Origin of the sequence: Limosilactobacillus gorillae, assembly GCF_001293735.1 — a bacterium.
Taxonomy (GTDB): domain Bacteria; phylum Bacillota; class Bacilli; order Lactobacillales; family Lactobacillaceae; genus Limosilactobacillus; species Limosilactobacillus gorillae.
On sequence record NZ_BCAH01000010.1, the window covers coordinates 1 to 57,671 of the forward strand.

57 protein-coding genes and 2 pseudogenes (1 of these 59 running past the window's edge) are annotated in these 57,671 nt (G+C 46.3%); 39 read left to right on the forward strand and 20 right to left on the reverse strand.

From position 1 onward, the window contains the following. The 8 genes and pseudogenes from AOQ57_RS01610 to AOQ57_RS01640 all read left to right on the forward strand — a co-directional run. A pseudogene (locus AOQ57_RS01610) lies at positions 1-209 on the forward strand (C69 family dipeptidase); the annotation flags it as partial. A 78-nt stretch (positions 210-287) separates the two neighbouring features. After that, entirely contained in the window at positions 288-1,151 is an 864-nt protein-coding gene (locus AOQ57_RS01615; RefSeq protein WP_093624559.1) for a DNA/RNA non-specific endonuclease, read from the forward strand. 303 nt (positions 1,152-1,454) lie between these two features. Beyond that, a complete protein-coding gene (locus AOQ57_RS01620) occupies positions 1,455-3,803 on the forward strand; it encodes an Aq_aa27 family P-loop NTPase (protein WP_093624561.1) in 2,349 nt (782 codons plus the stop codon). Between the two features lie 162 nt (positions 3,804-3,965). Beyond that, positions 3,966-4,823 carry an alpha/beta hydrolase gene (locus AOQ57_RS01625; protein WP_093624564.1) on the forward strand — a complete coding sequence of 286 codons (858 nt, stop codon included), beginning with the start codon at positions 3,966-3,968 and terminating at the stop codon, positions 4,821-4,823. A 6-nt stretch (positions 4,824-4,829) separates the two neighbouring features. Beyond that, positions 4,830-5,006 carry a hypothetical protein gene (locus AOQ57_RS08235; protein ID WP_167336622.1) on the forward strand — a complete coding sequence of 59 codons (177 nt, stop codon included), beginning with the start codon at positions 4,830-4,832 and terminating at the stop codon, positions 5,004-5,006. 19 nt (positions 5,007-5,025) lie between these two features. Further along, positions 5,026-6,231: a hypothetical protein gene (locus tag AOQ57_RS01630; RefSeq protein ID WP_093624566.1), complete on the forward strand. Its 1,206-nt coding sequence runs from the start codon at positions 5,026-5,028 to the stop codon at positions 6,229-6,231. Continuing rightward, entirely contained in the window at positions 6,228-7,280 is a 1,053-nt protein-coding gene (locus tag AOQ57_RS01635) for a serine hydrolase domain-containing protein (RefSeq protein ID WP_093624569.1), read from the forward strand. Before AOQ57_RS01630 ends, AOQ57_RS01635 begins: the two co-directional genes overlap by 4 nt. Positions 7,281-7,292: 12 nt before the next feature. Next, positions 7,293-7,790, forward strand: a complete 498-nt coding sequence (locus tag AOQ57_RS01640) for a phosphatidylglycerophosphatase A family protein (RefSeq protein WP_093624571.1) — start codon at positions 7,293-7,295, stop codon at positions 7,788-7,790. An 87-nt stretch (positions 7,791-7,877) separates the two neighbouring features. Here AOQ57_RS01640 and AOQ57_RS01645 read toward each other — a convergent pair whose 3' ends face one another. From AOQ57_RS01645 to AOQ57_RS01655, 3 genes are all read right to left on the reverse strand, one after another. Then, positions 7,878-8,981: an AI-2E family transporter gene (locus AOQ57_RS01645; protein ID WP_093624573.1), complete on the reverse strand. Its 1,104-nt coding sequence runs from the start codon at positions 8,979-8,981 to the stop codon at positions 7,878-7,880. Positions 8,982-8,992: 11 nt separating this feature from the next. After that, positions 8,993-10,165 (reverse strand): acetyl-CoA C-acetyltransferase, encoded by a 1,173-nt coding sequence (locus AOQ57_RS01650; protein ID WP_093624574.1) that lies wholly within the window; start codon positions 10,163-10,165, stop codon positions 8,993-8,995. Positions 10,166-10,259: 94 nt separating this feature from the next. Continuing rightward, positions 10,260-11,117, reverse strand: a complete 858-nt coding sequence (locus AOQ57_RS01655; protein WP_093624576.1) for a patatin-like phospholipase family protein — start codon at positions 11,115-11,117, stop codon at positions 10,260-10,262. Positions 11,118-11,332: 215 nt separating this feature from the next. On the opposite strand from AOQ57_RS01655, the gene AOQ57_RS01660 reads away from it, so the two are divergent. Continuing rightward, positions 11,333-13,201: a flavocytochrome c gene (locus AOQ57_RS01660; RefSeq protein WP_093624578.1), complete on the forward strand. Its 1,869-nt coding sequence runs from the start codon at positions 11,333-11,335 to the stop codon at positions 13,199-13,201. 151 nt (positions 13,202-13,352) lie between these two features. Here the strand turns inward: AOQ57_RS01660 and AOQ57_RS01665 are convergent, their stop codons facing one another. After that, on the reverse strand, positions 13,353-14,141 hold the full coding sequence (locus AOQ57_RS01665; protein WP_093624580.1) for a glucose-1-dehydrogenase: 789 nt from the start codon (positions 14,139-14,141) through the stop codon (positions 13,353-13,355). 424 nt (positions 14,142-14,565) lie between these two features. Here AOQ57_RS01665 and AOQ57_RS01670 point away from each other — a divergent pair, with 424 nt between their 5' ends. Continuing rightward, a complete protein-coding gene (locus AOQ57_RS01670) occupies positions 14,566-15,483 on the forward strand; it encodes an EamA family transporter (RefSeq protein ID WP_093624582.1) in 918 nt (305 codons plus the stop codon). A gap of 45 nt (positions 15,484-15,528) precedes the next feature. Further along, the gene (locus AOQ57_RS01675; protein WP_093624584.1) at positions 15,529-15,891 is read left to right on the forward strand and encodes a PH domain-containing protein; all 363 of its coding nucleotides are present in this window, start codon (positions 15,529-15,531) and stop codon (positions 15,889-15,891) included. A gap of 17 nt (positions 15,892-15,908) precedes the next feature. On the opposite strand, the gene AOQ57_RS08380 is transcribed toward AOQ57_RS01675, so the two are convergent. Beyond that, complete coding sequence (locus AOQ57_RS08380) at positions 15,909-16,232, reverse strand: ACT domain-containing protein (protein WP_093624586.1); 324 nt, start codon at positions 16,230-16,232, stop codon at positions 15,909-15,911. Between the two features lie 336 nt (positions 16,233-16,568). On the opposite strand from AOQ57_RS08380, the gene AOQ57_RS01685 reads away from it, so the two are divergent. Together AOQ57_RS01685 and AOQ57_RS01690 are read left to right on the forward strand one after the other, a co-directional pair. Then, the gene (locus AOQ57_RS01685; RefSeq protein ID WP_093624588.1) at positions 16,569-17,480 is read left to right on the forward strand and encodes a PLP-dependent cysteine synthase family protein; all 912 of its coding nucleotides are present in this window, start codon (positions 16,569-16,571) and stop codon (positions 17,478-17,480) included. Between the two features lie 18 nt (positions 17,481-17,498). Further along, positions 17,499-18,662: a trans-sulfuration enzyme family protein gene (locus AOQ57_RS01690; RefSeq protein ID WP_093624590.1), complete on the forward strand. Its 1,164-nt coding sequence runs from the start codon at positions 17,499-17,501 to the stop codon at positions 18,660-18,662. A gap of 118 nt (positions 18,663-18,780) precedes the next feature. Here AOQ57_RS01690 and AOQ57_RS01695 read toward each other — a convergent pair whose 3' ends face one another. The 4 genes from AOQ57_RS01695 to menB all read right to left on the reverse strand — a co-directional run bounded on the left by AOQ57_RS01695 (position 18,781) and on the right by menB (position 23,492). Continuing rightward, on the reverse strand, positions 18,781-19,851 hold the full coding sequence (locus AOQ57_RS01695; RefSeq protein ID WP_093624592.1) for an NAD(P)-dependent alcohol dehydrogenase: 1,071 nt from the start codon (positions 19,849-19,851) through the stop codon (positions 18,781-18,783). A gap of 164 nt (positions 19,852-20,015) precedes the next feature. Further along, positions 20,016-21,200, reverse strand: coding sequence for an MFS transporter (locus AOQ57_RS01700; RefSeq protein ID WP_093624594.1), 1,185 nt, complete (start codon positions 21,198-21,200; stop codon positions 20,016-20,018). Positions 21,201-21,233: 33 nt separating this feature from the next. Further along, positions 21,234-22,661: an o-succinylbenzoate--CoA ligase gene (locus tag AOQ57_RS01705; RefSeq protein WP_093624596.1), complete on the reverse strand. Its 1,428-nt coding sequence runs from the start codon at positions 22,659-22,661 to the stop codon at positions 21,234-21,236. A gap of 9 nt (positions 22,662-22,670) precedes the next feature. Further along, positions 22,671-23,492, reverse strand: a complete 822-nt coding sequence (menB, locus tag AOQ57_RS01710) for a 1,4-dihydroxy-2-naphthoyl-CoA synthase (RefSeq protein ID WP_093624599.1) — start codon at positions 23,490-23,492, stop codon at positions 22,671-22,673. Positions 23,493-23,535: 43 nt separating this feature from the next. Between menB and AOQ57_RS01715 the strand changes: the two genes are divergently transcribed. Further along, positions 23,536-23,916 (forward strand): PaaI family thioesterase, encoded by a 381-nt coding sequence (locus AOQ57_RS01715; RefSeq protein ID WP_093624601.1) that lies wholly within the window; start codon positions 23,536-23,538, stop codon positions 23,914-23,916. A gap of 169 nt (positions 23,917-24,085) precedes the next feature. Here AOQ57_RS01715 and AOQ57_RS01720 read toward each other — a convergent pair whose 3' ends face one another. Continuing rightward, positions 24,086-25,030, reverse strand: a complete 945-nt coding sequence (locus AOQ57_RS01720; RefSeq protein WP_093624603.1) for a sugar-binding transcriptional regulator — start codon at positions 25,028-25,030, stop codon at positions 24,086-24,088. 150 nt (positions 25,031-25,180) lie between these two features. On the opposite strand from AOQ57_RS01720, the gene AOQ57_RS01725 reads away from it, so the two are divergent. The 16 genes and pseudogenes from AOQ57_RS01725 (at position 25,181) to AOQ57_RS01800 (ending at position 39,182) form a co-directional block, all read left to right on the forward strand. Continuing rightward, a complete protein-coding gene (locus AOQ57_RS01725; RefSeq protein WP_093624605.1) occupies positions 25,181-26,353 on the forward strand; it encodes an NAD(P)-dependent malic enzyme in 1,173 nt (390 codons plus the stop codon). Between the two features lie 17 nt (positions 26,354-26,370). Next, positions 26,371-27,339, forward strand: a complete 969-nt coding sequence (locus AOQ57_RS01730) for an AEC family transporter (protein ID WP_093624607.1) — start codon at positions 26,371-26,373, stop codon at positions 27,337-27,339. A 55-nt stretch (positions 27,340-27,394) separates the two neighbouring features. Further along, on the forward strand, positions 27,395-28,444 hold the full coding sequence (citC, locus tag AOQ57_RS01735; protein WP_093624609.1) for a [citrate (pro-3S)-lyase] ligase: 1,050 nt from the start codon (positions 27,395-27,397) through the stop codon (positions 28,442-28,444). A gap of 1 nt (position 28,445) precedes the next feature. After that, complete coding sequence (gene citD, locus AOQ57_RS01740) at positions 28,446-28,739, forward strand: citrate lyase acyl carrier protein (RefSeq protein ID WP_093624611.1); 294 nt, start codon at positions 28,446-28,448, stop codon at positions 28,737-28,739. Between the two features lie 2 nt (positions 28,740-28,741). Beyond that, positions 28,742-29,641, forward strand: coding sequence for a citrate (pro-3S)-lyase subunit beta (citE, locus tag AOQ57_RS01745; protein ID WP_093624613.1), 900 nt, complete (start codon positions 28,742-28,744; stop codon positions 29,639-29,641). Next, positions 29,631-31,169, forward strand: a complete 1,539-nt coding sequence (gene citF / locus AOQ57_RS01750) for a citrate lyase subunit alpha (RefSeq protein WP_093624615.1) — start codon at positions 29,631-29,633, stop codon at positions 31,167-31,169. Before citE ends, citF begins: the two co-directional genes overlap by 11 nt. A 73-nt stretch (positions 31,170-31,242) precedes the next feature. Further along, entirely contained in the window at positions 31,243-32,676 is a 1,434-nt protein-coding gene (gene citG, locus AOQ57_RS01755; RefSeq protein ID WP_093624617.1) for a triphosphoribosyl-dephospho-CoA synthase CitG, read from the forward strand. Beyond that, the gene (locus AOQ57_RS01760) at positions 32,660-33,442 is read left to right on the forward strand and encodes an alpha/beta fold hydrolase (RefSeq protein WP_093624619.1); all 783 of its coding nucleotides are present in this window, start codon (positions 32,660-32,662) and stop codon (positions 33,440-33,442) included. Before citG ends, AOQ57_RS01760 begins: the two co-directional genes overlap by 17 nt. A 348-nt stretch (positions 33,443-33,790) precedes the next feature. After that, positions 33,791-34,411 (forward strand): tyrosine-type recombinase/integrase, encoded by a 621-nt coding sequence (locus AOQ57_RS01765; RefSeq protein ID WP_093624621.1) that lies wholly within the window; start codon positions 33,791-33,793, stop codon positions 34,409-34,411. 309 nt (positions 34,412-34,720) lie between these two features. Beyond that, positions 34,721-35,380, forward strand: coding sequence for an NAD(P)H-binding protein (locus tag AOQ57_RS01770; protein ID WP_093624623.1), 660 nt, complete (start codon positions 34,721-34,723; stop codon positions 35,378-35,380). A 63-nt stretch (positions 35,381-35,443) separates the two neighbouring features. After that, entirely contained in the window at positions 35,444-35,905 is a 462-nt protein-coding gene (locus tag AOQ57_RS01775) for a flavodoxin (RefSeq protein ID WP_167336623.1), read from the forward strand. Between the two features lie 22 nt (positions 35,906-35,927). Next, positions 35,928-36,110 (forward strand): annotated as a pseudogene (locus AOQ57_RS01780) (Zn-dependent alcohol dehydrogenase); the annotation flags it as partial. Positions 36,111-36,308: 198 nt separating this feature from the next. Further along, positions 36,309-36,842 (forward strand): GNAT family N-acetyltransferase, encoded by a 534-nt coding sequence (locus tag AOQ57_RS01785; protein ID WP_093624627.1) that lies wholly within the window; start codon positions 36,309-36,311, stop codon positions 36,840-36,842. Continuing rightward, complete coding sequence (locus AOQ57_RS01790; protein WP_093624630.1) at positions 36,843-37,271, forward strand: OsmC family protein; 429 nt, start codon at positions 36,843-36,845, stop codon at positions 37,269-37,271. 323 nt (positions 37,272-37,594) lie between these two features. Continuing rightward, positions 37,595-38,491: a glycine betaine ABC transporter substrate-binding protein gene (locus tag AOQ57_RS01795; protein WP_093624632.1), complete on the forward strand. Its 897-nt coding sequence runs from the start codon at positions 37,595-37,597 to the stop codon at positions 38,489-38,491. A gap of 46 nt (positions 38,492-38,537) precedes the next feature. Then, on the forward strand, positions 38,538-39,182 hold the full coding sequence (locus AOQ57_RS01800) for an ABC transporter permease (RefSeq protein ID WP_093624634.1): 645 nt from the start codon (positions 38,538-38,540) through the stop codon (positions 39,180-39,182). Positions 39,183-39,198: 16 nt separating this feature from the next. On the opposite strand, the gene AOQ57_RS01805 is transcribed toward AOQ57_RS01800, so the two are convergent. Then, on the reverse strand, positions 39,199-40,941 hold the full coding sequence (locus AOQ57_RS01805) for a glycerophosphoryl diester phosphodiesterase membrane domain-containing protein (RefSeq protein ID WP_093624636.1): 1,743 nt from the start codon (positions 40,939-40,941) through the stop codon (positions 39,199-39,201). A 122-nt stretch (positions 40,942-41,063) separates the two neighbouring features. Here AOQ57_RS01805 and AOQ57_RS01810 point away from each other — a divergent pair, with 122 nt between their 5' ends. From AOQ57_RS01810 to AOQ57_RS01820, 3 genes are read left to right on the forward strand one after another with little or no spacing between them, the layout of a single operon-like run. Further along, entirely contained in the window at positions 41,064-41,837 is a 774-nt protein-coding gene (locus tag AOQ57_RS01810) for an ATP-binding cassette domain-containing protein (RefSeq protein WP_093624638.1), read from the forward strand. Continuing rightward, positions 41,834-42,466, forward strand: coding sequence for an ABC transporter permease (locus AOQ57_RS01815; RefSeq protein WP_093624640.1), 633 nt, complete (start codon positions 41,834-41,836; stop codon positions 42,464-42,466). Before AOQ57_RS01810 ends, AOQ57_RS01815 begins: the two co-directional genes overlap by 4 nt. Next, positions 42,466-43,422, forward strand: coding sequence for a zinc-binding dehydrogenase (locus AOQ57_RS01820; protein ID WP_093624642.1), 957 nt, complete (start codon positions 42,466-42,468; stop codon positions 43,420-43,422). The genes AOQ57_RS01815 and AOQ57_RS01820 overlap by 1 nt, the downstream gene beginning before the upstream one ends. Positions 43,423-43,509: 87 nt before the next feature. On the opposite strand, the gene xerS is transcribed toward AOQ57_RS01820, so the two are convergent. Next, positions 43,510-44,634 (reverse strand): tyrosine recombinase XerS, encoded by a 1,125-nt coding sequence (xerS, locus tag AOQ57_RS01825; protein ID WP_093624644.1) that lies wholly within the window; start codon positions 44,632-44,634, stop codon positions 43,510-43,512. A gap of 201 nt (positions 44,635-44,835) precedes the next feature. Here xerS and AOQ57_RS01830 point away from each other — a divergent pair, with 201 nt between their 5' ends. Further along, positions 44,836-45,663: a PfkB family carbohydrate kinase gene (locus AOQ57_RS01830; protein ID WP_093624646.1), complete on the forward strand. Its 828-nt coding sequence runs from the start codon at positions 44,836-44,838 to the stop codon at positions 45,661-45,663. A gap of 15 nt (positions 45,664-45,678) precedes the next feature. Continuing rightward, entirely contained in the window at positions 45,679-46,164 is a 486-nt protein-coding gene (locus tag AOQ57_RS01835) for an ECF transporter S component (protein ID WP_093624648.1), read from the forward strand. 97 nt (positions 46,165-46,261) lie between these two features. Here AOQ57_RS01835 and AOQ57_RS01840 read toward each other — a convergent pair whose 3' ends face one another. Next, complete coding sequence (locus AOQ57_RS01840) at positions 46,262-46,738, reverse strand: GNAT family N-acetyltransferase (RefSeq protein ID WP_093624650.1); 477 nt, start codon at positions 46,736-46,738, stop codon at positions 46,262-46,264. 282 nt (positions 46,739-47,020) lie between these two features. Between AOQ57_RS01840 and AOQ57_RS01845 the strand changes: the two genes are divergently transcribed. Continuing rightward, entirely contained in the window at positions 47,021-47,893 is an 873-nt protein-coding gene (locus AOQ57_RS01845) for an aldo/keto reductase (RefSeq protein ID WP_093624652.1), read from the forward strand. Between the two features lie 29 nt (positions 47,894-47,922). Here the strand turns inward: AOQ57_RS01845 and AOQ57_RS01850 are convergent, their stop codons facing one another. Further along, positions 47,923-48,858 carry a YdcF family protein gene (locus AOQ57_RS01850; protein ID WP_093624672.1) on the reverse strand — a complete coding sequence of 312 codons (936 nt, stop codon included), beginning with the start codon at positions 48,856-48,858 and terminating at the stop codon, positions 47,923-47,925. A 149-nt stretch (positions 48,859-49,007) separates the two neighbouring features. Between AOQ57_RS01850 and AOQ57_RS01855 the strand changes: the two genes are divergently transcribed. Then, positions 49,008-49,496: a GNAT family N-acetyltransferase gene (locus tag AOQ57_RS01855; protein WP_235788989.1), complete on the forward strand. Its 489-nt coding sequence runs from the start codon at positions 49,008-49,010 to the stop codon at positions 49,494-49,496. A gap of 598 nt (positions 49,497-50,094) precedes the next feature. Here AOQ57_RS01855 and AOQ57_RS01860 read toward each other — a convergent pair. Further along, positions 50,095-50,685 (reverse strand): sugar O-acetyltransferase, encoded by a 591-nt coding sequence (locus AOQ57_RS01860; protein WP_093624654.1) that lies wholly within the window; start codon positions 50,683-50,685, stop codon positions 50,095-50,097. Between the two features lie 137 nt (positions 50,686-50,822). Here AOQ57_RS01860 and AOQ57_RS01865 point away from each other — a divergent pair, with 137 nt between their 5' ends. After that, on the forward strand, positions 50,823-51,440 hold the full coding sequence (locus AOQ57_RS01865; RefSeq protein WP_093624656.1) for a sugar O-acetyltransferase: 618 nt from the start codon (positions 50,823-50,825) through the stop codon (positions 51,438-51,440). A 568-nt stretch (positions 51,441-52,008) separates the two neighbouring features. Here AOQ57_RS01865 and AOQ57_RS01870 read toward each other — a convergent pair. The 3 genes from AOQ57_RS01870 to AOQ57_RS01875 are packed head-to-tail and all read right to left on the reverse strand — an operon-like array spanning position 52,009 to position 54,040. Continuing rightward, positions 52,009-52,773, reverse strand: a complete 765-nt coding sequence (locus AOQ57_RS01870) for an aspartate/glutamate racemase family protein (RefSeq protein WP_093624658.1) — start codon at positions 52,771-52,773, stop codon at positions 52,009-52,011. After that, positions 52,761-53,252: an NAD/NADP octopine/nopaline dehydrogenase family protein gene (locus AOQ57_RS08285; protein WP_369688099.1), complete on the reverse strand. Its 492-nt coding sequence runs from the start codon at positions 53,250-53,252 to the stop codon at positions 52,761-52,763. The genes AOQ57_RS01870 and AOQ57_RS08285 overlap by 13 nt, the downstream gene beginning before the upstream one ends. Beyond that, positions 53,162-54,040 carry an NAD/NADP octopine/nopaline dehydrogenase family protein gene (locus tag AOQ57_RS01875; RefSeq protein ID WP_235788988.1) on the reverse strand — a complete coding sequence of 293 codons (879 nt, stop codon included), beginning with the start codon at positions 54,038-54,040 and terminating at the stop codon, positions 53,162-53,164. Before AOQ57_RS01875 ends, AOQ57_RS08285 begins: the two co-directional genes overlap by 91 nt. A 354-nt stretch (positions 54,041-54,394) precedes the next feature. Here AOQ57_RS01875 and AOQ57_RS01880 point away from each other — a divergent pair, with 354 nt between their 5' ends. Beyond that, positions 54,395-55,732, forward strand: a complete 1,338-nt coding sequence (locus AOQ57_RS01880) for a ClC family H(+)/Cl(-) exchange transporter (RefSeq protein ID WP_093624660.1) — start codon at positions 54,395-54,397, stop codon at positions 55,730-55,732. Between the two features lie 156 nt (positions 55,733-55,888). On the opposite strand, the gene AOQ57_RS01885 is transcribed toward AOQ57_RS01880, so the two are convergent. Together AOQ57_RS01885 and AOQ57_RS01890 are read right to left on the reverse strand one after the other, a co-directional pair. Further along, positions 55,889-57,301 (reverse strand): MDR family MFS transporter, encoded by a 1,413-nt coding sequence (locus AOQ57_RS01885; protein ID WP_439950837.1) that lies wholly within the window; start codon positions 57,299-57,301, stop codon positions 55,889-55,891. A gap of 1 nt (position 57,302) precedes the next feature. Next, a protein-coding gene (locus AOQ57_RS01890; protein WP_093624662.1) for a hotdog domain-containing protein crosses the window boundary here: on the reverse strand, positions 57,303-57,671 show its 3' portion. It continues 144 nt past the right edge of the window; 369 of the gene's 513 nt are visible here — the last part of the coding sequence; the start codon falls outside the window, past its right edge — the gene reads right to left on this strand; its stop codon occupies positions 57,303-57,305.

Consider the following 57,671-nt stretch of genomic DNA (forward strand, 5'->3'; position numbering starts at 1 on the left):
CAAAGGCCGCGGCCTTTGAGGAAAAGGTAATGGCTTACGGACGGATGCTCCAGGCCCAAACAGATACTATTAAAGCAAGTGGCGATGAGCTCTCTATGCTTTTAACCGAGGCCAACGAACGGATGGCTGACATGGCAATGGCAGAAGCCACTAAGCTCCTTGGTGACTTCGTCAAGGAGGCCTTTTTAAAGGAACGGCTCCAATTTTAGCGGCGGGTAGCGAACGGGCGTTCAATTCGGTATAATATAATTGAGTTTATAATTACTCGATTGAAAAGGAGAATATTAATGAAACGCCGACACAAAATGAAGAGGGGCTGGCGCTGGCTAGTGGCCTTTGCCGTCCTCTTTGCCTTGGCCTCCGGGATCCCGGGCAAGGCTGATACAACGACAAATACGACTCCGAACGCCCAGACCCTTGCGGCTAGGGTTAACTCCTGGATGCACAGGCGCTCCTCGTCGAGCCAGTCGAGTTCGATGATCACCCCCAGCCAGCAAAAGGCGGAGTCTGTTTTAACCCCGGCTGTCAAAGAACAGCTGGGTAACTCGATTGTCTGGAACGGGGCAGGGGCCTTCATTATCAATGATAACAAGACCAACCTTAATGCTAAGATCAACAGTGCCCCTTACGCCGTTGACCGTTTGGATAGTCAGGGACGGGCATGGCAGGGGGATGCCTGGTTAAATAAAACAACGCGCCAATACAGGAACCGTTCTGAAACTGGTAATGGTGCTACCAATTGGAAGCCAGCCGGCTTCTTGCAGGCAACTAACCTCAAGAATGGGCCATCCCATGCATACGATCGCGGGCACCTCTTAGGGTATGCCCTAGTGGGGGGAATATCTGGTTTTAATGCTTCGGAATCCAACCCAAAGAATATTGCCACCCAGACTGCTTGGGCGAATGAGGCTCGCTCGGCGGATTCAACCGGGCAAAACTACTACGAGGGGCTGGTCCGTAAAGCCCTGGACCAGGGTAAGCAGGTTCGTTACCGGGTGACAGACATTTACGATGGCAATAATCTGGTTCCATCCGGCGCCCACATTGAGGCTAAGTCTAAGGATGGTAGCCTTCAGTTCAACGTCTTTGTTCCTAACGTTCAAAATAACATCACCATTAACTACAGCACTGGGGCTGTTAGCTACCAGTAGCAAAAACTCCCGATAGCCACTTGGCCTATCGGGAGTTTTTTTATCCTCCAGGAAATTACTAAGGGCGTTGCTGGTTAAATATGAGAAAATCACAATCTAGGCAAGCGAGTGAACATGTCTTGTGGTAAGATAAAATTATCATGTGACTAAGATGAACCCAGATGTTCATTGGTCCGCCCTTGAAAGCGGCACCATTTTAATGGTGATTTATTACTTACTTAGCAACAAAGGCAGCCACGGGACCATGTGAAAAATGAGAAAATGATCCTGCGGTTTAATCAAACAATAAAGAAGGTTTATTTGATGACAAGCTCCAAGAAGACCACCCAACCGCGCGATCTTCATAAAATTTACGTTCTCCACGACGGCCAGCCGGCTGAAATGGGGATCAAGGAGATTTTTGATCCGGGAAAATATACCCAGCTGATCGCCATGACCGGGGCAGTAACCCCCAGCTTTATTAACACCTACCTGCCAGAATTCGTGAAGGTCGAAATTGGTCTGGGTGCTCTGCAAACGGCTAACGACTACACGGCTACAGAAACAATTACTAAGGACGCTTTAGCAACAGCAATGTTGAACGCTGCCAATAAGGAACCTGCAAAACTCTTTCACGCCTTAACAAGTCAAATGCAGTTAAACGCGGTTGCCGGCCTGTTAAAGCTCGATATTTCGCCAACGCAGGCCGTTCATTCCCGCTTCTACCTGCTGAGTAATCCAACAACCAGCCAAACCCGGGTGGTGCTGGGCTCGGTTAACTTAACGGAGGATTCCTTTGATCCGGCTCACAACCGCTATGAAGAGGTAATTATTTTTGATAATAACGCCCTTTATGACAGCCTTAATAATCACTTCAAAGTCGACATGCTGCCGGTGATGCAACCATATTTCACCAACGAGTTACTCAACGCGGCTGAAAAGCAACTTAAGGCTCTCAAAAAGGATAAGGAGGCCGATGCCAGCCAGGTGGTGATCCTTTCAAACGAGGAAACCGATCGGATCGCCCAGATTGAATTGACCAACCTCCTAGTTAATGATATTCAACACCAAATTGACCGCGACCTGGTTGACCCAGAATTACCACTGGGGCTCCGAAACGTAACGGTTAACTATGCCGTCGAAAAAGATGAGGCCCAGCGGACACTTGAACAGCGTGAGATGATCCTCAAATTAGAAAAGGAGGCCGTCTCCCCACGAGCAGCCCACCCGAAGTTGCGGGAACGGGCCCAGATCAATAAACGGGTTGTGGAGGCCTTTGAACAGGCGGTCACCCCTGAGGACCTGGCGGTTGAAAAGAAATACACTACCTTCTTGTATGACCGGCCACTGGAACGAAACATCGCTCGCAATACGACTGGACTGTACACACCTAACGACACCGGCTCCTACCCGCTACCATTTGGTAAGCTTGCTACTGTTTCAGAGATCCGGGAGGGACTTCACCAGATTGACGCAGTTATTCAAGGCTATGCCAAGTTCGTGGTTGATTACACTCCTGAATATGGGCGCCGCTTCTTTGAGGCGATTCTGTACGGCTTTACTGCTCCATTCTTATGGGAAATTCGAACCAAGGCCAGCCTTAATCCCGAGGATGGTAACGACGTGCCGAACTTCTTGATCCTGGGAGCCACGGCCGGATCCGGAAAGTCAACCTTATTGCGGATTATTAATCAGTTAACCTGGAACACATCCAATTCGATGATTGACTTTGGAACGATTTATGATACGGAGGCGCCCCAACGTAAGGCCAAAACGGTCCAGGCCTTGGAAGCCTACATGAAGCAAGGCTCCAGTTACCCGGTTTTAATCGACGAAATTGAACCTTACTTCTTCCAACAGCCACAGTATAGTCGCCACCTGGTGGTGGACACAATGAATCAACTGGTTAATAGTCCAAAGCCAATTGCACCGTTGATTGGAACCACCAACTACAACGGGGGCTTTTCGATGGCGCGGGAAACAGCACGGCGGACCTATTACCTGCAGCTGGACAAGGTTATCGATGCTCAGCAAAAATCGGCAGCCACAAAGTACATCTACAACGTCCGTAAGATCTTGAATAACACCCTGTTTAAGGACTTTGTGGTCCGGATGGCGAACCTCTTAGAAGACGACCAGACGCCGTGGCGGACCTACAACAAGGAGAGCGGGTTACTTGACTTTTTGGCCATGCCACGCCAAATTTTCAGGGAATACTATCAAATGGTAAACCAGCCACTGCCAGATTACTTTAACGACGGAATCTTTGACGACTTCCGCGAAAGTTCGCGGAACCGATGGGCTAAGCTTTACTTAACCCAGGAAAGTGACTTTGTCTACCGTAAGGAAAACAACAGCTTACTGTTTGACATCTCCAAACTCAATTCCTTCAATGGGTTTACCCAGGATGCGGTTGAAGAATACCGTAGCTCCCTTCCAATTGAGATCTGCGTGGACGGAATCAACGGGAAAACTGGTAAATTTGTTGAACTTAAGGCCGATGCCTTCTACAATTGGTTAGGAATTCACAATCCGCACATGGCGGTTCCGGCGGGGGTAACCGTTCACGAAAACTTTGAGGTTAACGAAAGTCAACAGGTTCCAAGTGCCATTGAACAGGGACAGGTTAATAAGCCGAAGAAGCGCGGTTTTTGGGCGCGCCTGTTTGGTTAAAGACTTCCCAACAGCCTCACAAAAGCAGAATAATGCAGGATAAAGGCCCCTAGCACTTTGCTAGGGGCCTTTATCAAACCGCGGCCTTGTGCACACATAATCTAACTAGCGCTCTGTTAGAAAAAAGGGTATGATGGTCAAGGAAGAGAAGGGGCGGTAACCATGCTCAAGAAGGTTTTACGCCGTGTAGTAATCATTTGCGCGGTTATTATTGTTGCATTGGTAGGCATTCAGCTTTACCTGCTCCGGGGAACGCCGAGTAAAGCAATTACGGCGACCAACCCATCGATTAGGTATTCCAACACACCAACCCTCCTAATCCCTGGATGGGGTGGGAATACGTGGACGTATACTAAATTAATTAACTACTACCAGGACCACAACGTTGCTACTAACGCAATGGTGGTTCGGGTGGCACCAACCGGAAACGTCCAGGTTTCCGGTAATATCAAAGGTAAGCAAAATCCGTTAATTCAAGTCCTCTACGACTGGAATTATTCCACGACCTACCAGCCCCAGGTACGGGAATTAACCCAGGTTCTACGGGTACTAGCAACTAAATACCATGTTGATCGGTTAAACGTAATCGCCCATTCATACGGAGGGACGGAGCTTTTGCACGCCTACATTGGTTCTAAAACCCTCCAAAAAGAAATTGCCTTGCAAAAGGTGGTCTTTTTGGGTGTCCCAGTTGATGAATCGTTTGGAACCAACACTAAGTACACGGCCTGGCTGTTTAAAAAGTCCCACGACCGAATGTTTAAGACCATGTTAAAAGAAGTTAAGGAAGCTAGTTTGCCGAAGGGGCTTGTCTTTTACAACTGGATGGGGAGCGATGAGGGAAAGTCAACGACGGACGGGGAGGTTCCTCAAATACAGTCGCTAATGTTGAAGACCCTGATTAAACACAAACACGTTAAGTACCATCAACACATTTTTGTCAACACTTCACACACCGAGCTTCACCAGCACGTGAAGATCATCAGGCGAATTGAACATGTCATTTGGGGAAAGGACTAGTTAATCGTGAAAAAAGAGCTTCATCAAGTTACTGGATTGTTGTGGAAGGGCGAAAATGAAATGGCGTTGTACCGTCAGTTAAAAGACCTTGCTGATCGAAGGGGCCAATCCATAAGCAAAACCGCCAAGGAACTGGTCAAAGAGGGACTGATTAGAGAAGCCGGTCCCGACCATCAAAATTAATAAAGGAAGAGAGAACAATATGCTATATGCATCTAACGTGCTCCTAGATGGCATTCAACTGTCTGAAACAGAGGAACCCAGTCCCATAAGCTTAAGCGACTGGTCAATTCGGCCGATTACGATCAACGATATCCCCATGATCCTCGCTGTTAACCATCTCACCTTGATGCCAGCTATCATCCCGGGGACCGAATTCTTGCGGGTGAGCGTCGAAAAGGTCCTGGCCCAAGTAGTCAAGCAAATGTGTTATCAGCTGGCAATTAATCCTGACAAGACTAAGCGCTACGCAGAAACGATTACCACTGGAAAGGTGACCTTCCGTAACAGCAGTACTGATTTTTTGCTCGAACGGGCTTTTCGTTACTACATCAGCTCATTTGAGCAACTAACTCCTGAAGAACTTGAAGGTTACGAGAAAAACGATCTCTTGGTGGGCTTGGCAATTGAATCCGTTACTCTAGCCGATCAAGAACGGTTTGGCCGTCAAGAAACCCCAATGATTAATTTTACCGACCGGGTGGTTAATCAGGTTCGGATTCCAATTACCACTAAAAATAAAGAGAACCGCTTGATTAAACGCTGGCAAGCCCTTGATAACGATGTGCAACTAGCAAACCCTTTGGATGCCTCTTTGAGGGCCGATCAGGAAGTTTACGATCAGTTAGTGGGGATTAATACCGAGCTAATCAGTGACTTAATGGTTTGGCTTGATTCTTTCACGACCACTGATAAAAGTGAGACCCAGCGGATCAAGGACTCACTGGATCAATTTTTAAATGATTACCTAACGCAACACTGTCCGATGAGCATCATTGACGACTTGACCTCGCCAACTGATTTTCTCCTGCAGTGGGAGGCCCTTTCACCAGAAGATACCGATCCAAAACCGATTTTGGTGGCGCTTCGCTACTTGATCATGTACATGCAGTCAGCCAAAATGATCTCCGTCAAGGACAGCCGTATTTTAATACGGGCGATTCAAGTTGTGATTGCTGACTACTGGGGAGAAGAACTAAACGTTGACTTAAATCTAGGCTATAAGCACCTACAGGGGCAGCCTGATAAGACGACCCAGGAATTTATTGATTTGATGAAAAAATTTCCGGATGCTTTTTATGACTTCTTAAGAAATCTCTCGCCCCGTGAACGCCTAACGATGATCGACCAATTACTACAACTCAATAAAGAGGATGCTAAATCAAGCTGGGAGGAAGACAATCTTTGAAAAGCAGATGGCTTATCGGAACGGCTCTTGGCCTACTTGCGGGAATTGGACTTACCGGGATTCGTCCCCGGGTTATACACGCTCCGGAAGTAATATCGACCACTAAGCGGCTCCAATTAACCTTAAAGGACGTTTTAAAGTCTAATCACATCAACGGAATTATTTTGATTGGGAGCGGTGACCGCCCAACGGTAATTGAAAACGAACTAGTTGGTAAAAATAGTCGGCGTTTAGTATCGTTAGAGCGCTACTTCCCGACGGCCTCCTTGCAAAAGCTTCTGACGGGCTTGGCGGTTTACACTTTAGTTAAGGAAGGGAAGTTGTCGACCAACACGACCCTAGCCCGCTTTTACCCCCAGATTCCCCATGCTAAGGAAATCACAATTGGGAACCTGATGAGTCACACCTCAGGACTTTCTGATACCCAGACAATTGCCCCGCGGGTTTTGATGTCCCAACAAGAACAGGTTGCCTATTCACTGAAACATTTTGCCTCCAGCGGGAAAACTAGTTGGAATTACTCCAATATCGATTATGTTTTACTAGCATCGATCGTTTCAAAAGCTAGTGGGCAAAGTTACGATCACTTTGTAAGGGAGCAAATTCTTAAGCCCTGGGGGATTACCGAGATCAAACCCTTCACCGCGCTTACGGCTAACCAAATCAGTAAGAGCCTTTTACCGACGGCCTCCTGGACGGGGCTACGCCGAGCAATGTCAGCCACCTTTGGGGCCGGAAACTACCTCGCCACACCAAGGGGGTATTGGCAGCTGGTTAGCCACCTGATGGATGACCCAGCAGCAAGTAACTGGCTCCATCGGCATGCGGACGAAAAAACCGTCACCTATTTCGGGGGAGTCTATTTTAGTGGTAATACCTTTCACGCTAATGGGGGCTACGCTGGTTACTCCGCAATTGCATCGGGGGACCTTTCAACGAAGCGACGGATGATCTTTTTCACTAATAACGTGAACCTGGGAACCGCTAAGAATATCCGAACCCAGCTCAATCGCTATTACTACAGTAAGCAAGCGCAAGAACTTGACTAAGGGGATGTTTAAATGCTCAACCATGACTTTCGTTACCCAGACACTGCCGCCTTTGATTTCGTTGTTAAACGGCTGGCGGAGCGGGGGGTTGATCTACACCGCTTAAGCGAGATCGCTTATGATTTACAACACAAATTTGAGCCCGCCATTTCAAAAGATGAATGCTACCAAGAGCTGATTAACGTCTTACACAAGCGTGAATTACTCAATAACGCCATGGTGGCTCTGGAATTAGACCGGCTTGCCGAGGAGGGGCAAATTAAAGAACCCCTCTTATCAATCATTAAAAATGACGCCGGTGTCTTTGGGGTTGACGAAGCCCTCGCCCTTCAAACTGCCAATATATATGGCACAATCGGGGTGACTAACTTTGGCTACCTAGATCGCTTAAAATATGGCATCATTAAACAATACGATAGCGATAATGAACACGTTAATACCTTTATCGATGACCTCTTAGGTGCCATCGTTGCTGCCCTCTGCGGTAAGCTCGCCCATAAGTACGCCTAAGGGTTAGGGGATTACATTCTATTCAAACGTCACCATTACAGTATTAAATAAGCCCCCGCTTTGTAGCGGGGGCTTATTTAATAACCATTATTTGATTTGCCGGTTGGCAACGTCGGTTTTTAGGAGCTGGTAAAAGGCAGCAAACAGAGGAACAGTAAACATCATCCCGAAGATCCCGGAGACCCCACCCCCAACCATGACGGCAACGAAGACCCAGACACTGGGGAGACCAATGGACTTACCGACGATTAGCGGGTAGGTAATCCGGTTGTCAAATTCCTGGAGGCAGATGATCATTACCAGGAAGATCAGGGCTTTAATTGGGGAAACCGCAAAGATCACAATTACCCCAATGCTGGCTCCCATTATAGCCCCAATAATTGGAATTAGGGCGGCAACGGCCGTCACGGCCCCGATCATTGGGGCATAGGGGAGTTGGAAAATCAGCATCAAAATGGTGCATGAACACCCTAGCACAACGGCATCCTTAACCTGACCAACGATGTAGCTGGAAAAGGACTGGTCAAAGACCGTTAGGACTCGTTGAATTCTCTCAGCCTGCTTAGGCAAGTAAGTGGTTACCAGGAGCTTAAACTGGTGGGCTAACCGGTCCTTAAAGAGCAGGACGTAAATTGAAAAGAAGATTGCCACCGCAGTAGTTGTTAGGGCTGAGACAACCTTACCAGTCGTTGACATTACTGTGGTTAGAGTTCCGCTAGCCCCGTTTAAAACGTAACTTTGAACCTTAGACCAGTTAACCTTGCTCAAGTCAACTTGTTGCCACAGGCTCTTAAAGTAGCTCTCATTTTCAAGCCAGTGAATAAACTGGGGAATTGCCTTACTTTGCCCGGAGAAAAGGAGTTTCAGGCAGGCAATTAGCTGAGGAGCAACAATACTTGAGACAAGACCAATGACCACTAAGATTGAAAGGTAAGCTAGACAAATAGCGACCACCCGGGTAAATTTGAGTGCCCGGGGTCCCTTAAATGTCCGCCGGTATAGGGATTCATAGCGTACCATTAAGAGGTTTACGATGTAAGCAATCACACACCCAATCAGAAGGGGTAAGGAGGCTGAAAAGATGGTCCCTAAGAAGCGGGCCACGTTTGGCCAGTAAGTAATCACGAGGTAACAAACAAAGAACGCACCTATGAGTGAAAGATATGGAAGGTTTGTGAGCCATTTTTTCATGATAATTCTCCTTAACGGTAGATTAGAGTGGCTGCACCCATTCCACCACCAATGCAAAGGGTCGCTAGTCCCCGCTTAGCATTCTGGCGGCGCATTTGATAGAGGAGGGTGACTAAGATTCGTGCGCCTGAGTCGCCGAGCGGGTGGCCCAAGGCAATGGCCCCACCATTGACGTTGACCTTAGCTTCATCAAGGCCTAGTTCGTGTTCGCACACGATCGCCTGGGCCGCAAAGGCTTCGTTAATTTCAACCAGGTCCAATTCTTTAGGGCTTAGCTGGGTCTTACTCAAGAGCTTTTGGGTGGCTGCTAGGGGACCAATTCCCATGATGGACGGTTCCACCCCGGCCAAGGTTCCGCCCTGCCAGTAGCCAAGGATCTCCTTACCCTCGGCTAAGGCCCGCCGTTCGCTCATTAGGATTAAAGCAGCGGCGCCGTCATTTAATCCGGATGAATTACCAGCGGTAACGTCTCCGTCCTCCTTAAAGACTGGCTTGAGGGTGGCCAACTTTTCTAGTGAGGTGTCACGAATGGCCTCGTCCGCGGTGACTTCGACGGTATGCTTACGTCCCTTGACGGTAACTGGTACAATCTCGTCTTTAAAACGGCCCGCGTTCTGGGCAGTTCGAGCCCGGACCTGACTCTGCATGGCAAAGTGGTCGAGTTCCTGCCGGGTAACTTGGTATTTCTCAACTAGATTTTCAGCTGTACACCCCATTGGGTAGTGATAAAAGGCGTCTTCCAAGCCATCTTTATACAGTGAATCGACCAATTCGGCGTTACCGTATTTGTAGCCAAAGCGCCCCTTAGGAACCAAGTAGGGGGCCGAAGACATGCTTTCCGTTCCTCCGGCAACCATCACCTCGGCATCACCCATTGCAATCAGTTTGGCCGCTAAGTTGACGGCATGCATCCCCGACCCACACATAACGTTAACGGTGGTGGCGGGAACGGTGACGGGTAAGCCAGCGTTAACACTAGCCTGGCGTGCGACATTTTGCCCCTGGCCGGCTTGAATGGCACAACCGAGGTAAACTTCATCAACCTGACTAGGAGCTACCTTAGCGCGGTTTAAGGCGGCTTGAATGGCAACTGTTCCTAACTGAGCCGCGGTCATAGTGGCTAGGGAACCACCGAGCTTTCCAATCGGTGTCCGTGCAGCTCCAACGAAAACGACTTTTTCCATACTTATCAACCCTCATTTGCTCAATATTAACATACCTATATATTGTAACTAAAAGAAGGAGGGGTGACTACTTTGATCACTCCCCCGGTTTCAATTAGCTTTCCAGGTAACTAATTACCTGGGGTAAGATTTCTTCTGCTTGGGCCTGCCCCTGTTCGTATAACTGACGAATCTTCTTGACATTGCCTTCCAGGCGCTTAACTTTAATTGGCTTGGTGGGGGCAATTACGTAAACTTGCCCGGCTTGCTCCAGTTCCTTAAGGTCAGCCACTTGCTGGTTATAGGCTTCAGGCCGGGCGATCCCTACTTCAGCAAAGGCCGGGTAATCCTTGAAGGTGTGACGATACATTTCGGTGAGGACCCGGCTAGTGGGTTTCTTTTGGTAATCGCTTGACCGGGTCCGAACCACGACGATTTTATCAAATCCTTGGGACTGGGCAACGTCAAAGGGGATTGAATCGGCAACGCCCCCATCCAGACATTTACCGGCAACGGTTTCTTGGGGTTCGGAAACGAAGGGCATTGAAGAAGAGGCCTTCAAGGCATCGATCAGCTCCTGTCCGGTGGGGTTAGTGAAGGTGACCGCCTTGCCAGATTCAAGGGCGGTGGCCACGATCGTAAAGTCCGAGGCCGAACGGCGGTAAGCCCGTTCGTCAAAGTTGTTCCAGTCCCAGCCGTGATCTTCAAATAGGAAGTCCAGGTTTAAGATCTCTTCACGCTTTAATAGGCGTAAAGGAGAGATGTAGTCGCGATCGTGGCGGTAGTGAGTGTTAACGTCAACCATCCGTCCGTATTGTTTAGACACGAAGTTGGCACCACAAAGGGCCCCGGCCGAGACCCCAATGACCGATTTAAATTCAATGTGGTGCTTTAAAAAGGTATCGGTGACTCCGGTCGAATACTGGCCGCGCATTGCTCCACCTTCTAATACTAAGGCAGCGTTATATAGCATCTTAAATCCCTCCATTAGATAAACTATCTTGCATTATAGCATCAAAATTAGTCTTTACATAAGTAGCGACTTTCATTTAATTAGTAAATCTAATTGATGGATTGCCTTTTTCTGGTAAAGAGGTCCCCGGGCAGGGTTAATCACTTAGCGCCGGGGGATTGAAAGCGTTATAATCAACCCTAAATCAAGAAAGGCTTTACAAAGGAGAACAAGAGATGAAACCAGGAACTTATCGGGTAAAAGCACACGGCCACGGGACTTCCTTTATGCCAATGACAGTCACCTTAACCACGGACCAGATTAAGGATATTCAAGTTGACGCCAGTGGGGAAACCAATGGGATTGCTGATGAAGTTTTTAAGCGTTTGCCAAACCAGATTGTTAAGGGGCAGACCCTGAACGTTGATACCGTTGCTGGGGCCACTATTTCATCCAGGGGCGTTGTCGACGGGGTTGCTGAAGCAATTAACCTGGCCGGTGGGGATGCCACGGAATGGAAAAAGCGGGCTAAGCCGAAATCGTCGGATGAAGAACGGGCTCGCACTACTTCTCAACAAGAAGAATACACCACCGATGCGGTAATTGTTGGGGCCGGAGGTGCTGGACTAGCAGCCGCCACCCGAAGCATTCAGCATGGTAAACAAGTTATCGTCTTAGAAAAATTCCCACAAATAGGGGGGAACACTACTCGGGCCGGGGGACCAATGAACGCTGCTGAGCCCGAATGGCAAATGGGCTTTGCCCGGTTAACCGGTGAAGAAGCGACCTTGAAAAAATTAGCTGACCTTCCAATTGATCAGATTGATTCCGAATACCAAGCTGACTTTAAGAAGTTACAGGCCCAAATTAAAGACTACATCAACTCTGGAGCCAAGTACCTCTTTGACTCAGTCTTACTTCATGAGATTCAAACCTACTTGGGTGGTAAACGGACGGATCTGAACGGCCAAGAAATTCACGGTCAGTATAAACTGGTCACAACCTTGGTTAACAACGCCCTTGATTCTGTCAAGTGGTTGACTGACCTGGGCGTTAAATTCGATCGAACGGACGTCACCATGCCGGTCGGGGCACTCTGGCGGCGGGGACATAAGCCAGTTGAACCAATGGGCTATGCCTTCATTCATGTCCTGGGCGACTGGGTCAAAGGGCACGGGGGCACGATCCTGACTGAAACCAAAGCTACCCACCTGCTAGTTGAAAACGGTAATGTTGTAGGGGTAAGGGCCCAAAAAGCTGACGGGACCCAGGTAATTGTTCATGCCCCTGCCGTCTTCTTAACAGCCGGGGGATTTGGGGCTAACACACCGATGGTTCAAAAGTACAACACCTACTGGAAACACATTGACGATGATATTGCTACTACCAACTCCCCAGCCATTACTGGTGACGGGATTAAACTGGGGCAGGAAGCAGGGGCCCAGTTGACTGGGATGGGCTTCATCCAGTTAATGCCCGTTTCTGACCCAAACACGGGAGAACTGTTCACCGGCCTTCAGACGCCGCCAGAGAACTTTATCATGGTTAATCAAGAGGGGAAACGCTTCGTCAATGAATTTGCTGAGCGTGACACCTTAGCGGCAGCAGCAATTGCTCAGGGAAGCCTCTTCTACCTAATTGCCGATGATCAAATCAAGGAGACGGCTTATAATACAACACCTGAGTCAATTGAAGCCCAGGTTGCAGCCGGGACCTTGTATCGAGCAGACACGCTGGAAGATCTTGCCAAACAGGTTGGAATGAATCCTACGACCCTTGTTGAAACGATTGCTAAGTACAATTCCTATGTGGTGGCGGGGGATGACCCCGAGTTCCACAAGAGCGCCTTCCACCTTAAATGTGAAAAGTCGCCCTTTTACGCAACCCCTCGTAAGCCAGCCATTCACCACACGATGGGTGGTCTGGCGATTGATGAATCCGCCCACGTCCTGGATAAAAATGGCCGGGTGATCAGGGGGCTGTATGCCGCCGGGGAAAACGCAGGAGGTCTGCACGCTGGTAACCGGCTTGGCGGTAATTCACTAACTGATATCTTTACCTTCGGCCGAATCGCTGCTGATACTGCTAACGAAGAAAGTAAATAGGGCCTTCTAGATACTGAAATACCCCAGAATTATCAGACGTCAATCTAATGATTCTGGGGTATTTTTGTATATTTTGTATATATAGAGGAATGATATCAAATGAGTATATCCAATCAATATCATTCTAAACTTAAAAAATTACCAAATAGACTTAACCACGTCCATCTTGGAACGCGGGATAAAGTGTCATACCACCATCAACGAATAAGGTAATACCGGTGACATAACTTGATTCATCAGAAGCCAACCAAGCCGCAGCTGCCGCAACTTCTTTTGGGTCACCAATTCGTTGCATCGGGATCATGCTAGTCGTTGTTTTTAGTTGTTCTGGGTCTGTAAATTTCTCAGCATTGATCGGTGTATTAATTGCACCTGGCCCAATTGCATTGACCCGGATATTACGAGCGGCATATTCCATTGCAATCGTCTGGCTGAATAATTTTACACCGCCTTTACTTGCTGCATAGTGAGCAAATGTTGGCCATGGAATCTGTTCGTGAACAGAGGACATATTAATAATGTTACCCTTCTTATTATGGGAGGTGAAGTAGTTCAGCGCAGCTTTTGAGCCTAAGAACACCCCAGTTAAATTAACATCAATGACCCGTTGCCAATCTTTAAGTGATAATTCAGTGGTAGGATGTTGATTTTCCATACCGGCATTATTGACCCAAACATCCAGGTGATCATATTGTTTCACTGCCGTATCAACTAACTTTTGAACGCCCGCTTCAGTTGAAACATCAGCTTGGACTGCAATTGCTTGACCGCCCGTAGCGATAATCTTTGTAACCACTTGCTCCGCACCTTGCTGGTCAGAATTATAGTTAATGACAACGCTCATACCTTCTTTACCATATCGTTCGGCGATTGCATTTCCAATACCCTTGGAACCGCCCGTTATAACCGCAACTTTTTGTTTTAAATCTTCGTATACCATATTAAATATTCTCCTCTGTGATTTATTGACCATTTTTTGGATTTTACTACCAGTTAATGCATTTACACCAAAACGATAACTATAAGAATTGTTTTATGTGGAGATTCTACTTTATAGTGTAGGAGGATTCTTTTAAGCGTTACAAAAAAATTGAGTTAGTGGTATTATTATCACTAATAGAATTTATGCATTGCTACTGTCACTATATTTATCAATAGTATCTATGCCTTCACCACCCTTAATATTTTGTGGGTTATTATATCACATGGTTACGAGACCTGAGACTCTGCTGTCTTTACTCAACCATATTATTTAATGATCATTCAGAATTACCTTTCTAAATTAACTAGTAACCTTGCCCCAGGCCAACAGCACTGCTATATTTAGATATGATTTATTTTATTAAATGAGGGAAGGCGATTGAATGACAAAATCTAGCAAGGGGATCCTACTAGCAATCTGTGGTGCATCCTTGTGGGGCGGTTCAGGGGCCGGAGCCCAGCTACTTTTCGCTAGTGCCCTGGTTTCAGCAACCTGGCTGGTAGCGGTGCGGTTATTGATGGGAGGCTTAATCATGACCGCCATCGCGTTAATCAAGGATCGAGCCCAAGTCAAGCGGCTCTTGACCACCAAACGAGACTTGGGACTCTTGATTGCGTTTGCTTTTTTGGGAATGCTTAGCTCACAGCTGACCTACCTACTAGCAATTCAAACCAGTAATGCCTCGACGGCAACTGTGATCCAGTATCTGCAACCAGTTCTGATCATTATTTGGTTCGCCTTTAAGAATCAATCCTGGCCCCGGCGCTTGGACGTCTTTTCCATCGCCTTGGCTCTAATCGGGACTTTCTTTTTGGTGACTGGGGGACGGATTGATTCCCTAACCTTGACGCCGGTGGCATTGTTTTGGGGGTTAATGTGTGCTTTAGCAGCTGCCATTTATACGGTACTGCCCCAGGGATTACTAACTCGTTATGACACCTTGACGGTGTGTGGGCTAGGGATGCTAATCGGAGGGGTCTGCCTAAGCCCCCTTTTGATTATGACACCCTTGCCACGCTTGACAGCCTTTGACTGGGGAACCGTTGTTTACATTGTCTTATTTGGGACGATCCTTTCCTACACCCTGTTTTTAAGCAGTATTAATTACATTTCTCCCGCTGTTACTGGGATGTTATCGGCCTTTGAGCCTCTGGTGGCGACTCTTTTAGCGGTTTGCTTTTTAGGGACTCGGCTAACGATGGCCGGGATCTGGGGCTCGATTTTAATTATCATGTGTACACTAATTCAATCGCTACCGCTAAATCGGCTATCAAAACTTTTTCATCGTCAAAACAGCTGATGGATCGCCTTTGGTAATCGATAAGGATAAGTGAGATACAACTGGATGCGAAATCAGATCACGATCACTGAGCAGGGGCTAATGATTAAACCACGGGGGCTTGGGAAGCTCTGGGCGCTAAAAGGCTCGCTGATGGTCCCGTGGGAACATGTTACTGGGGTCAAGATGGATTCAACCGCTTTTAACGAGCGTAAGGGAATTCGCATGCCGGGGACCAGCATCCCTGGCCATTATTATGCCGGATCTTTCTATCGTGATGGACAACGAACCTTTTATAATGTTAAACGTTCGGATGAGATTATCATCATAACATTAATAAATGAAAAATATAGCCGTCTTATTTTAGGGGTTACTGATGGTCAATCAATCATCAAACATGTGCGGAACCACATGAAAGAGCAAGCATAAAAAAAACGGTATTTAGCCTAGAGCTGAAATACCGGTTTTTTACTGTAGATCTTTTGACAGATCCGGTCGCTGTCACTATCAATGCAATCAAGCAGGGAGATACCTATAGTGATTGTGCGAACGTTGAGATTTTCGTCGGCAATTATCCGAATTATTTCTTGAATCTTCTCAACAGTGAAATCACGGTCTTCCGGGACGCCAACCATCATCATTGTGAAGTAGCCATTCATGATTGTTTTGGAAACATCCAAGATATTAATTGAAGCCTTGGCAAGGTAATGGCTTACCCCGGCAATGATGCCGACCCGATCCTGACCAACTGTTGTCACAATCGCTTTCATCTTATTCACCTCATAGGATTAATTTTCTCTAACGAAACGATTAACCGAACTAAATTGTAATCAATACCGCAAACGTTCGGCATAAAAATCATTCTTAGTGGTTGACAGACAAAAAGTAACTGGTTATAGTTAAAGCACTTTGAAGGGAGGGAATCCACATGAAGAACTTATACACTAAGCAAGCATGTTGTTGTGGAGCGCGTCAATTATACGTGAACTCCACTTTTTGGTGTTCCCTCCAACGGGAATAGGCTTAATCCGGGGTAAGTGTAATTGGCGCTGATTCATTGTGAATCGGCGCTTTTTTTGTTCCTAGAATCCGAAAGGAAGACGATAATGCTAGTTCAAAATGTATATCAATTAATTGGGCATACCCCATTGTTAGAAATACCAATTGAGGTTCCCAACGAAAGCCATATCTTCGCTAAGCTCGAGATGTATAATCCAGGGGGCTCGATCAAGGACCGGCTGGGAATGACTCTGATCGAAGACGGGATTGCGAAGGGGCTAATCAAAGAGACAACCACCATTATTGAGCCAACCGCTGGTAATACCGGGATTGGGGTTGCGCTGGCGGCTACCAAGCACCATTTAAAAACCATCTTGGTCGTCCCCAAACACTTTAGCTTTGAAAAGCAAGCCCTAATGAAGGCGTTGGGAGCAACGGTGATCAACACCCCAGATGAAGATGCAATGGCTGGGGCAACTAAGAGGGCGCTTCAAATTGCCGAAAGAATTGAGGACGCCTACGTTCCTAACCAATTTACAAACTTTGATAATCCGCATGCCTACGAACACAGCCTGGGTCCGGAGATCATCAGTGACTTAGACGGCCGACCGATTGATGCCTTCGTAGCGGGAGCGGGAACCGGTGGGACCCTTGTCGGAACGGCTAAAGCTATCCAAAGCGTCTCCTTAAACACTTACACAGTGGCTGTTCAGCCCCGTGGCTCCATTTTGGATAACCAACCTAAGGGGCCACATCGAACGGAGGGGATTGGAGTTGAACAGGTACCGCCCTTCTTTAAAGACGTTCGAATTGATGAGGTACAAACGATCCCGGATGAGGTGGCCTTTGGCTGGGTTAAACGGGCGGCTAAAGACCTGGGGCTCTTGATTGGTTCATCGGCGGGAGCCGCTCTGGCCGCTAGTCTCAAGGTAGCTGAAAAACTACCGGTTGGTGCTAACATTGTCACCATTTTTCCTGATTCAAGTGAACGGTACCTAAGCGAAAATATTTACGATTAAGATTAAGGAGATTTCATCATGAGAATTAACACCCAACTGATTCACGGCGGTATTAGTGAGGATCCGTACACTGGCGCGGTTTCTACGCCAATTTATCGTTCATCGACCTTCCACCAGCATACCCTGGGTGGTAACCCCAAATGGGAGTACGCCCGTACGGGGAATCCAACCCGAGCTTCACTAGAGCTAATGATGGCTCAATTAGAAGAAGGAGTTGCTGGCTTCGCCTTTGCCTCCGGATCGGCCGCCATCCATGCTGTCTTCTCCCTCTACTCCAGTGGTGACCACTTTATCGTTGGTAAGGACGTGTATGGGGGAACCTTCCGCTTGATCAATAAGGTTCTAAAGCGGTTTGGGCTTGAATTCACGGTCGTTGACACCCGAGACCTTAGCGCCATTGAAGGGGCGATTCAAGATAACACAGTTGCGGTTTACCTTGAAACACCAACGAACCCGCTTTTAGAGGTCTCAGACATCCAGGCCATTGCAGAAGTTACCAAGGCGCACGGTTTAAAGGTGATCATCGATAACACCTTTGCTACCCCCTATAACCAACGCCCGTTAACCCTAGGAGCGGATATCGTCGTTCACTCCGCCACTAAGTACTTAGGAGGCCACTCCGACGTTGTTGGGGGAATTGCCGTTACTAGCGATCAGGGAATTGCCAAACGGTTGGCCTTTATCCAAAATTCGATTGGGGCTGTACTGGGGCCTGATGATTCTTGGCTTTTGCAGCGGGGGATTAAAACACTAGGGGCTCGGATGCGGGTCCACCATGCCAATACAGCGGCCATAATCAACTTGTTAGAACAAGATCCGCGGGTGGCCCGGGTATTATATCCCGGCTTATCGGATTTCTCAGGCCATCAAATTGCTAAAAAACAAATGGATAACTTTGGGGCAATGGTTTCCTTTGAGCTTCAGGAAGGGTTATCAGCTAAGAAGTTTGTCGAAAGCCTGCAGATAATTACACTGGCCGAGAGCCTGGGCGGCATTGAAAGCTTGATTGAAGTTCCATCAGTAATGACGCACGGTTCAATCCCACGGGAGGTTCGCCTGGCGAATGGGATTAAAGACGAGCTAATCCGCTTATCCGTTGGGATTGAAGATGAAGAAGACCTATTGGAGGATTTAAAACAAGCCTTAGATCAACTAGAAGAGGGAGGAAATAGAAAGCTGTAATTTCGTTGCTACTTCCTAAAAAGAAATGAAGCCTAGTAGTTCATTTTCCACGAACTACTAGGCTTCATTAGCATTAAAGGAAGTTTACAAATTTTTTGTTATAGTACCCTTAGCCAACTTAGTCGATATCATTACAAATAACTACTGGCTTGATTAAGTCAGCTGGCTTGTGGTGCATTAATTCGATAGCATCCGGGATCCTGTCAAAACCTTCGAAGCGGTGAGTAATCATCAGGGAAGGGTCGATCCGCCCATTAACCACTAAGGCGGCTAGCTTTTCCATCCGCAGACGGCCACCCGGCATCAAACCACCATGAATGGTCTTGTGGCCCATACCCACGCCCCAGTCACCGGCGTTGAAGACCACGTCATCGTGACCGTTCAGGTAGTTAACGTTCCCAATTGAGCCACCCGGCTTGAGCATCCGAACGGCTTCTTCAAAGGTATCCTTAGCGTTCCCACCGGCAATCAGGACCTTATCAACCCCTTGGTTGTCAGTTGCAGCCAGGATCTGATCGGAAATTCGGCCGTTATGATAATCAACGATGTCAGTAGCCCCGTACTTTTGAGCGACTTCCACCGTCTTAGCCCGAGAACCAACCGCAAAGACGCGCCCAGCCCCGTGGAGAACAGCCCCCCGTAAAGCCATCAGACCGACCGGGCCAATCCCGATTACAGCCACAGAGTCCCCAAAGGTTACACCGGCCATTTCCGAAGCGTGCAAACCAGTTGGAATCATGTCCGAAAGCATGCAAGCTTCAGCAGGGTCGATTTCGTCTGGTAGGTGAGCTAAGTTCCCATCGGCATCGTTAACGTGGAAGCGGGTAGCAAAGACCCCATCCTTGATGTTGGAGAACTTCCAGCCGCCCAGCATTCCATCAGAGTCAGTGGCATACCCTGCTTGGGAATATACATCAGACCAGTTTGGCGTGATGGCTGGGACTAAGACCCGGTCGCCCGGCTTAAAGTCCTTAACATCAGAGCCGACTTCAACTACAACCCCACAGGCTTCGTGACCTAAGATCATATTCTCTCGCGGTCCGAGGGCATCTTCGAAAACCGTATGAATATCGGAGGTGCACGGGGCAACGGCTAGTGGCCGAACCAGCGCATCGCGGCTACCAACCTTTGGATCTTCCTTTTCAATAAAGCCCGTCTTGTTTGGGCCAAGCATTGCAAAACCTTTCATACAATGACTACCACCTTTCTTGTTTAATTGTGCTCATTGTAACACGATCTAAATATAACAAAAGTAATTAGAAGGGAGCTTAAGGAATTTTGAAGAAAGCATTCTCATATTATTAAAAAGAGCGCCCCGACGTTGAAAAAGCATATCGTCAGGGCGCTGCACGGTTAATTATTTGAATTTCGTAATAATAGGGAGGCAATTCCAGCAATTAAGGCGGCGATGACCAAGCCTAAGAAAGCCGCGTCATATGAGCCACTGAGTTGGACAATCCACCCAATCAGAAGGGGACCGACAAAGCCCCCTAGCTGCCCACCAAAGTTGATGATCCCAATTTGAGACCCATACGTTTTTTGGGAGAAGAGCTGGGAAGCATAGGAGAAGATCCCGGTGAAGGCCAGTGACTTCACGAAGTAGGTGGCCATCTGAAAGGTCACCAGCCAGGCGATACTCGTGCACTTATAGAGGCCATACATGGTCAAAACGGTTAAGAATGAGGCTATAATGATCATCAGCCGTTCGTGATTCTTAAAGACATGCACCATTACGAGGCCAGAAATTAAGGCGGCAATTCCTCCCGCAATTGTTGGCAGGGGCACTAACCAGGCTAAATTAGCTAGGTTAATGTGGCGGGCAGTTAGAAAATAGACTGGCATCCAGGTTTCAAGCCCTTTGGTGATGATGTTCAAGGCCAGGCCGATTACCACGAAGGCCCAGACACGCGGGTCAATTTCCTTCCAATTAATTTGCGGACGCGTTTGCAACGTCACTTGGTGTGCTCCGTGCTGTTTGAAGAACAGGTAGATCACCATCAAGACAATCCCAAACGTCCCTAACCAGATAAACGAGGAACGCCATCCCGTAGCGGCAATAATTGGGACAATAATTACCGGTGCTAAGGCGGCCCCAGCATAATTAGAAGAAATTAAAGCGGCTGTCAGCTGGGGACGCTTGCTTTCTGGAAAGTCTTGAGCAACTTGCTTCATGGCTGCTGAGGGATAAGGACCTTCTGCCACGCCGAAAAGGAAACGAATTACTAGTAAAGCTGCTAAAGACCAGGCGAAGCCAGTAAAGACGGTCATAATTGACCAGAGGGCTAAAGTAACGATAACCACCTTGTAGGAGCTGAAGCGGTCAGTAAGCCAGCCACCGGGAATTTGCATCAGGGTATAACCCAAGAAGAAGGCCGAACTTGCGGCTCCCAAGGCAGCCGGACTAACTGCAAAGTCCTTGCCGATCGACGCCAGAGACAGGTTTAGGACCGTCCGATCGGCAAAAAGCAACATGTAGCCGAGGTACAAAATGACAAAGGAAGCTAATGCCTTAAGCCGAGGTGTATTATTTGAATTCATGGTTATTAGGTTTAATTCAACTTTCTTTAGTTATTAATTAGATGGTGCAAACAGCTCCTTGAGTCGGAACTTTTGGACCTTGCCACTTGCGTTTTTAGGAAGAACGGTAACTTGCCGGTACTCCCTTGGCACCTTATAGTGGGCCAAGTGTGAACGGCCAAATGCTTCCAGCTTGCGGAAGTCAACGGGAGAGTTGCTGACAACCACGGCAACCGGAACGGTTCCCCATTGGTGATCAGAACGCCCGATTACCGCAACATCGTTAATTTCTGGGTAGCGACGGAGGACATTTTCGACCTCGACGGGAAAGATGTTCTCGCCCCCGGAGATGATCATTTCATCTAGTCGTCCGTCGATGTACAGGAAGCCATCATCATCAAGGTGACCGATATCACCGGTCCGGTACCAGCCATCATCGAATTTGGCAGCAAATTTAGCGGGCTGGTTTAAGTACCCAGGAGTTAGGGCTGGGGTTTTGATCTCGATTTCGTTTTGGTTGCCAACTAACCTGAGTTGGGTGGTAAAGAGGGGCTTGCCGACTGACCCAATTCGATAGGGAGCCTCCTCGGTTGACAAGGCAACAAACTGTGAACAAGTCTCCGTCATCCCATAGCATTGAACCACCGGCAGACCACTTTGTTGGCAGGCAGTTAGCGTTAGGCGATCGATCGTTCCGCCGCCCAAAAGGATCAGCCGAAAAGACGGTGAATAGTGGCGATTACCTTCTTGCACGTCTTGAAGCATCTTCTTTAACATGTAAGGAACGACAGAGATGATGGTGATTGGCTCGGTTTCTAAGATATGATTGACCGTTGGAGCATCGAAATGGTTAACCAGGCGAACGCCCACCCCATAAATCAACCCCCGCATAATAATTGAGAAGCCCGAAATATGAAAGATCGGTGCCACGCATAGCCAGCGGTCATTAGGTAAGGTCCCCAGGTTCAAAGACGAGGAGATGGCTGAAGCCAGGTGGTTGCCGTAAGTTTGTAAGACTCCCTTAGGCTGGCCCGTCGTTCCAGAAGTGTACATGATGGAAGCTACGTCGGTTAGGTCAATAGTTTTTTTGAACTGACCTACCGGGGAATTTATTTTAGTTAGTTCTGAAAATAAGCACCGGTGACGGCCATGATAGTGGTTTGCCAGTTGATCATCAATGAGAATAAGATCTAACCCGGCATCATCAACCTGGCGGCTAAGCTCCTCAGGGGCTAAGCGCCAGTTTAACCAGACGATCGTCTTACCGGTCGCCATTATTGCCAGGGCAACTAGATAACCATCCATCGAATTAGTAGTCATGAGTCCGACCCGGGTTTTAACGGTTAAGCTCGTCAACTTTTCAGCCCGGCTTTTGACCGGCCTAATCAGTTGCTTAAAGGTATAATGGGTGATGCCGTCATCGACCGCTATCCGGTTGGGATTGAGGGCGGCCTGTTTTAAAAGCCAATTGATAGTTTCCATGGTTGAATCCTACGGAAACTTCGGGAAGCGGTCAAAGTCTGGTTCACGCTTTTGATTAAAAGCGTCACGCCCTTCTTTACCTTCGTCCGTCGTGTAGTAAAGCATCGTGGCATCACCAGCAAACTGCTGTAATCCGGCTAAACCGTCAGTGTCGGCGTTCATAGCAGCCTTGATGAAGCGTAGAGCGGTCGGGGACTTCTTCAAAATCTCATGACACCAGTCAAGAGTTACCGATTCAACTTTATCTAAGGGCGCCACCTTATTAACCCAATTCATCTGATAGGCTTCCTCGGCCGTGTAGAAGTGATTTAAGAACCAAACCTCCTTAGCCCGCTTGTGTCCAATTACCCGAGCCAGGTAACCAGATCCATAACCGGCATCAAAGGAACCAACTTTGGGTCCTGTTTGACCAAACATGGCGTTGTCAGCGGCGATTGTTAGATCACAAACTAGCTGCAAGACGTTGCCGCCTCCAACTGACCACCCCTTAACCATGGCAATGACCGGCTTAGGGATGATCCGAATCAAGTGCTGCAGGTCTAAGACATTCAAGCGTGCGATATGATCGGGGCCAACGTAGCCACCATTCCCCCGAACAGATTGATCACCACCAGAAGAAAAGGCCTTATCACCGGCACCAGTGAGAATAATCACACCAATTGTGCTATCATCACGACAGATGGAGAAGGCATCGATCATTTCGGCAACTGTCACCGGGGTGAAGGCATTATGCTTTTCCGGCCGGTTCATCGTGATTTTGGCGATCTTGTCATCGCGTTCAAAAATAATTTCGGAATACTGCTTTACTTGTGTCCAGTTAGCACTTGTCATAATAAACTCCCTTTCAAACATATTATATAGAGGTACAAACAAAATGAATCTATTGAAAAACCTAGGCATTCACCAGGATCTAGTCCAACGTGACCTGGTTAGACTCTCCATGAAGGTCGAAGCAAAGCACTTACAACCCTATGGAATTGTTCACGGGGGGATCAATACCGTTCTTGCCGAAACAGCGGCTTCCCTAGGGGCTAACGCTAACCTCACCTCCGCTCAGATTGCAGTCGGAGTTAATGTTACCACACAACACATTCAAGCGATACGCGAAGGGGTGATTTTGGCGGTTGCGACCCCTGACCATGTAGGGCAAAACCTCCAGACCTGGCAAGTCCGACTCACGGTTAACGGCCGCTTAACGGCAACGGCGGTAGTAACCCTGATTAACGTCGCCACGCCCGGGCCCCGGAAACATTAATCTACCTACCCATTGACTACTATAATAAGAAAGCGGGCGTTTTCCATTAGGGAAACGCCCGCTTTCTTATTTGTATATAATTATATTATGTAAATATATGAGATAATCGATCTAATTTACGTTCAAACTAAAAACACACTTCCTAGCAGAGGGAGTGTGTTTTTCTAGCTTATAAGAGCTTTTGAAGCTTTATCGCAATTGCTTCTGTAAGAATCATGTCAGTAAAGAAACCACCCCGGAGCGCCCCTAAAACAGCGGAGGCCTTGCTTCGCCGTTGAACTACCGCCATTCGGTGGGGGACACGAAGGATTTGTTCTAGTGGAAGGGAGAATGTTTTATCGTGCTCCTGATCAACTAAGAACTGACCATTAATATCATATGGGCGGCCAAAGGCCATTCCAGCAACTTGAGTCAAATCAACCCCAGGAAAAATTGCTTGCTTGCTTGAACGCCAAGCAGGGATTGAATTTATGGATTCAATGGTCCCCAATCCTGACAACAGCAAATCCATCTTACCGGCGGTTTGAAAGGCCTCCGTCATCGATGGTTCCTGGTAAAGGCCACTTCGAACCTGATCGTTGATGATATATAAGGGACCAGGAATGGTTGTATAGGCAACATCATAACTTGAGGCAGCTTTTTGAACCATTCGCATCGAGCCGGAAGATGAATTATACTTCATGTTTTCACCTAAGAACTGCGTAAAAGTAAGGTTATCAACTTCCTGGCGACTGAAGGCATCGAGAACGGCAAAAACGGCTTCGCCCCAGGTAAGGCCAACAATGTGGGACTGACTAATCAGTGCTTGAATTTGGTGGGCAGCGAAGCTAGCAAGGATTCCTTGACGTTTCGAGGGACTAGCCGGTTCACGAAGAATGTAGAGGTGCTTGATCGGAAAGATTTGGCTTAATTGTTTTTCTAACCTAGCGCTTCTAGCATAATCAGTGTGGATGTTAATATCCACAATTCCACGCGCCAAGGCTTCATCAAGGTATTTAGTAATTAAATAGCGACTTAGATCGTACTTTTTAGTGATGTCGCTGACGGGAAGCTTACTCAGGTAAAAATCCTGGGCAATACTTGCCAGTAGCAGTGCATGTTCTTTATCATCCATCTAAGAAACCTCCCGTTTAATTTTTTCTATTATAGCACAATGCCCACCCAATACGTTCTATTTTGTTTTAAATATTTAAAATATCACATTTATATTTGCAAAATTTTAAAAACGGTGTTAGTATCCAAATATCGAAAGGAGGCAAACAAAATGCCTGAAAATGAAAACGATGAAGTTTTTCGGCTTCACGGGGGCAAAGAGCAGGGAGTCTTGAGCATTTCTCCTCGCTTTGACGTTACAAACCGAACTGAACTCGGTGAGGCGTACACCCCTGGGGTGGCAGAGATTTCAAAGTTAATTGAGCATAATCCAGCTGCCAAGAAGAAGTACACGATAAGCGGTAAGCTGGTTGCCATGGTAACTGATGGTTCGGCCGTCTTAGGACTTGGTAATATCGGTCCGGCCGGTGGGTTACCGATTATCGAAGGGAAGGCGCTCCTGTACAAGGATTTAGCCGGAGTTGATGCGATTCCACTTACCCTGGATCAAGTTCCCGTTGATGACTTTGTTAAGACGCTAAAGACAATTGCTACTTCTTTTGCCGGTTTTCACCTTGAAGACATAGCAGCACCACGCTGTTTTGAAATCGAGGAAAAGCTCGCACAAGAGGTAGACATTCCCGTTTACCATGACGACCAAGAAGGGACCGCAATTGTTGTCTTAGCTGCTCTAATTAACGCTGCAAAGGTTGTCAACAAGAACTTGACCGATATGCACGTGCTACTGAATGGGGTTGGTGCTTCTGGGGTTGCAACTGCTCGGTTACTTCTGGAAGTCGGGATAAAGAATTTAACCCTTGTGGATATTGATGGCCCGGTGGCAAAAGATGACCAACGTTATAATCAGTACCAACGAGACGTTGCGGCTAAGAGTGCGGTTCAAGAGCACTTCGCATCCCTTGATGAAGCAATTGAGGGACAAGACGTATTTATCGGTTTGTCCGATGCTAACGTTTTATCAGCTGAACAAGTTAAACGGATGGCGGCGAACCCGATTATCTTTGCTTTAGCCAACCCAGTTCCGGAAATTGATCCGGCTGTTGCTAAAGAAGCCGGAGCTGCAGTGATCGCAACTGGTTCTAGTCAATACCCTAACCAAGTCAATAACATTCTGGCCTTCCCAGGTTTATTCCGTGGACTTTTAAAAACGAATATCAAAAAGGTTTCTTTTGAGCTTGAAGCAGCCATTGCCCGGGGATTAGCATCCCTTGTTGACCAACCAACGGCCGACAAGATTGTTCCTGGTGTCTTCGATAACGGAGTTGTTAACGCCGTTACCACTGCAGTTGTCGACTTCGCCAAGCAAAAGGATAGAAAAGATTAACAGGAAGTGAATTTACAATGGCTGTATTTTGGACATCAATTCAAAGTGTTTTGTCGATCATCATTATGATGGCGATCGGCTACATTTGTAAGGGAAGAGGATGGTTTGACGAAAGCTTTTCCAAAGCACTTTCCCAAATCATCATGAAGGTTGCCTTACCATGTAGCATCTTCATATCGATGCTGGATCGTTTTAAGATCTCCCAACTTAAGTCGTTATCCGTTGGACTTATTTATACAATTATTGCTTTTGCGATTGGTTTCGCCATTAGTTGGTTGATTGTGTCTGTCTTCCGAGTTCCAGCCAATCAACGTGGGCTGATGATAATCGGGATCAACGGAGCTAACACCGTATTTATTGGGTTACCTTTAAACATTGCACTGTTTGGGAATGTTTCCATTCCGTATCTCCTGGTTTATTATATTGTTAATACAATTGTAATTTGGACCTTTGGGGTCTGGATAATTGCTGCCTACGATCCAACGACCAAGGGTAAGGTTTCCATTGATTGGAAGCATTTCTTACCCGCACCACTGTGGGGGTTCATTGTTGCAATTCCGTTCTTAATTTGGATGCCGAACGCTTCAACCCAATTACCAACCTTTATCACCACCACTTTAACGGATATCGGCGCCTTAGTTACACCGTTATCATTAATTTACATTGGGATTATGTTGAAGGACTTTGGGATTAAGAGTGTTCACTTCGGTAAGAGTTTAAACCTTGCAATTTTTGGGCGCTTTATTATCTCACCAATCATTATGTTTGCCATCATTTACGTTGGTGCCCATGGAATTCACATTCACATGACTGACATGTTCTCAAAGACCTTGATTATTCAATCCGCTACACCAACATTTGCCGTCTTACCAATTTTGGCGGATCAATATCACAGTGATGTAAAGTTTGCAACCAGCCTGGTTGTCGCTACCTCATGCTTATTCGTTATCGTAGTGCCAATCATCATGGGACTCTTATCGTTATAGTAGGCAATAGCGCATGATTATCAATGAGTAAATTGTTGGAGGAGGGGTTCGCACAATGGAAGTCAAAGAAGTTGACGTCAAAAACCGTCGTTATCGCCATTTATGGCAACAGTTTTTAGAAAGTAATGGCATCACCGGTTTTTCAGCCGCTGACCTTGAAGCCATTGACACGACCAGCCTTTGGCTTGACGAAGAAGGCGAGGTAATTGCAACTGGTTCTCTTGCGGGGCATGTTCTCAAATACTTGGCGATCGATGAGAATCATCGTCAAGCTGGGACGACTTTCAACATTGTTGTCAGCCACCTAACTGAATTAGCGGCCCAGCGAGGACACTATCACCTGTTTGTTTTTACCAAACCAGAATATGAAGCAAGTTTTCAACACGTGGGTTTTCAATTACTTGCCCACACACCTCAGGCATCCCTGCTGGAAACTGGGATGCCAACGATCAAAGATTACCTTAACCAAATTAAACATTCTTCAACTGAAACTGGGACGATTTCGGCAATTGTAATGAACGCCAACCCCTTTACGAAGGGACATCGCTACCTAGTTGAACAGGCGTCACGGAACAGTGCCTTAGTTTACCTTTTCGTGGTTAGCAATGACGTCTCTCTATTTAAAACCACCGAGCGCAAGGAGCTGGTGGAAGCAGGGGTCAAGGATCTCTCAAACGTTGTTGTCGTTGACGGGGGAGATTATCAAATTAGTCCCGCCACTTTCCCTGCATACTTTTTAAAGTCTGACCAAGAAATTGGTGATTACCAAGCACACTTGGATGCTCAACTTTTTAAACAACAGATCGCCCCAGCACTTGGGATCACTGATCGATACGTTGGATCTGAGCCCCATTCTAAGACGACTGAAAACTACAACCAAGCGTTGGCCGAAGTTCTACCACCGACGGTAACCCTTCACGTCATTCCTCGCTGTCAAAGTAACAACGGGGATGTGATATCAGCAACCCGTATTCGTCAAGCTATCAAAGAGGGCCGGTTGGAAGATGTTAAATGCGACTTGCCAACCAGTACTTTCGCCTTTCTAAAGGCAAATTTACCCATTCTTCAAGCACGGTTAACCACACATCAACAGAAAGGATTTTAAAATGGAAATCAAAACTACCGCCATGGCGGGCACCCTGGAGTCATCCGATATCCAGATTACAATCAGTGCCGGTCAAGATGGCATTAATATTGACCTAGATTCATCCGTCGCTTCTCTTTATGGAGACCAAATCAAAAAGGTAATTACTGACACCCTGGTGGCAACAGGTATCACCAATGCCAACGTCAAAGCAATTGATAAGGGTGCGTTAGATTGTGTTGTAAAGGCCCGGGCCTTAGCTGCTGCCCAACGAGCTCTTGAAACTAGCGATCAACCAGCATGGGAGGTGTTCTAATAATGGAAGAACGTTTACGTCGAACAATGATGTTTGTGCCCGGAAATAATCCGGCGATGGTTAAGGATGCCGGAATTTACGGCGCCGATTCAATTATGTTTGACTTGGAAGACTCCGTTTCTCTTTCCCAAAAGGACGCTGCACGGGTCCTTGTTTACGAAGCATTGAAGAGTCAAGATTATGGCGATGCTGAACTTGTTGTTCGGGTCAACGGTGTTGATACCCCGTACTTCAAAAATGATGTTTTTGCCATGGTTAAGGCGGGCATTGATGTTGTTCGCTTACCGAAGGTTGAATCTGCTCAAATGATGCTTGACCTTGTCAAAGTGATCGAAGAAGCCGAAGCCAAGTTTGGCGTAACCGGCACGAAGGTCATGGCGGCGATTGAATCCGCTCGCGGGGTTGTAAAGGCCCTTGAAATTGCCGAATCAACTGACCGGATGATTGGGCTGGCACTTTCAGCTGAAGATTACACGACGGACATGAAGACGCACCGTTACCCAGACGGGGCAGAGCTTGAATTTGCTCGTAACATGATCCTACACGCTGCCCGGGCAGCCGGAATTGCTGCTTTCGACACCGTCTTCACCAACATGAATGACGTTGAAGGATTCAAGCGTGAAACTGAACACATCCACGAGCTGGGCTTTGATGGGAAGTCCCTCGTCAACCCACGTCAGATTGAATGGGTTAACGATGTTTACCAACCAACGAAAAAGGAAATTGAAAACGCCTTGGACGTTGAAGCTGCTATTGAAGAGGCCCACCGCAATGGTTCAGGGGTTATCTCAATGAACGGACAAATGGTTGACCGGCCAGTTGTTCTGCGTGCTCAACGGGTTCTGCGTTTAGCTAAGGCATCAAATTTGATCACTGAGGAGGGTGAATTCATTGAAGAATAGTTTAGGACGGGAACTTCCCGAAAATGAAATGAAGGAATTTAACTATCAACCCTACGAATCTACGGAAATTGGTAACCCAGTTATCAGCCGGGTTGCACCAAAGGTTCGGGTTTCCACTGGAGATGATAAGTTAGTATCATCTATTGATGAGGTTATCAAGGATTGCCTCAGTGATGGTATGACCATTTCATTCCACCACCACTTCCGTGAAGGGGACTTTGTCTTTAACATGGTGATGGATCGGATCATCAAGTTAGGTTACAAGGATTTGACGTTAGCTCCTTCTTCGTTGACCAACGTAATGAACGAAAAGGTAATCGAAGCCATCAAGGCCGGAACGGTTACTAACATTACAACTTCTGGGATGCGGGGAGAACTTGGGGAAGCCGTTTCTCACGGTCTCATGAAGAATCCAGTTATCTTCCGCTCACACGGGAACCGGGCTCGGTCGATCGAAAACGGTAATATCAAGATTGACGTGGCCTTCTTAGGGGTCCCGAATGCTGACCGTTTAGGCAATGCTAACGGGATGGAAGGTGAATCAGCCTTTGGTTCAATGGGTTACGCCATGATTGATGCCAAATACGCTAACAAGGTTGTCTTATTAACTGACACGATCGTTGACTACCCAAACACTCCTGCTTCAATTGAACAGACCCAGGTTGATTACGTGGTTAAGGTTGACCGAGTTGGTGACCCAGACCGAATCGGAAGCGGAGCTACGCGGTTCACTAAGGACCCTAAGGAATTGAAGATCGCTCGTATGGTTAATGACGTTATCACTCACTCACCATACTTTAAGCAGGACTTCTCCTTCCAAACCGGGACTGGTGGTGCTTCCTTAGCAGTTACGAAGTTCCTTGGTGAATCAATGAAGAAGGCCGGTATCACGGCTTCCTTCACCTGTGGTGGGACAACCTCGCCAATCGTTAACCTCTTGGAAGCCGGACTCGTTAAGAAGGTCATGGACGTTCAAGACTTTGATAAGGGTGCTGCTTCTTCAATGAAGAGTAACAAGAACCAAGCTGAAATTGATGCTTCATGGTACGCCGATCCGGAAAACAAGGGAGCCATGGTTGATCAATTGGATGTCTGCATCTTGTCTGCCCTTGAAATCGATACTGACTTTAACGTTAACGTTTTGACTGGTTCCAACGGTGAAATCCGGGGAGCCGTTGGTGGTCACCAAGATGCTGGGACCGCTAAGATGACCATTATTTCCGCACCTTTGACTCGTGGGCGGATCGCAACGGTAGTTCCAAAGGTTAACTCAGTAACAACGCCAGGTGCTTCAATTGACGTCTTGGTTACTGAAGTGGGAATTGCCATTAACCCTGCTCGGAAGGACCTAGTTGAAGCCTTCAGTAAGGTTCCTAGCTTGCCAATTGTTTCAATTGAAGAATTGCAAGAACGTGCCGAAAAGACAGTTGGCCAACCTGCTCCGGTTGAATACACGGATCGCGTAGTCGGCCTGGTTGAATACCGTGACGGTAGCCTAATCGACGCTATCAAGCAAATTAAGGATTAATTCATTCACCAAAGAGCCAGTTCGTTAGGACTGGCCCTTTGTAATACATAAAATAAAAAAAGGGGTAAAACACATGGAGAGTAAGGTATTTGACGGACCACAACAAGATATTCCCGCCGTCTTAGCCAACCGAGATCGGCGCGCGAAAGTTCAAGCAAACCTGTTGCAAGAGAACCCGCATCAAGTGGTGGTCACCTGTAAGTTAAATATTCCCGGTCCTGTGAAGAACAGCAAGGCAATTCGGTCCTTTTTTGAGCGGGGGACGCAAAGATTAGAGGATCAATGGATGAAAACCGGACAAAGCTTTGAGCTTCAGACATCGCGGTTAGAATCCTCAACGGGACCAGAAAGTTTCTACCTATTATATGGGAATGGAACTGACGTAAAGCGGGGGACTGTTTCATTTGAAGAAGCAACGCCCTTCAATCGGCTCTTTGATCTTGATGTCTTGATTAATGATCACGGTGAACCCCACTCCCTTTCCCGGGGTGAATTTAACCTGCCAGTTCGAACTTGCTTAATCTGTGGTCGACCAGCAAAAGAGTGCGGGCGTTCACGCCGTCATAGTGTCGAGGAACTCCAAGCGCAGGTAGCAGACTTGATTGAACAAGGTCATCAACAGGCAGGTCGCCAACAGCATGCTAAACAATTAGCCGATTTGGCAGTCGAAGCCATGCTAAGCGAAGTTGTTACCTGGCCAAAGCCTGGTCTAGTCGATCCTGTTGAGCACAAGGCTCACCCAGACATGGATGTCTTTACCTTCATTAAGAGTTCGACTAGCTTGCGCCCTTATTTCTATAAGTCTGCCATGGTCGGTCTTAACTTTCCACTTGGTCAGCCCTGGCCAAAACTATTCAATCAACTTCGCCAACTGGGCCAAGCCGCAGAGGTAACAATGTTTGCCGCTACCAATGGGGTGAATACCCATAAGGGAACCATTTTTTCATTGGGAATTTTGACCGGGGCTCTTGGTGCCTTGATGAAGGAGGGCCGGGAAATTAACCAAGAAAATATCCAGCAGATCGTCCAGGCAATGCTAGTGAACCTACTGACGACTGATCTCAACGACCTACGTAAGGGCCAGGACCTAACGGCCGGGGAACAGCAATACCTTGCCTATGGTCAGACCGGAATCCGCGGGGAAGCAGCCAGTGGCTTCCCGACCGTCTTTAACTTTGGGCTTCCTGCCTTACTCAATAGTAATCTTACTTCCCAAAACGACCAGCAGCTGGACGCCTTTTTATGTCTCGCCCGTCACACAGCGGATTCAACGTTGATTAAGCGAGCTGGAGACCCGGCAATTCTTGACTGGAAGAACCAACAGTTGGATCAATTCTTTGAATTAGGTGGTTTGACTACGTCGACGGGAAGAGATTTCTTAAAACAGCTTGAGCAAGTCTTTTCCAAACGCCATCTCAGTTTGGGTGGAGCAGCCGATCTATTGATCATCACCATCTTCTTAAAGTTGGTAATGAAAGCGGGGGACCCTAATGAACCTAATAACTGATGATGGAATCAAATTAAACTACCAGCAAGCGGGAACGGGGCAGTCCTTAATCTTTATTCACGGTTTTGGCGGCTACCAGCAGGTATGGACCCGACAATTAGAGTACTTCTCTAGCAAAGGCTACCATGTTGTTGCTTATGACCAACGTAATCACGGTGCTTCCCAATTTGACCCAAACTTAGCGAGCATCCACCGTCTTAGCAAGGACCTCAAGGAACTTTTGGAACTAACGACGATTAAGAAACCGGTACTGATTGGTCACTCGATGGGAGCCAGTGTCATTTATGATTTTTTAACCCAATATCCAGCGTTTGACCTTGCTGGGGCGATAGCTGTCGATCAAAGTCCCTACCTGATTAACACACCGAGTTGGCCCTATGGTTTTATGAAGGTTACCCGGGCCAATTATGTCCAAGGGTTGATGGCACCGGAGCGTTCAGAAACCCTCAACGGGATTGATCGTCACGTTTTTGACATGCTCAGTGTCGTCAAGCGACAGTTTCCATTTGACCGAGATGCAAATCGAAAGCTACTCGCCGATGTAGCCCGTCACGATTTTCGTAAGACCTTGGCTACCACTACCGTTCCAACCCTACTAATTACTGCCAACCAGAGTCCCTTTTATCGTTCCTCCTATGCGATGGTGGCAAAAGACAATCCCGCTGTGGAACACGTTTCAATTGATCAAAGTGGCCACGTAATAATGGCAGAGCAGGTAGATAAATTTAATCAGGTCGTTGAAAACTTCCTAGCGAAACTTAACTAAACTTACAAGAGACCCTGACAAAGTTGTCAGGGTCTCTTTTTTGTTAGAAGCACATTTCAACAAATTATATTATGTAAATAAATCAAACCACACAACTCGCCATTAACTTCACTTTTAGATTTAGTGCCTCAGCGATAATGAAACGTACGAGTACCCGTTAACTACGTTTAAATTTTGTCTGAGAGCGAATTTGTCTTTTGAAGGTAATTTCGCCAAAAAACGGGGCCTATTTCTATATTATAGGCCCCTGAAAAGCCTATTAAACCGGCATCTAAAATTGACCTTTTTAATGATGGGGACTATAATTATGAATAACGAAAAAACAGGCCCTAAGAAAGAAGGGATTTTTTGAAGCAATTAGTGCTCCCTATAAAAGACTCACAGATGTTAGCACAGGTTTTAGCGACCCTGCGTGATAACTTTAAGTTTGGTCAGCGTAATTACACGATCTTCCAAGTTGGAAAGGCAACCCTTCTGCGGGTATCAGATGTGATTGCCCTAAGGAAAGCCGATGTCTTTGATGAGGAAGGAGAGGTTCGGCGCAATGCTTTCATTGTTGACAAGAAGACCCACAAGCAAAATACGCTTTATTTAAAGCCAGTTGAAAAGGACTTAAAACGCTACGCCCGCTGGTTAACCAATTACCAGTTGGCTAACCCCAACTGCCAGGTTTACACCAGTGAATGGCTTTTTCCTTCCTTTCAGCGTCCCGAGCGCCATATCACTGAACATCAGTATTACAAAGTGATGCATAAGGTTGGTGATTTATTAGGCCTGAACTACCTAGGTACCCACACAATGCGCAAGACTGGTGCTTATCGGGTCTATGTTCAGTCTAACTACAACATTGGACTCGTTATGAAGTTACTTAACCACTCGAGCGAGGCCATGACCCTTGCTTACCTAGGGCTTGACCAGCAAAGCAGGGAAGACCTGTTAGACCAGATTGACTTTGGCGGTCTTGGTTAAAATTATATTATGTAAAATTATTTCGACGATGCATTTAAGGTATTAACATTATCTTGAAGTAAGCATTTAACATTCATTTGATCTTTTCCTATAATGACCTAAGTAATTCGGGCACGGGGCTATTGATCATCAATGATCTTCTGTAGCCTAGTGAGATATTGGAACTAGGCAGCACCAGAAAGGGTCATGACTATGGTTAGCGAACATGAGATGAATCATCACCAATGAAAGCCATCGTGACTTTGTTTCAATTCCGAAGGCTTTTAACCTAACCACTTTATACGTTTTGTTATAAAAGGAGGAACGGAAATGAATGTAACAATTTTAGCTGCTAACGGTCAAATTACCCGCTTAGTTGAAGATCGACTCTTAAATGAAGAAAAATTTAAGAATGTTAACTTGACCTTGATGCTTCGTCGGGCTAACCGCTTGGTACGCCTAGCAAAAAATTCACGGGTAACGCTGGTCGAAGGAGATGTTACTAATCCCGCTGATATAATTAAGGCCACTAAGGATGCCGACCTTGTTTGGCTAGCCGTGGTTGACCATGATGACACTAATCGACCAACCAAGGGGATCTTAGCTGCTGCTAAAAAAAACGGTTTTACCCGTATTGTTGAAACTAGCCTCTTGGGCCTTTACAACGAGGTTCCAGGTGAGTTTGGTCGTTGGAACCGAGAATACTGCTTTGATGGTGAGCCAACCGGAACGGCGCCAGTTCTTGCTGACCAAATGTTAGTAGAATCTGGTTTGGATTACACCACCCTGCGCCTACCATGGTTAAACGACCGCCCAGAAGTCAAGTACACTCTGACCCACCGTCACGACGAGTTCATTGGGGTGTCCGCATCCCGGCAAAGCATTGCCGACGTGGTCTGTCGGATTATCGCAGACCCAACCTTGGGGAGCCATGATAGCCTTGGAATTGGGGATCCCGATACACAAGGCGAAAACCGACCCGTTTACTAATTACTTTAACTTAGCATGAATTCACGATATTGATGGGTCAATGATGAATATGGGGGACTGACAATGAAAATTTTAATTGCTACCTATTCTTGGTCAGGGCGGACAGCTCGGTTGGCGGATCAAATTGCTGACCGCTTACCAAATGCTGATCGCTACTTGATTACGGTCCCTGAAGGAACCTATTCGGCAACCGATATGTATGCAACTTCAGATCAAGCAACTCGGCAGTTGACCAGTGGAAACTATCCACCCCTGGTTAATCCTTTACCAAACCTAGCAACTTATGACCTTATTTTAGTCGGTTCGCCCGTCTGGTCAGGACACCCAGCGGTTCCAGTAAGGGTCTTCTTATCACAACTTGATAATTTTAAGGGGGCACTGGCACCTTTTTACACCGATGCCGGGAGCGCAGGTAACTTTGAAGCTGTCTTTGTCGATTGGGCAGGGGAGCACCAAGTCTTAGCTGGCCAAGAAAACCAGGTAAATCTTGATAACTGGATTAATATGATAACAAAGGCAAAGTAGCGGGAAGATTATTATGGTAAAAATGAAAGCTGCGGTCTTTATGGAACCAGGCAAAATGGAAGTTCATGAAATTGACCACCCAACAATTGAAGAATCAACGGATGCGATTTTAAAGATTGTTCGAGCCTGCGTATGTGGGTCAGATCTCTGGTGGTTCCGGGGAATTAACAGTCGTGAACATGGAACGACGACCGGCCACGAAGCCTATGACGCTATGGACCAACGTAAGGCGATTAAGCCCTTGATTATCATAAGTGAATAGTATGAAACCCGCTAAACTCAAACTTTGAATTTAGCGGGTTTTGATTACTACCGAAGAAAAAGTATTTCAGATCCCTCAGATAAATCTCCCGACAAAGCTCATTCATCGGTATATAATGGTCCAAAACGGAGGAACATCATCATGAAAATACATCCAGAGTTAGTAACACCAACAAAAGATCAGATGCAGGTCCTTCAACAATTAGCCCGGGAAACCTTTAAGGCGACCTTTAACACCAATACGCCTCCTGCTGAGATGGCGGCCTTTTTAAGGGACTATTACACTGAGGAAATGATGCGCCAGGAGCTGACGGATCCCAATACCGATACCTATTTCTTTAAGGATGAAGCTGGCAAAGTCATCGGTTTCTTAAAGCTCAGTTGGAAAGATGCCCAAACCGAACCGGATTATCCTGATGCCATGGAACTTCAGCGAATTTACCTAAGAACAGTATATCAGGGTCAACACCTGGGACGACAAATAATAAGCTTTGCCTTACAAGAAGCCAAACGTTCTGGGGTACCGCGAGTTTGGTTAGGAGTTTGGGAAAATAATTTCCCCGCTCAAAAGCTCTACGCCCGCTATGGTTTTAAACGAGTTAGCCAGCATACCTTTATGGTAGGTAACGATCCACAAACCGATTATATTCTAATGAAGGAACTGGAGGATAATTAGATGACGGATTACCACATTCATACAACGTTACGGTCAATTGGGTACCAGGCTTTTAATTATGATGGAACTCACCAATGGCTTGCTGATGAACCAGTTACGGCTAAGGGTACTGATGCGGGGCCAAATCCCATTCAATACCTCTTAGGGGCACTGGGTTCTTGCCTTTCCTTAACCGCTAAGGACGTCATTAATAACAAAAACCTTGATGTTACTCGCTTCGAACTTGATATCGCTGGGAAGACTGACTACCTTCCTGGTAGCCGGGCCAAGGCTTTGAAGTCTGTTAAGGTGACGGTTAAGCTAGCCACTTCAATATCGGATGCGGCTATTGATCGTCTTTTACACACAATGGACAAGTACTGTACGGTCCACAACAGTTTAAGTGACCGGATTACCTTTGAAATGAAAGCGGAACGGATTGAAGGATGAGGAATGGGCGTTGCCGGATTAACTGGTAGCGCCCTCACTGATTATTCTAGCTTTTCCTAAGGGTAAACAGATTAAGATAAGGTAGCCTTATTAACCGAGCAAATGGGGGATGATGCTGTTTGCTCGTTAACCTAACTAGACTCGCTTCTTAAACAAAGGCTCCCCAGCAACTACCGGACCATTGGGGAACTAGAAGGTCGCTAATAATCCATCTAAGTAACAAACTCTAATAAGCTAATCCGATTGCATGAGGCTTGAATAGGGGCGATCTTTAGTGTTAATACAACTGTGTAAATCACAAGCAATAAGGAGGGAATTTTGGAATGAAGAAATGGTCTCGGTGGCTAGCGGGGCTAGCGATTACCTTAGTGGTGGCTTTTGCCTTACCAGTAACGGGGAATGCCACTAGTTCCAAGCCAATTATTGTTGGATCCAAGAGTTTCACCGAGAGTAAGATTGTCAGTGAAATTTACGCCCTCGCACTGGAAAAAGCTGGCTACAAAGTCACCCGGAAGCAAAACATCTCTAATTCGGTAGTCTTCCGAGCAGTTCAATCGGGACAGGTTAACGTCTATCCTGAATACACGGGAACAATTGTCGATGCCTATCTGAAGCAGAGTACGGCCAACAAAAGTGCCAGCCAGATTGCAGCCGCCGCTAAAAAGGGAGTTAGTAAGTACAAATTAACGACTTTAACGCCGGCTCCAGGCAACGACTCCCAAGGAATCGCCGTCACAACTAAAGTGGCTAAAAAATACCACATTTATACCTTAAGCGAGTTGCAAAAGAAGGCCAGTAAGATTCGTTTTGTTTCTCAAGGCGAATTTGATCAACGGGCCGACGCCCTACCGGGGATGAATAAGAAGTATGGTAAGTTCAATTTCAAGTCCAGCAAGGATTACGATGATAGCCTAAAGTATAAAATTCTGTCTGAAGGAAAGGGGGATGCCGCCCCGGTCTCAACAACGGATGGACAACTAGCGAACGGCAATAAGTACACCCTCTTAAAGGATGACAAGCATTTATGGCCTGCTTATAACTTGGTACCGTTGGTTCAAAAGTCAACTTTAAAAGACTATCCCAAGCTGGCCAGTACCTTAAACCGGGTTGATAAGAAGTTAACCACCAAGGTATTGACTCAGTTAAACAAAAAGGTTGATGTTGATGGGCAAAGCTATCAAACGGTGGCTAAAAATTGGTTCAATCAAAACATGAAGTAGGATGGGGGAGCATAGGTGCTCCCTTTTTTATAAATGGAGGTCCTCGATGCTTTCGCAAATTATTCGTTATTTTCAACTCAACAGTCAGCAGTACTGGGGTTACGTTGGCCAACACTTAACCCTCAGCCTATCGGTTTTATTAATCGCCCTGATTATTAGTTTACCCCTTGGTTACCTCGGGTCACGCCATCCCAAAGTCGCGCTGATCTGTTCCTCATTTTCCCAGATACTCCGGATTATTCCCAGCCTAGGGCTCTTATTCTTATTAATCCCATTAATGGGAACCGGAATTATTCCCGCTGAAATTGCCTTGATTATTCTAGCGATTCCGCCCATCTTAATCAATACAATCTTAGGCTTCAATGAGGTCGCTTCGGTTTACCAAGAAGTGGGGACCGCCCTGGGGATGAACGAGAGTCAGCTCCTGTGGCAAGTTAAGGTCCCCTTAGCCTTACCTTATATTCTTAATGGGATCAAGTTATCATTAATTGAAATTGTTGCCAGTGCCACTTTGGCCACCTACATTGGGGCAGGAGGCCTTGGAACCCTGATTTTCACCGGATTGGGTCTTTATGACATGGCCGACGTGGTAATCGGTGGGGGAAGTGTGACCCTCTTGTCCTTGCTTATCATGGTTGGCTTTGATCTCCTGATTGGCAGGCTACAAAAAAGAGCTCCAGTGATTGATTAGCTGAAGCCCACTTTGCTTATGACCCAAGTAAGGATAAGTAATTCCAAAGTCGCATGGTATAAGAGTGATTATCATCATATTCCCTGACGGCCTGTTTAACGGTTTGAACATCATCGGTTACCAATCCATCCACGCCCATATAAAGCATGCTCTTGACAGAGTCAGCATCAATGACAGTCCAGGCATAAACCTGTCTGTGTTGGGAATGGGCCATTGTAACAAACTCCTGGTTAAGGGTTGAGTACTCCATTCCATAAGCATTCGTCTTAATTTGTGGATAGGATAGGTTGTATGGCATCAGATAACCAGTTTTAATCCCTGCTTTTTCAACGGCTTTAACAACGTCATAGTTGAGACTGTGGACAGCCCATTTATTTTTTAAAATTGTTGTCCGGTACTTCTTTAAGAAGCGCTGAGTGGCGTTTTTACTATCGTGGTCAGTTGTTTTGATTTCAATTAATAGATCGATCCCCAGCTTTTCAGCGCTCCACATGTAATGATCTAAGCTTACCACCTTGGCCCGGGCACCATTCTCCTTAGCGGTCAACTTAGTTAGCTGCGCTAGGGTCAGTTGGTAAGGGGCTTTATCAACCCCTGTTAAGGTCTTTAGGTTTTCATCGTGCATTACCACAAATTGATGATCCCTAGTCTCGTGAACATCAATCTCGATATAATCTAATCCTAATTTGGCGGTCCTCCGCATGGCGGGAATCGTATTTTGAACCCCATTACCATCACTGACCCCGCGATGAGAGATAATAACTGGCTTATAGTTCTCCCATCCCTGCATGTAGATGATGTTGTTAATCACCGTTGCCAGTGAAAAAACTGCAACGGTACCCCATATCAGCAAGTTGAAGAAGCGCCCGCGGGTGTGGTTAACTTCCCCAAGGGAAAGATCCCGTGGTAAAAGGTATAAAATGGTGACGATTGTTACTAAGAAGAGGCTAATTTCATTACCCAACTGGATTAGCGATAGATTTGCTACAGCCGCCCAGGAAGCCGCCCTACCGTGGGAGTAAAAATCCCACAAAAACTGACTAGCGACCAAGATGAAGTTCCATAACCAGGTCAAACCAGCAGATACGACACTAATTACAAGGATAATTCCAAGCACTTTTAATCCAGCCAATCCCCGTGTTTTAGCAAAACTGTCCCGCATAGCTTGGCGACTGGTCCGATTATCGAAGATCATTCCCGGCAAGGTATAGAGAAGACGCCAGCCCAAGTACAGCATGATCAGATATAAAATTCCCATTAATACTGCTAGGGCCGCTTTCTTGGCAATTACATCTTGAATAAAGGCTGGAATTTGAATTTTACTGAGCAGGGGTGTTTTATACAGGAAATCAGCTCCGGGTAAAATCAAAATAAAATAAAGGCAGAGGAGGGGAAATGATGACCAATGCACCTGCTTTAGTTTCTGCCAGGTCAAAGATAAAATTGCTCGAATTGAAGTAATCCCTTGCCGAATGGCAGCAATTCCCACCAAGATAACGGTAAATTGGAGGTAGACCGCGTACAGGAGTAGCCCTAACTCGAGGATTAAGCAGACGGTTAAAACTGGATGGTTTGTAATAATTGATAGGATAGATGTGACTGAGACAAACGGAATAACAACGCCTTGTAAAATAATGGTGGTGATTTCCCGAAAAATAGGGATCAAGATATAGAAATTAAATAATTCCAAAGTAATCAACAGAATTAGGTAGTTACCAAAGTGCTTTTTTAGTTCGGTAAGCAGATTTTTGAGAATCACAACATCCCCCTCACTTTCAGCCTTTATTATAATCGAAGCCGGGATAGATAGGTATTAACCTCAGAATCTTGATATTCACAGAAAGGAGTGGCGGCATACCTGCTGGGAACCGCCTAAAAACAATGAACCAACAACCCGTAATCGAATTTGACCACGTAACCAAATGCTTTGGACAAAATACTGTCATTCCAGACCTCTCTTTCACCATCAAACAAGGGGAGTTGGTGACCATTCTTGGTTCATCTGGTTCGGGGAAGACCACAACTTTAAAGATGATTAATGGTCTAATTACACCAACCAGTGGGACCGTCAAAATTAACAGCCAACCGTTAGCTGACCATAATCAAGTTGACCTCCGTCGCCATATTGGCTACGTGGTCCAGCAGATTGCTCTCTTTCCCCATATGTCAATTAGAGATAACATTGCCGTGACCCCAAAGCTCTTAAAGTGGGCGCCAACGGAAATTGATAAGCGAGTAAATGAATTATTAGACCTGGTTCAGCTACCAAGTCAAGATTATGCGAATCGCTGGCCCAATGAACTCTCTGGCGGCCAGCAACAGCGAGTCGGGCTAGCTCGTGCTTTAGCTGCTAACCCCGATTTAGTCCTCTTTGATGAACCTTTGGGGGCTCTAGACGCTCTTACCCGTTTAGACCTTCAAAAAGAAATTAAGCAACTTCACACTTCTTTTTTAGGTGATAAAACCTTCTTCTTTGTTACCCACGACCTCAATGAGGCCCTTTTCTTGGGACAACGGGTAATGGTGATGAAAGCAGGACAAATCGAACAGTTTGCAACGCCCCAAGAGATCGTTCAACACCCGGCTAGTGGCTTTGTAGAAGAACTACTGGCAACTGAGGAGCGAAACCAAGAACTCTGGAGGAAACTACAATGATTAGTTATTGGAACCAAAACGCCAGCACCATCTTAACCGATACCGCTCAGCATGCCCAATTAGTCTTCGGCTCACTGGCAATTGCCCTGGTCATTGCCATTCTCTTAGTCCTCTTATGCTTACGTCATGATCGCTTGTTAACCGGCTTAAACTATATTTTTTCTCTTCTCTACTCGGTACCCAGCTTTGCCTTCTTCGCCCTCTTACTTCCGCTAACCGGGCTAGGTAATACCACGGCGACGGTAGTCCTAGTCATTTATAGCGAATATGTGATCTTAAGAACCTTCATTACTGGTTTACGGGCAATTGATCCTAGTTTAATTGAAGTGGCAACCGGGATGGGGATGACTAGCCGTCAGGTTTTCTTAAAGATCCAACTTCCCTTAGCCATTCCAACCATCTTCTCTGGCCTCCAAGTGGCATTAGCTTCCACTATGTCAATTGCAACAATTGCGGCAACGATTAACGCTGGCGGCTTGGGAACGCTCTTATTCGAAGGGCTCCAAACCCAACAGATGCCACCCTTATTATGGGGAATTATCATGACGGTCGCCTTAACTTTAGTTAGTATCGCAGTTCTCAGAATTCTACAGCACGTTTACCAACCACGATTAGGGGGGAACCACTAATGAAAGCAATTGTAATATACCAAGCCGGTGGGCCAGAACAACTTAAGTACGTTGACGTACCAACTCCGCAGGTTAAGCCCGGCTGGTCGCTAGTAAAAATCCATGCCTTTGGCCTCAACCACTCTGAGGTCTTTACCCGTAAAGGGGAGTCACCAACCGTTCACTTTCCCCGGATTTTGGGAATTGAAGGAGTAGGGGAGATTGCCCAAACAACTGATCCAGGTCGTCTACCGGTAGGGCAAGCTGTGGTCTCTTTAATGGGGGAGATGGGCCGTGCCTTTGATGGTAGTTACGCTGAGTACGCCCTCTTACCCAATCAACAAATTTACCCCGTTACCACCAGCCTTTCCTGGACTCAACTAGCTGTTTATCCCGAAACCTACTTCACCGCCTATACTTCACTTAAAAATCTTCAACCTAAACCTGGTGATCGCTACCTAGTCCGGGGTGGTACCAGTGGGGTCGGAATCGCCTTTTTAAACTTAATTAAGGCTAAGGAACCAAACGCTGAAGTAGTGGGAACAACCCGCTCACTAGCTAAGGTAACGCGAATGCGAGAACTTGGCTTCTCCTCGGTGATTGAAGACCAGCAGGGAGAGCTCCAAACTAATGGGCGATTTGATAAGGTTCTGGAGTTAATTGGTCCGGCTACCATTAAGGATACCTTTCGCCATGTCAATGAAGGAGGAATTGTATGTATCACCGGCCTCTTAGGTAATCAATGGACTCTGGAAGGCTTTGATCCAATTTTTGACATCGCACCGGGAGCTTACCTAACGGGTGGGTACTCAGGAAATGTCAGCGAAGTGAGAATTAATGAGATGTTTGACTACCTAAAGAAGTATCAGGTTAAAGAACAACCTGACCGGGTATTTAAGTTAGCAGAAGTCCCCACGGCCCATGCTTACTTAGCATCGAAGGAATGTATGGGGAAAGTGGTAATTGAGGTTGATTAAAAAAGTCGCTCGTAACTCAAAATGGGTTAGGGCGTCTTTCTCAATTTTACAGGTAATTAACGAAATTCTTAGTCGTCAAAGCAGACATCAAGACTTACTATCGTCAGTCGCTTCTGTTTTTTGAATCTTCTTAGCCGGGCTTGATGGTTGCGAAACGTCACTACCCATTTCTTTCAGGGCCTGACGCTGCTTTTTTTGGTCGACGTGAGTATATAAATCAGTTGCTGAAGTTCCTTTTTGTCCTAGCTGCTGGGCAACTAAGACCTGGTCCTTAGTTACGTCATAGAGCTCAGAGGCCAGGGTATGGCGGAGCTTGTGAGGGGTTAGGGGATGACCGAAGGCGCGAGAATACTTACCTACTAGTCGCTCAATAGCGTTAGCAGTAATCCGCTTGGTCTGGCCATGGTACTGAGTTAAAAAGAAGGCACGCTCGTTTTTAGCCGGCTGGTAGCGTTGGGCACGAACTGTTGCGTACGCTTGAACGTAAGGCATTGTCCAGGGAGCGATTGGTACAGCATCTCGTTGCCCCCCCTTACGGGTTACTTCAAGGGTTTCCCCCTTCAAATCCAGGTCCTTAACGTCCACACCGGCCGTTTCCGATACTCGGATCCCCGTCCCTAGGATCAGGGCTACTAAGGCAATGTCCCGCTCATGGTTCTTCTTGTAGGCCGGGAGGGCGTGCGGATCACACTTGTGGGGATATTCATTAGTCATAAAGTCAATGAAATCGTACTTACGCTGGCCGGTATACATCCTGGCCTCTAAAACATGGGCCCGGTAATTTAGGGTCTTGGTGTCGTTTAAGGAGTCAATCTTCAGCATTACGTTACGTTCAAAATAGGGCTGACCATCATTGATATCAGCAGTTACCGTCAGGTATTTAAACAAAGAACGCAGGGCGTTAATGGACCGGTTAATGGTCGTCGGTGAGTTTAGACGTTGCTGAGCGTTCTTGGTATGGGCCAGGTGGTCAATGAACTGCATGATATCATTACGCCGGAGGGCTTCTAAGTCTTTAGGGGTAACGTTTTGGTTGCTTTCAGCCTTGCTTAAGCCGTTGTTACGTAGCCAAGTGAAAAAGCGGCGTAGTTCTGTTAAGTATTGATAAGAAGTAGTCAGCGAATGACTGGTCCCTAACTGGTAATCGGCTACAAAATCGGGTAGCTGGCTGAGTTCACGATCAATTAGTTTTAGGTACTTTTGTGTTTCCATACGTGTCTTCCTTTGCCGAATAATTTACGTAATTATATCATCTTTCCTGAGGGGGCTTAATTAATAGGGGCCATCGTAAAATATTTACGGATGATAATACATCCCTTTCTTATATAAGAATGAGACTTTTTTAATTTTCAAGTATACGATATGCTATAATCAACGTGGAAATAAATTATGTTCAATAAGGGAGTGAGGAACGTGGAAACATTGATGATCGCAGAGGATTTAACTGCTTTGGGACAAATCTCCTTAGCAAGTTCCTTGGGAGTGATTGAGGCTCAATCTGTTCGACCGGCAATGCTTCCAACTGCCTTGCTATCAACTCAATCAGAGGGGTTTGGTACACCCGTGAGCTTATCAACTGAGGACTGGATTGAAGCAGCTCTGGCCCAGTGGCTTGATATGGGTGAAAAATTTGCGGGAATCCTGGTTGGCTATGTTGGCCAACCGTCTTTAATTAATAAGCTGTCTATTATCATGGATCATCTTGTTTTGCCCATTACCGTAATTGACCCGGTGATGGGAGATCGGGGAACATTGTACCCGGGTCTAACGAAAGATTCTGTTATGGCAATGCGCCAACTTTGCCAAAAGGCCACAATCATCACCCCTAACTGGACCGAGCTCTGCCTCTTAACGGGAAATGACCCTAATCTTAAGTACACGCCTAAATTGCTCAATAGCATGGTTGAACGCTTACGTAAAGATGCAATTAGTGCCCGGGTGGTCATAACGGGGATCTACAACCAAGATACCGTCATCACAGCTTACCAAAGCAATAATGGCCAATTCAACTTCCTAAAGGCATCCCTGATCGCTGGTCATTTTTTCGGAACGGGTGACCTCTTTAGTGCCATTCTAACCAGTCAATTAGTTAAAAATGCCTCGTTTGAACGGGCGATTCAGGTTGCCCATAAGGGTCTACAGGTGGCCATTACTCAAACTGCACCTCTGAAGGACCAGGAGCGACGCTATGGACTGCGGCTTAGTCGGTTATTGTCATACTTAACGAGCATTGATAAGTAGAAGGGATGAATCAACATGAACCATCAGCGTGTAAAAAAACAGGTTTTTACGGCCCTCATGGTGGCCATTTCGGTTGTAATGGGCCGCTTTTTCCTAATTCCGATTCCTTGGACTCACGGTAATGTTAACCTCTGCGACCTCGGAATCATGGTCGCTGCTTTGTTGATAGGACCCTTAGCAGGCGGGATCGTTGGGGGATTGAGCGGGATGATTCTAGACTTGATTTCTGGTTATGCCGCCTATGCTCCCTTTTCACTGCTTGCCCATGGACTGGAGGGGTTGGTAATCGGTTACCTTCACCAAAAGACTCACAACCGTTACTTAGCTCTTGGTGGGGGTGTCCTCATGATGGTGGTTGGGTACTTTTTTGCTGACAGTATCTTATACACCATCACCGCGGGGGTACTTGGACTCGGGACTAACCTCTTGCAAGGCCTGATTGGTGCCGGAATTACACTGGTCGTTATTCCAGCCTTACACCGGGCTATTCGAACTAGTTAACAAAATTTTTCCTTCTTTAAAAGGCTGAAGAGTGAAAAAAGTCCTACTAACAATATGCTAGTAGGACTACACTTTTCAATTCTCTGTCAAATTACTCCTATAAATCTTTAAGGTAAAACCGATCCACGGTTTGATGAACAGGATGGGTGAGTGGGTCATCAAGCAGCTTGAAGCCCGCTTTCTCGTATATATGAATCGCAGCTTTTAAATTAGTATGGGTTTCAAGATATAGTTGCTTGAAGCCGGCTTCCTTAGCACCCTGTTCAACCTGATCAAGTATTTGGTAGCTAAGACCGCTTCCCTTAGCGGCGGGAGAAAGGTAAAGCTTTTGTAATTCTGCTACCCCTTCTGTTTGGGCCAGTTCAGCAAAGCCTGCCCCTCCTAATACTTGATCGTCTTCGTTAACAACTACGTAGTAGCGGCGCTTAGTTCCTTGATAAAAGTTAGATAAATGGTCTAGTTCAGGATCAGTATAGGCAGTTCCAGGAAGTGCCAAGCCATGACTTTTTAGTTGCTGGCGGATGATGCCAGCTAGTGTTTGATCATCCTTTGCTGTAATTAAACGGAATTTCATGGATACAACCTCCTAATTGGGCAGCCTTGAGTACTAGAGAGGCGGAGTCAGAGTAAAGTTGGTCTTCTAATTGGCTCCCCATAAAATACAGCAATTTTATCATGTCAACCTGTCAAGAAACAGCCCCGTAATCAACAAACCAGCGAGCTAAGAAGCGGGATGTTAGCCTTTAAACAGTTTTACCATTAACAGACATCGACTTTATTAAGGACTTTTATCACCACCTCTTCTTATTGGGGGTACAATAATGAGCGAAAGTAAACCATTTTAGGAGGACTTGTTATGACAATTCAAACGGTAACCTTAAATAACGGTGTCAAGATGCCCCAGTTAGGGATAGGAGTTTGGAAGACCTCCAACCAGGAGGCCAGAAACACCACGGCCATGGCAATAAAAAACGGCTATACTTTAATTGATACAGCTAAGCAGTATGGTAATGAAGCTGGCGTAGGCCAAGGGATCCAAGATGGCTTAAAAGTCACGGGGAAATCACGGGAGGACCTTTTTATCACCACGAAGGTCTTTAATGGTGATCAAGGTCACCAGCCAACCCTGGATGCCATTGAGGGGCAGTTAGACGCCTTACAAACTGATTATGTCGACTTGCTCTTGATGCACTGGCCGGTTAATGGACTGTACAATGCCACATGGTGGGCAATGGAGGAAATCTACGCTGCCGGTAAGGCTAAGGCCATTGGAGTCTGCAATTTCAACGTTGAACGGCTTAGTGACCTCCTTGATAACGGGAGTGTGGTTCCGGCAGTTAATCAAATCGAGTTTAACCCGCGGATTCACCAGCAAGACGTCTTAAGTTTATGCCAAGAAAATAAGATCCAGGTTGAAGCCTGGTCACCGCTGGGTGGGGGCGCTGCTTTGTCAAACCAAGCCATCCAACAAATTGCAGACCAACACCATAAAACAGTTGCTCAAGTGATTTTACGCTGGGAAATCCAGCAGGGGATCGTTGTTATCCCTAAATCGGTTCATGAAGAACGGATTATTGCCAACAAGGATGTTTTTGACTTTTCCTTAACGGATGAAGAGATGGTGATCATTTCTAGTCTTAACACCGAGGAGCACACTATTTGGTACGATAAATTTAAGTGGTCGGGAAACCCAGATGGAGTTGACGACTACATCGATCACCGCAATTAATCAGAAAGCACCCTAATCAGGTGCTTTTTTTACAATAAAATGGTGACACCAATCCCAATTAGTAGGCCAACAGGAATTAGTATTCGATGCATGATTGTAAAAGCCCCAAGCTCACGAATTAAGGCATTCACACTAAAGGTGAGGTAAGGAGTGTGGACAGCCACGCCCTGACAGTCAATTCGTTCCTTACGAGCATAGATTAATGCTCGTAAGAGATGATAGTCGCTGGTTACTAAGATAACTTGGTCAAAAGGACGCAAGAATTGTTGAACCTTTTCTATATTGGTAGCTGTGTTGGTTGAACAAGACTCTATTAGTACGGATTTCTTTGGGACACCATGTTCAATTGCGAAGCGGGCCATAGCAACTGCTTCTGGTACAGGTTCATCAATGCCTTGCCCGCCAGACATTACCAAGGTTGCATTAGGAAATTGTCGATAAAGAGCAACGCCCCGCTTTAAACGTCTAACTAAAACTGGTCCTGGTTGGCCCTTGATTAAACCTGCTCCTAAAATTACGATTTTCGTTGGGGAGGTGTGGGGAGGAAGGGCATTTAGGAGGCTTGCTAACAGATAACCATCAATCAGGATTGCGACATAACCGTATACCGTTAGCATTACTTTGACTATTATTAGCGGCTGCGTAAGCATTTGTAACCATAAAAAGGGAACCATGAGGGCGAAGGCCATCACCAAAAAACCGCCCACCAAAAAAAAGAGACTCTTAACACCAATTCCTACGTGCTTTGTCAGCCAGTAGCCGTCATAGGTTAAAACTTCACCGATAAGTCCCAGCGGGATGACAATCAAAAAGATGATTAGAGCCAGCCAGGAAACGGGGAGGAGGGTGGTGAGTACAAGGAGGCTAAGTAGGGGGAAAAGGCCACTTAAAATCGTTCGGCGGTCAGTTAAATTGATAATCACTCCCGCTAGCATCCCTAAGATTGAAATTAAAAGCGTTATCATTAATACCAATGTCGTTTTTGCCTCCCTTAGTGTTATACTAACAATATTATAGCGAAAATCAGAAAGCACGTGTACTTACCAAAAACGAAGGAGGCCACTATTCCATGATTAACTACCGGTTAGCCACCAAAGAAGATCTCCCGTAGATTATTGCTTTTTATAAAGAGGCTTGTGACCATCAGCATTATGATCAATACGGTCCCGATTGGACCTGGGGGGTATACCCAAGCGAAGAGTCACTTAAACAGAGCTTAAACGACCTCTTCGTATGCGCTTTTGATGAAGACGGGTCTCTACTAGGAGCCGGTATCCTCTCAAAGGGTGAAGATGAAGATCCGGACTACCCACGTGATGCCTGGCAAATTTTAGCTGCGGATGAGCAAATCGCCATTTTACACTTACTGGCTGTAGGACCTAATGCCCGGGGTAAGGGGGTAGCCAGTGGATTATTAAGAGAACTTAAAAGGGTCGCAAAAGAACATGGTAGTAAGGTTATCCATTTGGATGTTATTGAGGGAAACCTACCAGCGGATGCACTTTACCAAAAGAATGGCTATCAATTAGTCAGGCAAGTCGTTATTGATTATGAGGACGTTGGCCGCCAGAAAGCCAATCTGTACGAACTAGGATTAGATTAAGAATTTATATAACTTTATTTACAACACCTTCAATGTGCCATTATGAGACACATTGAAGGTAATTTTTTGAAAAAGAAATTGATATATTGCATGGTTATCAAGAACATTAGTTATATCATTAACTAAGCAACACTGACAGGTTCATTCAGCTACTAGTTAGTGATAAAAATGGAGGCGCTGTGATGTTAATTCATAAGTTATCTAAAATGCTAGTTAAAAAGGTAGCTAAGAAGCTAGCTGTAATGCTAATTAAGAGATTAAAAGAGAAAAATAGTCACCAAAGGATAAGTCATTGAGAGCCCAGTTTGCCAGGGGTTTTGCTCTCCTATGTCATTAAAACTATAATTTTAATGACATGTAAATCCGAGTACAAAAGTACCCCATTACACTAGACTGTCTATATTTACCTTTAAGCACTAATAAATACTACTTTATTACTTGTAACATTTAAATACTACTTTATTACTTGTAACATTGCAGTATCCCCGTCAATAGATGCGCCTAGAGATTAAAATGGTTGTTAAAGCAGAAACACCCAGCTCAGCAAAGATTGCTTAACTAGGTGTTTCTGTCTAGATTGTTTTTAGCGCGGTGATGATTATCCCTTTGTCTGAATCCCGCGGATAACCCGACATGGGTTTCCAGCGGCAATCACGTTCGCAGGGATATTTTTAGTGACAACACTGCCAGCACCGACGATTGAATTTTCACCGATCGTGACGCCAGATAAGACAATTACGCCCCCACCAAGCCAGACGTTATTATTGATGTGAATCGGCTTAGCGTATACTTGGTGGTTAGCCCGTTCAACAGGGTCTTCGGCGTGGTTAGCACAGTACAGACCAACCTTAGGGCCGATATAAACATGATTACCGATTGTAACTTCGTTGCAGTCTAAGATTACCATATCGTGGTTAATATAGATATCACTACCAAGTGAGATATTAAGACCTAACTCACACATGAAGTTGGACTCAATATAGTTATTGTCGCCCATCTTATTAAAGAGTTTTTTCAAAATAGCTTGGTCGTATTTACTTTCAGAATTAACCAGGAAATTATAACGGCGACACTCTTTAATTGCGTGATTACGAGCGGCTTCCACAAGAGGGTCAACATCGTTGTATAGTTGTCCAGTATTGGTAATACTTTGAACCTGCTTTGTGTCAAATTTTACTTCTTCACCCATATTCTTTCCTCCATTTAGGCATTAGGCAATTGTTATTCAGCCTAATTATACCAGCGATGAATGCGCTTGCGCAAAGTCATCTCCGTTCGGTATAATCGGTATAATTAGTAAGTAACAAACCTGAAAGGACCAATACAATGAATGCAAAAGACCTTCAGCACAGTGGTGACCTCTACTTTCCAGGTGATCCAGAAATTACCAAGGCCCAAGTAGCAGCTCAGGAATTACTATACGATTTCAATCAAACGCGCCCTGGCGAAGCGGTTAAGCGTCAAAAGCTATTGCAAAAGATGTTTGCTGAGATCGGTGAACATAGCTACATTGAACCACCCCTACATGCTAATTTTGGCGCTAAATTCGCCCACTTTGGTGACCACGTTTATGCTAATTACAACCTAACAATGGTTGACGATACTGCTATTTACATTGGTGATCGGACTTTGGTTGGTCCCAACGTAATTTTAGCCGCCGGTACCCATCCAGTTGCCCCCGAGTTGCGGGCTAGGGAAATGCAATACAACCTCCCCATCCATATCGGTAAAAATTGCTGGATTGGCGCCGGTTCAATCGTTATGCCGGGAATTACGATTGGCGATAACACCGTGGTGGGTGCAGGATCACTAGTCACTAAGGACATCCCCGCCAACGTGGTTGCTTATGGCTCCCCAGCTAAGGTAATTCGGGAAATCAACGATTATGATTATGATCGAAAGTATTACCACCAGAAGCATAGAATCAACTCTACCTTCTTTTGATTAGTCAGTCATCCCCCTCCTCCCCTAAGCTATGATAGTTTAGAGCCCAGACCTAACGGACACCTATTTATTCCACCTACGACGCTTCTAAATAAAAAGCGCCCAATTGGTATCCAAACCAATGAGCGCTAAAACCTCTACTTGATTAACTCAAGCAGGGCTTTAATTATTCTTTTAACGTGCTTACTAGGCACGAAAATGATAAGTACACACCAGTGGAGCATCGGAGTTACCTCCTTTCCGCACTAGTCGGGTTTTCTACGCCCGCATAAGTGTGCTTTTTCATTGTATCACAGACAGTCGAGTGATATAATACAGTTAAATGATAAGTACACCGTGTGCTGTTGGTGCTTTCTAGCCAACAAGACCGGTCCCGGGTGCCCCTTTAGGCACCCTTTTTTTGTGCCCTTATAATGATTGATATGCTAACGGATCACCATCCTTAGCTTACGTTAATTTATCACGTTCCGAGTACAAAAAGGTATTTGAAGATATTCAAACGCTAAAAAGGGTTCCAATGAGGGACCTTTTTACTTTAACCAGTATTTGTTAATTTGATTTCTCGTGATTAAAGGTACCCATAGTAAGGCTGTTGGCACAATGATTGGTGTAGCCAATTAATCAAAGTAATAAAATCAAAAACCGGTAGGCCAATACTTGCCTGAATTGACGCCGCATACGGTGGAAGGTCGCTACACTCTAATAAGATTGCCCCGATCTCCGGATGGTCTTTCACCACTTCCTGCGTCCTTCGAATCAAGGCCCTTTGTAAGGCACCATTATCCAGGGATGTTTCTCCATAGCGAATGGCATGAAACTCCGGTAGGCTACCAATATCAACAAAGATTACATTATTAGACTTGGCGTTGACGTTTTCTAACAGCGCTGGTGTTGCTCCCTTAATATCGGCTACTAGTACCGCAACCTTCTGATCAACACGTAAGCTAACGGAGATTAGCGGAAGTTGTGCCAGACTAGACATCACTACTGGGATATTAACAGCTGCTTGCACCTGGTGCTGGAAATTCGCAAAGTACCCACAGGCCCCCACAATTGCCCGCACACCCCGAGCCTCCAATTTTCTAGCCGCCTCCACAATCTGTTCAACGGCTCTTAAGTCGGCCTCAAAGAGTTGCTCAATTTCAAGGTCTATCACTTCATAATCAACTGGAAAAGCAAAGGTGGTCGCATTAGCTACGTTACCTGGAAGTTTAGGGTAAATTAAGTTAATGGCGATGATGCCAATCGCATTTCCCGCTATTGGACTGGCAGTCGGGGAAATAGTCCCCGCTAAATCTACTGGGCTTCCCAAGTAATAACTTAACCGTTGCATTCGTCCTCCTCCTTATAGTTGCCGTTTTCAAGGTAGTCCAGTAGGTCAGCCTGGTTAAGGTGGCCAATCCCTAGCTCTTCAAGGGAGACCCCGGTCTCATAAAAATCGGTTCCCACCATAGCTGACCCCAGGGTGATAATGCTGTCAATCACCGGAGTGGCGACGCCGAATTTTTTACCCAATTCGTGATAGATATGGCAACCAACTGGAATATCCTCGGTTACATAACGGTCCTGAATACTAAACGGTCCGGTCCCAAAGGCCATTGGGAATTGATCATCAAAGGGAGCACAAGCACCATCCCCCATGTACTCCGGCCCCAAAATATTAGACCGGGAGAAAAAGGTATCCTTTGGGTAGCGGGCAATATCAACACCGATCGTTTTGGCTAACTTAATCTCCTCTTGATAAAAGGCATATTGGACCTCGGAAACCGATTCGGTATAAACGTGGGAGTAAATTGGACCTCGGAAACCGATTCGGTATAAACGTGGGAGTAAATTGAAAAGTCGCTCTTGTCATTACCACCAAAAACGCGACCGTAGTTTTCCATTACGGCGGCTCCTAAAATGGTTCCCGGGCAATGTAAAGTTGGGTTGACGTTGCTAAACCCAATATCTAGCACGGTTTTACCGCCAACGGGACCATCACCAAAGGTCACCGAATCGAAGCAGCCAATGTGCTCAGTACTCTTTAAAAAGGTCTCCTGATCCGTTGACGGCAAGGCGGCTCCCCGCAAGGAGATTGCCCGGTAACGGAAAAAGACCCGCTTGAGATCAATCCCAGCCTCTTTGACGATCCGAGTCCCATATGGTGCACTTGACCAGCCTCCGATAACCACGTTAACGTCGGGACGAGTCTCACGAAGCACCTTACGTAAGCGCAGACTCCCAAAGTTATCGGGGATGATATGAATAATCTGACCATCCTCTAAGAGGGGTGCTAATCGTTTAAAAAAGGTTTGATGGCCTACCGACGGAACCGTAACCAGGATGATCTGTGCTCCATTAACGACCTCTTCTAAGTTATCTGAAACTAAATCAAATTTAGCCACTCCACTCCGCTTGAAGTTGTACTTACCATACTCGAATCCCTGAATTTCAATTCCTGACTTATCCAAATCCTTGAGTGACTGAGGTGCAAACTCCGGTAGGTCAAATAGACGCACCTGGTTTCCTGCGAGTTTACAATCAGCTGCTACTGAGCGTCCAACGGCCCCGGCTCCTAAAACCGCAATCGTATAGTCTGCTAAGTGTTGTTCCGCCATCGTTCTTCCTCCTTCAATCAAAAAGCGCCCTGAAAAGAGTTTCCTCTCTTCGGGACGTCAAACGTAATATCCAACCTAATTCAAACGGGGTGGAGCATCCCCCTTCTGTCGCACCCCATACGAAGGCATTGACCACCATCCAGGAAAAGCTCACCGTTTCTTCCGTTATCCTCTCTTCTCTAAGGGAATCCTGAACAAGTTACTCATCCCATTAATGCGTTATCATTAATTTCTAATCATTTTATAAGGGTAGGCTGATTTTGTCAACAAATTGAATGTAAATTCTCCCTTACCATCGGGGTTAGCCGCTTAGTTTAGGGGTATAATAATAAAGATTGGAAAGGATGTTGAAGTATGAATGAACTGCGTGCTAAAGATGTTTTGCACCGCCCGCTATCATCAAATTTTACTGCCGACGTCGGTAAGGGAATTATAGTTGGGCTGGCAACCGGGATTATCGTTGCTCTGTTTCGGTGGTTAATTGACCAGGCGATGGCCCTAGCTCGTATTATCTACCCTAATCTACATACCCACCCCCTCTTGCTACTTGCCTATTTAGGAATCACCGTGGTGGTTTGGCTACTCTTAATTGCCGTAATTGGAAAAGACCAAACCGACCTCTTAGGCTCCGGGGTTCCTCAAATTGAAGCCATTTTAATGGACCGGCACCAAATGCAGTGGTGGTCGGTACTATGGAAAAAATTCATCGGTGGATTACTTGCTATCGGCCCTGGCCTCTTCCTGGGCCGGGAAGGACCATGTATTCAAATGGGGGCAGCAATTGGTCAGGGAATGGGCCAGCACCTCTTTAATGCCGACAAGAAGGAACAAAAGCTTCTCCTCTCCTGTGGGGTAGCCGCGGGGTTAGCCGCTGCCTTCTCGGCTCCGCTAGCAGGTACCATGTTCTTACTAGAAGAGATCACCTTCCGCTTTCAAATTCGCGAGTGGTTAACGGCCCTAGCCGCTGCCATCAGCGCCGATTTAATGACAGTGTTAGTTTTTGGCACCCGGCCCTGCCTATGGTTGCCCATCAAGTTAAATCTCCCCAAGAATGCTTACCCCTGGCTAGTCTTCTTTGGCATTGCCCTTGGTGTACTCGCTTGGTTTTACCAGTACTGCCTGCTAAACAGCCACTACTGGTACCGGTCCTGGACACACCTGCCAAGTAAGGTCCAACCACTTTTACCCCTTTTATTAGTAATTCCAGTGGGCTGGTTTGATGTCAATTTATTGGGCGGAAGTCATCTTTTGATTGAAAACATCATCGCCCTGCCAAATCATTGGGGCGGCTTCACCGGCTTGTTGGGAATTCTTGTTATCTACTTTGTCGTCCGCTTCATTGGCTCGATGATTTCATATGGTGCCCCGGTCCCGGGCGGAATCTTTATGCCAATTCTTGTTTTGGGCGCCCTGCTCGGAGCGATGATGGCAACGATCTTAATTCACCTTGGCCTTTTACCAGATACTAACTATATCAATATGGTTGTGATCGGGATGGCCGCCTACTTTGGTGCGATTGAAAAGGCCCCCTTCACAGCCATCTGCCTGTTAACCGAAATGGTGGGAACGATGGAACAAATCTTACCAATGCTGATCGTTACCTCCATCGCCTACACCGTTAACGACCTTCTCGGTGGACGACCAATTTACGCTGCCCTTCGTGAAGAGATGTTCGGACTTGATGAAAAGTAACAACAGGGTGATGGTCAAAGTCCTTCCCATAGATATCCATACAATAAACCAATGGAGCCCGGTAGTTCCGTAAATGCGGAATTGCCAGGCTCTATTCTATTTTGGAAAGTCTAATTAATTACTTGTCTCATTCCCATTCTATCTTTTCAAAGGAGATTAAGCATTTCTCCGCCCCGGCTTGAACCGGCTTGCAATTATAATACCTAATGAGGCAAACAATACGGCGACGATAAAGGCAGCATGGTAGCCATTCAAGGTTGCCACAAGCGGTTTTTGTCCCGCTAAACGTCCCTGCTTAGTAATGTCATCCAAAACTGACGTTAAAATTGCGGTACCAATTGAAGCAGCAACTTGGCGAATGGTATTATTCACAGCCGTCCCATCTGCTAGAATCGGGTTAGGGAGGGAGTTCATCCCGGCCGTCGATGCTGGCATCATTACCATTGAAATCCCGATAAAGCGTATCGCATAAAAGATCGTAATATCTATTAAGGGCGTTGTAAGATTAATAAAAGCAAACGGTAGGGTTCCCAACGTAAGTAAAATCATCCCCAGCATGGTTAAATCACGAGCCCCATAGCGATCAAAGATCCGTCCAGTAATGGGGCTCAATAATCCATACAAGAGTGCTCCCGGAAGAAGGGTAAGCCCAGACATTAACGCCGACAATCCCCGTACTTCTTGTAAATAAATCGGAATTAACATTTCAACCCCAACCATTGCCATTCGGACAAGGGAACTTAGGCTTGTTCCAATTATAAAGGCTCGGTGGGTAAAGACCCGTAACTCTAAAAACGGCTGTGTGAGATTTAACTGTCGTAAGGCCATGATAAAGACAATCACTAATCCAGCGATGATACTAAAAATCGTCTTATAGCTAGTCCAGCCATCCGTCCCAACGATTGAAAAACCAAATAAAAGCATCCCAAATCCTAACGACGACAATCCAACTGAAGGCCAATCTAACTTAGGGTGTGTCACCGTCAGAACCGGTTGGATAGTCATTAAACTAGCCAAGATCACAACCCCACCAATTGGTAGAATTAGGCGAAACAAGTCCCGCCAACTCATGTAGTCAATAATCAACCCTGACAAGGTGGGGCCAATAGCCGGGGCTAAGCCGATCACTAACCCCACCACGCCCATTGCTGATCCCCGCTGTTCACGCGGGAAGATAGTTAACATGATGGTTTGGATTAAAGGCATTGTGATCCCAACCGCAATCGCTTGGATCAACCTCCCCAACAACAGTATCCAATAGACGGGTGCACAAGCACATACGGCTGTTCCTGCTTCAAATATTAGCATTGCTCCAATATAGAGCCATTTAGTGTTAAAGCGCATGCTTAAATAGGCACTTACGGGAATCATTACCCCATTAACCAGTAGAAAACCCGTTGTTAACCACTGGACAGTGGAAGTGGTGATGGAAAAATAGCGCATTAAAGTTGGGTAAGCCGTTGCTAATAGCGTTTGGTTTAAGACCGTACAAAAGGACCCCGTCATTAGCACAATGACCATCATGGTTCGTTTAGCCGGCGTCAAATGTAAACCGTTTGTTTCATTCAATTTACTCACTCCCTTGTTGACCGCTAATTAAATCATGCTTTGTATCACGCCAAAGTAACCGGGTCGCTTGTCGTTGCTCGAAACTTGAAATTAAAGATCGCTCCAAGGGCGTGGTCCCTTTTAAGATTAAGGAATGATCCCAGGCAAACTCCTTGTCTAAGACCACATACAGGTTAAAGCAGGAAAAACCTAGTTTACGGACCTGGTGGTACATATCCTCCCCCCAAATGATTGTGAACGTTTCTACCGCCCGGCCAGTAACACCGGTAATAAAGCTTTCTAAAATTAAATCTTCTTGATCAGTAAACGGCTCCCAGAAATTAACCTGATCAAATGTTGCTGTTGCAACATCCCTCCCCGTTAGGCGCCT

What these genes read in the sequence shown, in the direction of transcription:
- AOQ57_RS01615 (WP_093624559.1), top strand. Translation starts at nt 288, where the DNA reads ATGAAACGCCGACACAAAATGAAGAGGGGCTGGCGCTGGCTAGTGGCC.
- AOQ57_RS01620 (WP_093624561.1), top strand. Translation starts at nt 1,455, where the DNA reads ATGACAAGCTCCAAGAAGACCACCCAACCGCGCGATCTTCATAAAATT.
- AOQ57_RS01625 (WP_093624564.1), top strand. Translation starts at nt 3,966, where the DNA reads ATGCTCAAGAAGGTTTTACGCCGTGTAGTAATCATTTGCGCGGTTATT.
- AOQ57_RS01630 (WP_093624566.1), top strand. Translation starts at nt 5,026, where the DNA reads ATGCTATATGCATCTAACGTGCTCCTAGATGGCATTCAACTGTCTGAA.
- AOQ57_RS01640 (WP_093624571.1), top strand. Translation starts at nt 7,293, where the DNA reads ATGCTCAACCATGACTTTCGTTACCCAGACACTGCCGCCTTTGATTTC.
- AOQ57_RS01645 (WP_093624573.1), bottom strand. Translation starts at nt 8,981, where the DNA reads ATGAAAAAATGGCTCACAAACCTTCCATATCTTTCACTCATAGGTGCG.
- AOQ57_RS01650 (WP_093624574.1), bottom strand. Translation starts at nt 10,165, where the DNA reads ATGGAAAAAGTCGTTTTCGTTGGAGCTGCACGGACACCGATTGGAAAG.
- AOQ57_RS01655 (WP_093624576.1), bottom strand. Translation starts at nt 11,117, where the DNA reads ATGCTATATAACGCTGCCTTAGTATTAGAAGGTGGAGCAATGCGCGGC.
- AOQ57_RS01660 (WP_093624578.1), top strand. Translation starts at nt 11,333, where the DNA reads ATGAAACCAGGAACTTATCGGGTAAAAGCACACGGCCACGGGACTTCC.
- AOQ57_RS01665 (WP_093624580.1), bottom strand. Translation starts at nt 14,141, where the DNA reads ATGGTATACGAAGATTTAAAACAAAAAGTTGCGGTTATAACGGGCGGT.
- AOQ57_RS01670 (WP_093624582.1), top strand. Translation starts at nt 14,566, where the DNA reads ATGACAAAATCTAGCAAGGGGATCCTACTAGCAATCTGTGGTGCATCC.
- AOQ57_RS01675 (WP_093624584.1), top strand. Translation starts at nt 15,529, where the DNA reads ATGCGAAATCAGATCACGATCACTGAGCAGGGGCTAATGATTAAACCA.
- AOQ57_RS08380 (WP_093624586.1), bottom strand. Translation starts at nt 16,232, where the DNA reads ATGAAAGCGATTGTGACAACAGTTGGTCAGGATCGGGTCGGCATCATT.
- AOQ57_RS01685 (WP_093624588.1), top strand. Translation starts at nt 16,569, where the DNA reads ATGCTAGTTCAAAATGTATATCAATTAATTGGGCATACCCCATTGTTA.
- AOQ57_RS01690 (WP_093624590.1), top strand. Translation starts at nt 17,499, where the DNA reads ATGAGAATTAACACCCAACTGATTCACGGCGGTATTAGTGAGGATCCG.
- AOQ57_RS01695 (WP_093624592.1), bottom strand. Translation starts at nt 19,851, where the DNA reads ATGAAAGGTTTTGCAATGCTTGGCCCAAACAAGACGGGCTTTATTGAA.
- AOQ57_RS01700 (WP_093624594.1), bottom strand. Translation starts at nt 21,200, where the DNA reads ATGAATTCAAATAATACACCTCGGCTTAAGGCATTAGCTTCCTTTGTC.
- AOQ57_RS01705 (WP_093624596.1), bottom strand. Translation starts at nt 22,661, where the DNA reads ATGGAAACTATCAATTGGCTTTTAAAACAGGCCGCCCTCAATCCCAAC.
- menB (WP_093624599.1), bottom strand. Translation starts at nt 23,492, where the DNA reads ATGACAAGTGCTAACTGGACACAAGTAAAGCAGTATTCCGAAATTATT.
- AOQ57_RS01715 (WP_093624601.1), top strand. Translation starts at nt 23,536, where the DNA reads ATGAATCTATTGAAAAACCTAGGCATTCACCAGGATCTAGTCCAACGT.
- AOQ57_RS01720 (WP_093624603.1), bottom strand. Translation starts at nt 25,030, where the DNA reads ATGGATGATAAAGAACATGCACTGCTACTGGCAAGTATTGCCCAGGAT.
- AOQ57_RS01725 (WP_093624605.1), top strand. Translation starts at nt 25,181, where the DNA reads ATGCCTGAAAATGAAAACGATGAAGTTTTTCGGCTTCACGGGGGCAAA.
- AOQ57_RS01730 (WP_093624607.1), top strand. Translation starts at nt 26,371, where the DNA reads ATGGCTGTATTTTGGACATCAATTCAAAGTGTTTTGTCGATCATCATT.
- citC (WP_093624609.1), top strand. Translation starts at nt 27,395, where the DNA reads ATGGAAGTCAAAGAAGTTGACGTCAAAAACCGTCGTTATCGCCATTTA.
- citD (WP_093624611.1), top strand. Translation starts at nt 28,446, where the DNA reads ATGGAAATCAAAACTACCGCCATGGCGGGCACCCTGGAGTCATCCGAT.
- citE (WP_093624613.1), top strand. Translation starts at nt 28,742, where the DNA reads ATGGAAGAACGTTTACGTCGAACAATGATGTTTGTGCCCGGAAATAAT.
- citG (WP_093624617.1), top strand. Translation starts at nt 31,243, where the DNA reads ATGGAGAGTAAGGTATTTGACGGACCACAACAAGATATTCCCGCCGTC.
- AOQ57_RS01760 (WP_093624619.1), top strand. Translation starts at nt 32,660, where the DNA reads ATGAACCTAATAACTGATGATGGAATCAAATTAAACTACCAGCAAGCG.
- AOQ57_RS01770 (WP_093624623.1), top strand. Translation starts at nt 34,721, where the DNA reads ATGAATGTAACAATTTTAGCTGCTAACGGTCAAATTACCCGCTTAGTT.
- AOQ57_RS01775 (WP_167336623.1), top strand. Translation starts at nt 35,444, where the DNA reads ATGAAAATTTTAATTGCTACCTATTCTTGGTCAGGGCGGACAGCTCGG.
- AOQ57_RS01785 (WP_093624627.1), top strand. Translation starts at nt 36,309, where the DNA reads ATGAAAATACATCCAGAGTTAGTAACACCAACAAAAGATCAGATGCAG.
- AOQ57_RS01790 (WP_093624630.1), top strand. Translation starts at nt 36,843, where the DNA reads ATGACGGATTACCACATTCATACAACGTTACGGTCAATTGGGTACCAG.
- AOQ57_RS01795 (WP_093624632.1), top strand. Translation starts at nt 37,595, where the DNA reads ATGAAGAAATGGTCTCGGTGGCTAGCGGGGCTAGCGATTACCTTAGTG.
- AOQ57_RS01800 (WP_093624634.1), top strand. Translation starts at nt 38,538, where the DNA reads ATGCTTTCGCAAATTATTCGTTATTTTCAACTCAACAGTCAGCAGTAC.
- AOQ57_RS01810 (WP_093624638.1), top strand. Translation starts at nt 41,064, where the DNA reads ATGAACCAACAACCCGTAATCGAATTTGACCACGTAACCAAATGCTTT.
- AOQ57_RS01815 (WP_093624640.1), top strand. Translation starts at nt 41,834, where the DNA reads ATGATTAGTTATTGGAACCAAAACGCCAGCACCATCTTAACCGATACC.
- AOQ57_RS01820 (WP_093624642.1), top strand. Translation starts at nt 42,466, where the DNA reads ATGAAAGCAATTGTAATATACCAAGCCGGTGGGCCAGAACAACTTAAG.
- xerS (WP_093624644.1), bottom strand. Translation starts at nt 44,634, where the DNA reads ATGGAAACACAAAAGTACCTAAAACTAATTGATCGTGAACTCAGCCAG.
- AOQ57_RS01835 (WP_093624648.1), top strand. Translation starts at nt 45,679, where the DNA reads ATGAACCATCAGCGTGTAAAAAAACAGGTTTTTACGGCCCTCATGGTG.
- AOQ57_RS01840 (WP_093624650.1), bottom strand. Translation starts at nt 46,738, where the DNA reads ATGAAATTCCGTTTAATTACAGCAAAGGATGATCAAACACTAGCTGGC.
- AOQ57_RS01845 (WP_093624652.1), top strand. Translation starts at nt 47,021, where the DNA reads ATGACAATTCAAACGGTAACCTTAAATAACGGTGTCAAGATGCCCCAG.
- AOQ57_RS01850 (WP_093624672.1), bottom strand. Translation starts at nt 48,858, where the DNA reads ATGATAACGCTTTTAATTTCAATCTTAGGGATGCTAGCGGGAGTGATT.
- AOQ57_RS01860 (WP_093624654.1), bottom strand. Translation starts at nt 50,685, where the DNA reads ATGGGTGAAGAAGTAAAATTTGACACAAAGCAGGTTCAAAGTATTACC.
- AOQ57_RS01865 (WP_093624656.1), top strand. Translation starts at nt 50,823, where the DNA reads ATGAATGCAAAAGACCTTCAGCACAGTGGTGACCTCTACTTTCCAGGT.
- AOQ57_RS01870 (WP_093624658.1), bottom strand. Translation starts at nt 52,773, where the DNA reads ATGCAACGGTTAAGTTATTACTTGGGAAGCCCAGTAGATTTAGCGGGG.
- AOQ57_RS01875 (WP_235788988.1), bottom strand. Translation starts at nt 54,040, where the DNA reads ATGGCGGAACAACACTTAGCAGACTATACGATTGCGGTTTTAGGAGCC.
- AOQ57_RS01880 (WP_093624660.1), top strand. Translation starts at nt 54,395, where the DNA reads ATGAATGAACTGCGTGCTAAAGATGTTTTGCACCGCCCGCTATCATCA.